57 protein-coding genes are annotated in these 57671 nt (G+C 39.4%); 34 read left to right on the top strand and 23 right to left on the bottom strand.

Features of this window, described 5'->3' with window-relative positions; all coding sequences use genetic code 11:
- Nucleotides 1-344: 344 nt before the first annotated feature.
- Nucleotides 345-524 carry a hypothetical protein gene (locus tag H6G79_RS28150; RefSeq protein WP_190593328.1) on the bottom strand — a complete coding sequence of 60 codons (180 nt, stop codon included), beginning with the start codon at nt 522-524 and terminating at the stop codon, nt 345-347.
- 455 nt (nt 525-979) lie between these two features.
- On the opposite strand from H6G79_RS28150, the gene H6G79_RS28145 reads away from it, so the two are divergent.
- The 7 genes from H6G79_RS28145 to H6G79_RS28115 all read left to right on the top strand — a co-directional run bounded on the left by H6G79_RS28145 (nt 980) and on the right by H6G79_RS28115 (nt 9844).
- Nucleotides 980-1699 (top strand): hypothetical protein, encoded by a 720-nt coding sequence (locus tag H6G79_RS28145; RefSeq protein WP_190593329.1) that lies wholly within the window; start codon nt 980-982, stop codon nt 1697-1699.
- Between the two features lie 57 nt (nt 1700-1756).
- Nucleotides 1757-2854, top strand: coding sequence for an effector-associated domain EAD1-containing protein (locus tag H6G79_RS28140; protein ID WP_190593330.1), 1098 nt, complete (start codon nt 1757-1759; stop codon nt 2852-2854).
- 50 nt (nt 2855-2904) lie between these two features.
- Nucleotides 2905-3480: an effector-associated domain EAD1-containing protein gene (locus H6G79_RS28135; protein WP_190593331.1), complete on the top strand. Its 576-nt coding sequence runs from the start codon at nt 2905-2907 to the stop codon at nt 3478-3480.
- 69 nt (nt 3481-3549) lie between these two features.
- Complete coding sequence (locus H6G79_RS28130) at nt 3550-4416, top strand: hypothetical protein (protein WP_190593332.1); 867 nt, start codon at nt 3550-3552, stop codon at nt 4414-4416.
- Nucleotides 4413-5429 carry a MoxR family ATPase gene (locus H6G79_RS28125; RefSeq protein ID WP_190593333.1) on the top strand — a complete coding sequence of 339 codons (1017 nt, stop codon included), beginning with the start codon at nt 4413-4415 and terminating at the stop codon, nt 5427-5429. Before H6G79_RS28130 ends, H6G79_RS28125 begins: the two co-directional genes overlap by 4 nt.
- The gene (locus H6G79_RS28120) at nt 5426-8401 is read left to right on the top strand and encodes an SAV_2336 N-terminal domain-related protein (protein WP_190593334.1); all 2976 of its coding nucleotides are present in this window, start codon (nt 5426-5428) and stop codon (nt 8399-8401) included. Before H6G79_RS28125 ends, H6G79_RS28120 begins: the two co-directional genes overlap by 4 nt.
- Nucleotides 8402-8545: 144 nt before the next feature.
- Nucleotides 8546-9844, top strand: a complete 1299-nt coding sequence (locus tag H6G79_RS28115) for an SUMF1/EgtB/PvdO family nonheme iron enzyme (RefSeq protein ID WP_190593335.1) — start codon at nt 8546-8548, stop codon at nt 9842-9844.
- A 64-nt stretch (nt 9845-9908) separates the two neighbouring features.
- Here the strand turns inward: H6G79_RS28115 and H6G79_RS37010 are convergent, their stop codons facing one another.
- The 6 genes from H6G79_RS37010 to H6G79_RS28085 form a co-directional block, all read right to left on the bottom strand.
- Entirely contained in the window at nt 9909-10640 is a 732-nt protein-coding gene (locus H6G79_RS37010) for a hypothetical protein (RefSeq protein WP_242048591.1), read from the bottom strand.
- 480 nt (nt 10641-11120) lie between these two features.
- Entirely contained in the window at nt 11121-11345 is a 225-nt protein-coding gene (locus H6G79_RS28105; protein ID WP_190593336.1) for a hypothetical protein, read from the bottom strand.
- 54 nt (nt 11346-11399) lie between these two features.
- Entirely contained in the window at nt 11400-11630 is a 231-nt protein-coding gene (locus H6G79_RS28100; protein WP_190593337.1) for a hypothetical protein, read from the bottom strand.
- Nucleotides 11572-11919 carry a BRO family protein gene (locus H6G79_RS28095; RefSeq protein ID WP_190593338.1) on the bottom strand — a complete coding sequence of 116 codons (348 nt, stop codon included), beginning with the start codon at nt 11917-11919 and terminating at the stop codon, nt 11572-11574. Before H6G79_RS28095 ends, H6G79_RS28100 begins: the two co-directional genes overlap by 59 nt.
- A 94-nt stretch (nt 11920-12013) precedes the next feature.
- The gene (locus H6G79_RS28090) at nt 12014-13696 is read right to left on the bottom strand and encodes a hypothetical protein (RefSeq protein WP_190593339.1); all 1683 of its coding nucleotides are present in this window, start codon (nt 13694-13696) and stop codon (nt 12014-12016) included.
- Nucleotides 13697-14197: 501 nt separating this feature from the next.
- Nucleotides 14198-14452, bottom strand: a complete 255-nt coding sequence (locus H6G79_RS28085) for a hypothetical protein (protein ID WP_190593340.1) — start codon at nt 14450-14452, stop codon at nt 14198-14200.
- Between the two features lie 289 nt (nt 14453-14741).
- Between H6G79_RS28085 and H6G79_RS28080 the strand changes: the two genes are divergently transcribed.
- From H6G79_RS28080 to H6G79_RS28025, 12 genes are all read left to right on the top strand, one after another.
- Nucleotides 14742-15320 carry a hypothetical protein gene (locus H6G79_RS28080; RefSeq protein ID WP_190593341.1) on the top strand — a complete coding sequence of 193 codons (579 nt, stop codon included), beginning with the start codon at nt 14742-14744 and terminating at the stop codon, nt 15318-15320.
- A 21-nt stretch (nt 15321-15341) separates the two neighbouring features.
- On the top strand, nt 15342-15725 hold the full coding sequence (locus H6G79_RS28075) for a hypothetical protein (RefSeq protein ID WP_190593342.1): 384 nt from the start codon (nt 15342-15344) through the stop codon (nt 15723-15725).
- A 45-nt stretch (nt 15726-15770) separates the two neighbouring features.
- Complete coding sequence (locus H6G79_RS28070; protein ID WP_190593343.1) at nt 15771-16298, top strand: hypothetical protein; 528 nt, start codon at nt 15771-15773, stop codon at nt 16296-16298.
- 79 nt (nt 16299-16377) lie between these two features.
- The gene (locus tag H6G79_RS28065; RefSeq protein ID WP_190593344.1) at nt 16378-16791 is read left to right on the top strand and encodes a hypothetical protein; all 414 of its coding nucleotides are present in this window, start codon (nt 16378-16380) and stop codon (nt 16789-16791) included.
- Between the two features lie 805 nt (nt 16792-17596).
- Nucleotides 17597-18436, top strand: a complete 840-nt coding sequence (locus tag H6G79_RS36395) for a response regulator (RefSeq protein WP_199334084.1) — start codon at nt 17597-17599, stop codon at nt 18434-18436.
- A 531-nt stretch (nt 18437-18967) separates the two neighbouring features.
- A complete protein-coding gene (locus tag H6G79_RS28055) occupies nt 18968-20590 on the top strand; it encodes a hypothetical protein (RefSeq protein ID WP_199334087.1) in 1623 nt (540 codons plus the stop codon).
- Nucleotides 20591-20854: 264 nt separating this feature from the next.
- On the top strand, nt 20855-21994 hold the full coding sequence (locus tag H6G79_RS28050; RefSeq protein ID WP_190593346.1) for a hypothetical protein: 1140 nt from the start codon (nt 20855-20857) through the stop codon (nt 21992-21994).
- A gap of 1166 nt (nt 21995-23160) precedes the next feature.
- Nucleotides 23161-25245, top strand: coding sequence for a pentapeptide repeat-containing protein (locus H6G79_RS28045; protein WP_190593347.1), 2085 nt, complete (start codon nt 23161-23163; stop codon nt 25243-25245).
- A gap of 97 nt (nt 25246-25342) precedes the next feature.
- Nucleotides 25343-27199, top strand: coding sequence for an AAA-like domain-containing protein (locus H6G79_RS28040; protein ID WP_190593348.1), 1857 nt, complete (start codon nt 25343-25345; stop codon nt 27197-27199).
- Between the two features lie 7 nt (nt 27200-27206).
- Nucleotides 27207-30779, top strand: a complete 3573-nt coding sequence (locus H6G79_RS28035; protein WP_190593349.1) for a CHAT domain-containing protein — start codon at nt 27207-27209, stop codon at nt 30777-30779.
- Nucleotides 30780-30830: 51 nt separating this feature from the next.
- Nucleotides 30831-31166, top strand: coding sequence for a hypothetical protein (locus H6G79_RS28030; RefSeq protein ID WP_190593350.1), 336 nt, complete (start codon nt 30831-30833; stop codon nt 31164-31166).
- Nucleotides 31163-34096 carry a GUN4 domain-containing protein gene (locus H6G79_RS28025; RefSeq protein WP_190593351.1) on the top strand — a complete coding sequence of 978 codons (2934 nt, stop codon included), beginning with the start codon at nt 31163-31165 and terminating at the stop codon, nt 34094-34096. The genes H6G79_RS28030 and H6G79_RS28025 overlap by 4 nt, the downstream gene beginning before the upstream one ends.
- 137 nt (nt 34097-34233) lie before the next feature.
- Here H6G79_RS28025 and H6G79_RS37695 read toward each other — a convergent pair whose 3' ends face one another.
- The 4 genes from H6G79_RS37695 to H6G79_RS28005 are packed head-to-tail and all read right to left on the bottom strand — an operon-like array spanning nt 34234 to nt 37916.
- The gene (locus H6G79_RS37695) at nt 34234-35226 is read right to left on the bottom strand and encodes a DNA cytosine methyltransferase (RefSeq protein WP_313934557.1); all 993 of its coding nucleotides are present in this window, start codon (nt 35224-35226) and stop codon (nt 34234-34236) included.
- 13 nt (nt 35227-35239) lie between these two features.
- Nucleotides 35240-35713 (bottom strand): ASCH domain-containing protein, encoded by a 474-nt coding sequence (locus H6G79_RS28015; RefSeq protein ID WP_190593352.1) that lies wholly within the window; start codon nt 35711-35713, stop codon nt 35240-35242.
- Between the two features lie 4 nt (nt 35714-35717).
- Complete coding sequence (locus H6G79_RS28010; RefSeq protein WP_190593353.1) at nt 35718-36557, bottom strand: DnaB helicase C-terminal domain-containing protein; 840 nt, start codon at nt 36555-36557, stop codon at nt 35718-35720.
- Between the two features lie 36 nt (nt 36558-36593).
- Nucleotides 36594-37916 carry a helix-turn-helix domain-containing protein gene (locus H6G79_RS28005; RefSeq protein ID WP_190593354.1) on the bottom strand — a complete coding sequence of 441 codons (1323 nt, stop codon included), beginning with the start codon at nt 37914-37916 and terminating at the stop codon, nt 36594-36596.
- A gap of 144 nt (nt 37917-38060) precedes the next feature.
- Here H6G79_RS28005 and H6G79_RS28000 point away from each other — a divergent pair, with 144 nt between their 5' ends.
- Nucleotides 38061-39017, top strand: a complete 957-nt coding sequence (locus H6G79_RS28000) for a cytosolic protein (protein WP_190593355.1) — start codon at nt 38061-38063, stop codon at nt 39015-39017.
- 44 nt (nt 39018-39061) lie between these two features.
- Here H6G79_RS28000 and H6G79_RS27995 read toward each other — a convergent pair whose 3' ends face one another.
- The 6 genes from H6G79_RS27995 to H6G79_RS27970 form a co-directional block, all read right to left on the bottom strand.
- A complete protein-coding gene (locus H6G79_RS27995; protein WP_242048588.1) occupies nt 39062-39652 on the bottom strand; it encodes an alpha-ketoglutarate-dependent dioxygenase AlkB in 591 nt (196 codons plus the stop codon).
- A gap of 5 nt (nt 39653-39657) precedes the next feature.
- Nucleotides 39658-40365 carry a hypothetical protein gene (locus tag H6G79_RS27990; protein WP_190593357.1) on the bottom strand — a complete coding sequence of 236 codons (708 nt, stop codon included), beginning with the start codon at nt 40363-40365 and terminating at the stop codon, nt 39658-39660.
- On the bottom strand, nt 40362-40583 hold the full coding sequence (locus H6G79_RS27985; RefSeq protein ID WP_190593358.1) for a hypothetical protein: 222 nt from the start codon (nt 40581-40583) through the stop codon (nt 40362-40364). The genes H6G79_RS27990 and H6G79_RS27985 overlap by 4 nt, the downstream gene beginning before the upstream one ends.
- Before the next feature lie 120 nt (nt 40584-40703).
- On the bottom strand, nt 40704-41603 hold the full coding sequence (locus tag H6G79_RS27980; RefSeq protein WP_190593359.1) for a hypothetical protein: 900 nt from the start codon (nt 41601-41603) through the stop codon (nt 40704-40706).
- Nucleotides 41604-41629: 26 nt separating this feature from the next.
- Entirely contained in the window at nt 41630-42112 is a 483-nt protein-coding gene (locus tag H6G79_RS27975) for a DUF1392 family protein (protein ID WP_190593360.1), read from the bottom strand.
- 122 nt (nt 42113-42234) lie between these two features.
- The gene (locus H6G79_RS27970) at nt 42235-43263 is read right to left on the bottom strand and encodes a hypothetical protein (protein ID WP_190593361.1); all 1029 of its coding nucleotides are present in this window, start codon (nt 43261-43263) and stop codon (nt 42235-42237) included.
- 171 nt (nt 43264-43434) lie between these two features.
- On the opposite strand from H6G79_RS27970, the gene H6G79_RS27965 reads away from it, so the two are divergent.
- From H6G79_RS27965 to tnpC, 3 genes are all read left to right on the top strand, one after another.
- Nucleotides 43435-43614, top strand: a complete 180-nt coding sequence (locus tag H6G79_RS27965) for a ribbon-helix-helix domain-containing protein (RefSeq protein WP_190593362.1) — start codon at nt 43435-43437, stop codon at nt 43612-43614.
- A 327-nt stretch (nt 43615-43941) separates the two neighbouring features.
- The gene (locus H6G79_RS27960) at nt 43942-45792 is read left to right on the top strand and encodes an AAA family ATPase (RefSeq protein WP_190593363.1); all 1851 of its coding nucleotides are present in this window, start codon (nt 43942-43944) and stop codon (nt 45790-45792) included.
- 159 nt (nt 45793-45951) lie between these two features.
- On the top strand, nt 45952-47424 hold the full coding sequence (gene tnpC / locus H6G79_RS27955; RefSeq protein ID WP_190593364.1) for an IS66 family transposase: 1473 nt from the start codon (nt 45952-45954) through the stop codon (nt 47422-47424).
- On the opposite strand, the gene H6G79_RS27950 is transcribed toward tnpC, so the two are convergent.
- Nucleotides 47421-48512 (bottom strand): RNA-guided endonuclease TnpB family protein, encoded by a 1092-nt coding sequence (locus tag H6G79_RS27950; RefSeq protein WP_190593365.1) that lies wholly within the window; start codon nt 48510-48512, stop codon nt 47421-47423. The genes tnpC and H6G79_RS27950 overlap by 4 nt on opposite strands.
- Before the next feature lie 5 nt (nt 48513-48517).
- On the opposite strand from H6G79_RS27950, the gene tnpA reads away from it, so the two are divergent.
- The 4 genes from tnpA to H6G79_RS27930 are packed head-to-tail and all read left to right on the top strand — an operon-like array spanning nt 48518 to nt 50004.
- Entirely contained in the window at nt 48518-48961 is a 444-nt protein-coding gene (gene tnpA / locus H6G79_RS27945; RefSeq protein ID WP_199334086.1) for an IS200/IS605 family transposase, read from the top strand.
- An 11-nt stretch (nt 48962-48972) separates the two neighbouring features.
- Nucleotides 48973-49317 (top strand): hypothetical protein, encoded by a 345-nt coding sequence (locus H6G79_RS27940; protein ID WP_206757514.1) that lies wholly within the window; start codon nt 48973-48975, stop codon nt 49315-49317.
- Nucleotides 49318-49363: 46 nt separating this feature from the next.
- Complete coding sequence (locus tag H6G79_RS27935) at nt 49364-49585, top strand: hypothetical protein (RefSeq protein WP_190593367.1); 222 nt, start codon at nt 49364-49366, stop codon at nt 49583-49585.
- A complete protein-coding gene (locus H6G79_RS27930) occupies nt 49582-50004 on the top strand; it encodes a type II toxin-antitoxin system VapC family toxin (protein WP_190593368.1) in 423 nt (140 codons plus the stop codon). The genes H6G79_RS27935 and H6G79_RS27930 overlap by 4 nt, the downstream gene beginning before the upstream one ends.
- Before the next feature lie 169 nt (nt 50005-50173).
- On the opposite strand, the gene H6G79_RS27925 is transcribed toward H6G79_RS27930, so the two are convergent.
- Nucleotides 50174-50935, bottom strand: coding sequence for an Rpn family recombination-promoting nuclease/putative transposase (locus H6G79_RS27925; protein ID WP_190593369.1), 762 nt, complete (start codon nt 50933-50935; stop codon nt 50174-50176).
- 237 nt (nt 50936-51172) lie between these two features.
- Here H6G79_RS27925 and H6G79_RS27920 point away from each other — a divergent pair, with 237 nt between their 5' ends.
- Nucleotides 51173-52036, top strand: a complete 864-nt coding sequence (locus H6G79_RS27920) for a hypothetical protein (RefSeq protein WP_190593370.1) — start codon at nt 51173-51175, stop codon at nt 52034-52036.
- A 230-nt stretch (nt 52037-52266) separates the two neighbouring features.
- Entirely contained in the window at nt 52267-52482 is a 216-nt protein-coding gene (locus H6G79_RS27915; protein ID WP_190593371.1) for a hypothetical protein, read from the top strand.
- Nucleotides 52483-52829: 347 nt separating this feature from the next.
- Here the strand turns inward: H6G79_RS27915 and H6G79_RS27910 are convergent, their stop codons facing one another.
- The 4 genes from H6G79_RS27910 to H6G79_RS27895 are packed head-to-tail and all read right to left on the bottom strand — an operon-like array spanning nt 52830 to nt 54686.
- Entirely contained in the window at nt 52830-53204 is a 375-nt protein-coding gene (locus H6G79_RS27910; protein WP_190593372.1) for a hypothetical protein, read from the bottom strand.
- A 2-nt stretch (nt 53205-53206) separates the two neighbouring features.
- Entirely contained in the window at nt 53207-53743 is a 537-nt protein-coding gene (locus tag H6G79_RS27905) for a hypothetical protein (protein ID WP_190593373.1), read from the bottom strand.
- A 5-nt stretch (nt 53744-53748) separates the two neighbouring features.
- Nucleotides 53749-54309, bottom strand: a complete 561-nt coding sequence (locus tag H6G79_RS27900) for a GNAT family N-acetyltransferase (RefSeq protein ID WP_190593374.1) — start codon at nt 54307-54309, stop codon at nt 53749-53751.
- A gap of 14 nt (nt 54310-54323) precedes the next feature.
- Nucleotides 54324-54686: a hypothetical protein gene (locus tag H6G79_RS27895; protein WP_190593375.1), complete on the bottom strand. Its 363-nt coding sequence runs from the start codon at nt 54684-54686 to the stop codon at nt 54324-54326.
- Nucleotides 54687-54808: 122 nt separating this feature from the next.
- On the opposite strand from H6G79_RS27895, the gene H6G79_RS27890 reads away from it, so the two are divergent.
- From H6G79_RS27890 to H6G79_RS37490, 5 genes are all read left to right on the top strand, one after another.
- Nucleotides 54809-55018: a hypothetical protein gene (locus tag H6G79_RS27890; protein ID WP_190593376.1), complete on the top strand. Its 210-nt coding sequence runs from the start codon at nt 54809-54811 to the stop codon at nt 55016-55018.
- 314 nt (nt 55019-55332) lie between these two features.
- A complete protein-coding gene (locus H6G79_RS27885; RefSeq protein ID WP_190593377.1) occupies nt 55333-55590 on the top strand; it encodes a hypothetical protein in 258 nt (85 codons plus the stop codon).
- Nucleotides 55591-56105: 515 nt separating this feature from the next.
- Nucleotides 56106-56741, top strand: coding sequence for a hypothetical protein (locus H6G79_RS27880; RefSeq protein ID WP_190593378.1), 636 nt, complete (start codon nt 56106-56108; stop codon nt 56739-56741).
- Nucleotides 56741-57232 carry a hypothetical protein gene (locus H6G79_RS27875; RefSeq protein ID WP_190593379.1) on the top strand — a complete coding sequence of 164 codons (492 nt, stop codon included), beginning with the start codon at nt 56741-56743 and terminating at the stop codon, nt 57230-57232. Before H6G79_RS27880 ends, H6G79_RS27875 begins: the two co-directional genes overlap by 1 nt.
- A gap of 2 nt (nt 57233-57234) precedes the next feature.
- Nucleotides 57235-57366: a hypothetical protein gene (locus H6G79_RS37490; RefSeq protein ID WP_277877360.1), complete on the top strand. Its 132-nt coding sequence runs from the start codon at nt 57235-57237 to the stop codon at nt 57364-57366.
- Nucleotides 57367-57671 lie beyond the last annotated feature (305 nt).

Here is a 57671-nt window from a genome sequence, read left to right as displayed (position 1 = left end):
ATCGCACCTGGCACATTCTCCCAACTTCGCTTCACTGTGCGTTGAATCTCTGCATTGAGCCTGAACTGGGGTGTACAAGCAGGGCATCTCTATCAACCATTAAACTATAAGAAAGCGAAGAGTTACCCATACTAGAATCACCGGGGCAGAGATGGTGGAATGCAGCAGTCAAAACGTGGGGGTATGATGTCCGCAATCGCCTTGTTGCAGATGTTTTTTATGATGAAGGCACAGAATTTATCAAGTTCACCAACGGCAAAGAAATCACGGTAGAGACAGCTTGGCGTTGGGATTGGGAGCGAGTGCTGAGGTATGCGACTACCTGAAGTATGATCGCGCCAGCACTAAGGTTTCTTCCAACAATCGCCTCCGTACAAAACCTTCTGACTACCATCAGGCGCAAAACGGACACACCATCCTTGTGTTTTTGCTTGCCATTCGCGGTAGGCAGTAGCAACGACGAAGATGGTTAACGTGATTAACCCTGCCGTCAATAAAACTCGCTGCCAACGAAGATTTTTCATTAACTTCTGGTTTTCCTCTAGAGCAGTATTTTATCGATAACAATACTACTGATTGCTCCTACTTCAGCGTTCCCAAGCTTTCAGTTGAACCTTTCTCATTCATACTGCTACAGGCGATCGCACTCATCATCTGCTACTGATCAAAAACGGCTACTGTCAAAGAAAAGCGATTGTTTCTCCAGGTTGCTTTAGGGTTTTCCTTTGCAAAATTGTTGGCTCTTGCAGTGTGTATAAATGTAAACATAAAATTTTCCCATTTCATAAATCTCCGTTAAAATTAGCTAACGCTGAAATCTAAACTACATCACGGACACAGCAAGTTTTTAGCAAAGGTTTCGATTCTGCTTAAGTTTAACTACTATCGTTAACATGCTTGAGGCTGCTAGTATCATTCTGTGTTTGTACATTTGTAGTTTTGTATGCGCTTTTGGACTAGCAGTTATGCGGAGCAATAGATGACTCAACAGGAATGGTTAATTGATGAAGTTATTCCTCCCGATGCTGTAGCTATTGAGCAGATACAGCGTGAAATGAGATTTGAACAACAGAATAGGAGTAATAGTCGAGAATCTAGTAGCCAACCGCAAGCTGTGAATTTGGCTGTAAGATTGCAAGATATTATGATTTGGGATACAAAAAAATGGTTTGGTGATGCACAGATGCGCTTAGATGCCCTGGTCATTCACGGTAACGCAACAGCAGGTGAAGCAGCAAGCATTTATATGCCTCAAACCTTTCGTTTCCCAGGAATTAAAAGTCAGGATCGTTTGCCTACAGGTGAAAACGGGTTACTAATCTTCTATGGACAGGCTCTTCATTTCTTAGATATCTTCATCACAGTATCCCGCGATCGCCAAGACTCGGAAGACTTAGCAACCTTACTTTATAAGAACTTGCAATCGCCTGAAATTCAAGGTGCAATCGGAACACTCTTAGGACTAGCTGTAGCTGCACCACAGGTTAGCACTGTAACCACTGCGATTGGTGGGGCATCAATTTTAGGTAATTTAGCTTATCAAATCCTGAATAAAGTTACTGGCAATACTATAGGAGTATACCGTAATTCATGGTTGCAGTATAGAGATGGGTTTGGGATTGGGCGACATCCTCAAATGGGTTCTCATAAAGTCAAAGATTTATCTTTTTGGTATGAAATTATCCGTGAAGAACTTTAAATTAATAAAAGACATTCAGCTTGAGGAGCTATTTAAATAAATCTTTAAAAAATTACTATGAAATTAAAAGGCTTACAATTTAAACAATTAACAGATGCTTTAATTGATGCGTTTCCTGAGCAAGTAAGACTGGCAGAAGTAGTCAGATTTAGATTAGACAAGAATTTGAATGCCTATGCAATGGGGGATGATTTAAAAGCTATTGTTTTTAGATTGATTCAAGCAGCAGAAGCTGAGGGATGGGTTGATGAATTAATTGCAGGTGCGCGTGAGTCCAATCCTGGAAACCAAAAATTGTTTGTGATTGCACAGGAGCTAAAACTTGCTACTCCTATGCCAACAGAACTCACAGCAAGAGGGTCACTAGAAAAAATTATCAAAAAAACGAATAGTTTTCTTAATGTTAATACATGGCGAGAAAGTTTAGGTAAACTTGAGTCACAAGTTTGTCGTATTGAAATTACTAAAAAAAATAATGCTCGTTCTTTTGGTACAGGATTTTTGATTGCACCCAATGTTGTTATTACTAATTATCATGTTATAGAGCCTATAATATTAGAAAAAGCTACTCCTAACAATATAATTTTGCGTTTTGATTATAAACAAGTGGAAGGCAAAGTTATTAACCAGGGGACAAAATATTGTTTAGTACAAAATGATTGGTTGATTGATCAAAGTCCTTATCTTCCAGATGAAGAAACCCGATTACCGACACCCGATGAATTGGACTATGCCTTACTTCGAGTCGATGGAGTTCCAGGAAAAGAAGCTATTGGCACAAAACCAGAGCCAAGTTCCCCAGAAAGAGGATGGATTAAGTTCACTGATGAGGTATATGAATTTGTGCCTGATACCCCACTGTTTATACTGCAACACCCACAAGGTGAGCCATTAAAGCTGGGATTTGATACAGAAGCCATTATTGGTGTTAATGAAAATGGCACAATGGTTAAATACAGAACTAATACTGAACCTGGTTCTTCTGGTTCTCCTTGTTTTGATATTAACTGGCAATTAGTTGCACTACATCATAGTGGAGATCCGGCATACGAAAGCGCCAAATATAATGCGGGAACTCCTTTTAGTGCTATCTGCTCCCGTTTAGATAGGCAAGATTTATTACAGGGTTTATTAAGTGGTGAGGAAATATGGTGAAAATATTTCATAATCAAATTTATTTTTTGGTAATTTTGGAGTAGTCATTAATGGTTTTGCCTGGGAAAGCAATAGAAAAAATAAGGACAGCACTTAAATCTGCTTTTCCTAACCGGGATAAATTGGTGAGAATGCTTCGGATTCACCTCGATATAGAAGAATCTGATGTTCCAGATAATAGTGATTATAGTCAAGTCATTTTCGATTTAATAATAAGGCTTGAGCAAGAAGGATGGATCTCAGATTTAATTGAAGGAGCATTGAAAGAAGTCCCTGGAAATTCAGCATTGCAGAATCTACCAGAGATATTAATTCAAATAATTAATGAAAAATTAACGAGCAAAGATGATGATAGCTTAATAGAATTAGTGCAGAAATTAAATATTTGTTCTTTATATATTTTACTAATTAAATTGATTAATTTAGATGAAAAGTTTTTTAGACAAATAAAACAACTTTATTTAAAATCCTATTCTGAATTGGTATGGTATGAAGATTGGGAGGATACAATACCAAGTACTATCACAGAAATTTTGAGTAGCCTTAAAAAGAAATCTCAAAATAACGAGATAGAGTATATAGTAAATTTTGTATCTTGTTTATCAAAACTTTTGTTAGAGCAATAAAAAAATTCTAACCCTATTTTAGAACAGCTAAAAATTTGGTTGCAGCGTAACACGAATAACTGTTCAACCTTGTCAAATTCCATAGTAAATCCCAATACTGTCAGAAATGAACTAAATACTGTACCCACTCACTTACTTATCTTATTAAGTCCTAGTCAACAACATCAAAACCAATATTATTTCGTTTCAGCTTGGTTTATTCATGATGGGAGAAATGATGAATTTAATTACCAAACAGCAAAGGGCTATAAGCCATTAGAAATTCAAAATCAAGAGAAAGAAATATTTTCGCTTACAGAAATATCTATCTTAATAGATGATTATATTGAACAAGTTACTCCCTATCTCAATGATAACTCTGCTCAACCAACAATTGAAATTTTCTTACCTTATGGGCTATTAAATGAAGCAATTGATACTTGGAAAATTCAGAATGAAGATTTTCCAGTTTCTATTGGTAGTTTATATAAAGTTATTGTTCGTTCTAGTAATCGTTTAAATAAATATCGCTTCAGAAATGTTTGGGTACAAAAATGGAATACTTTAATTAGTTTAACTCAGGATAACTGCTTTCAGTGCTTTATCTCTGGAGAGTTTTCTTCTAGTACAGAACTTTTTTCAAAAATAAATCAAGATGATGTAGTTGCCTTAACACTAATTAAAGCAGTACCAACAGAGGACTATTTTAAAGCAATTAATACAACTGCACTTCCCCTTGCATTATGGTTCAGGCAGGAACTAAATGTGCCAAATTTTGAAGATGAAATGAAAGAATTACTAAAATGTTTGATAACTGAAATCCCAGAACGAGTTAGGCAGAGACGGTCATCTGATTTTTCTTGCGATCACGAGCAACGTATTGGACATCATCTCTCGTTACTATGGGAAAACCCTTATATAGTACCACCTTCCAAAAAAGAGTATACAACACCATGACCTCCTGGAAAATATTTCAAGGCAACCCTGAAAACCCTCATGATGGCATCGAAACCCTTCCTGAACCCCCTAGTTGGCGAACATTTAAAAAACAAGAACGAGGTTCTACTTATCGCTCTAGAAAAGAAGAAATAGAATTAGTCAATGCAGCACTTTATCTACGTCGTCCTTTGTTAGTAACAGGAAAACCAGGGACAGGTAAAACTTCTTTAGCTTATGCAGTAGCTAAGGAATTAAAATTAGGTGAAGTATTGCGGTGGAATATTACTACTCGCTCGACTTTACAACAAGGACTGTATAGCTATGATGCTATTGGACGTTTACAAGATGCTAAAGCAAACAATCAAGATAACTTAGCAGAAATTGGTAAATATATTCAATTAGGCCCGTTGGGAACAGCATTATTTCCTTCAGGCTTGAAGAAGCCCAGGGTATTATTAATTGATGAAATGGATAAAAGCGATATTGATTTACCTAATGATTTATTAAATATTTTTGAAGAAGGAGAATTTGATATTCCTGAATTAGCAAGAATAGCTAATTTAGAGAATCAAGATAGCAAAAATAAATTAAATGAAATTAATGTAAAAACTTATGACAATCAAACGGCAATTATTGATAAAGGTAAAGTCAAGTGTACAGAATTTCCCTTTGTAATCTTAACAAGTAATGGTGAACGAGAATTTCCACCTGCTTTTTTACGACGTTGTTTAAGATTAGATTTACCACAACCAAGCCGTGAAGAATTAGACAACATTGTCAAAGCTCATTTAGGTAATGATATTATTGAGCAAGCAGAGATAATTATTGAGCAGTTTCTCAAACGGCGAGATCAAGGTGATTTAGCTACAGACCAATTACTCAATGCTATTTATATGTTGACAAATACAGCTAATAAACCTGATTCGCCTATGCTTGAACCTGATAATGAAGATAAAGTCAAAGATAAAGGCTCAAAAGCAAAATTAATAGAACACTTGCTGCGCTACTTAAATAGTAGAGATGGACTATGATAGAGCGAGTGATCGCTATTCTGCAAGAAGCGGGGTTTAAATTTACTGCTACAGAACTAGCAGATATTTTCTGGTTGGCGGTTCACATAGAATCATCGCAACAACAGCCACACCAGCAACCAGTAAAGTCAGCAACATCATTACAACCATCAAAACCAGACTTCTCAAATACACCTGTAACAACTTCAAAATCACAAGCTACTGAACTTCCAGTTACTTCAGTTAACGAACCTTCTTCTTCAGTGGTTCTTCCTTCTCCCCCAACACAAAAGCCAAGCCCCACAGAAAACTCAGAAGCGATTCCTATCAAAATACCCGCAGCAAAAGCACTAAGAAATTCCCTAGCTTTAGGACGTGCGCTTCGTCCTCTGATGCGGAAAGTACCATCTCCTACAGAAAAGATATTGGATGAGGAAGCCACAGTTCAACGCTTTGCAGAAGATCAAATTGGGATACCCGTTCTCAAAAGCACTCCAGAAAGATGGTTAGAGTTAGCTTTAGTAGTTGAAGAAACCAGTATCACTGAAATTTGGGAACAAACTATTAGGGAATTTCAACTACTTCTCAAGCATCATGGTGCTTTTCGGGATGTACGTACTTGGAAATTAAAAAACTCAGAAACTGAAATCCAATTACTTTCGGAAAATAGTACAGGATTTGATGAATCTACTTCGCATAAACCAGATGTATTAATTGACCCCAAAGGCAGACGTTTAATTCTATTGGTAAGTGATTGTATTTCTCCAATTTGGCGACAACAACTAATTCATCCGGTTTTAGAGTTATGGGGGCAGCGTGCTTTAATTACTATTCTTCAGCTACTTCCAGAAAAATTGTGGGATAGAACCGCTTTAGTTGATGAAATTCCAGTTCTACTTTCTACTTTTGCACCTGGAATCTATAATTCCCAGTTAATTGCCCAATTATGGGATGAAGATGATATTGATGAATTGTCAAGTGACAATAATAAAGATAAATCAAAAACTATAAAATCTTTAACTTCTATTCCTATTATTACCCTAGAATCAGAACCTTTACTCAGATGGTCAAAAGTTCTAGCAGGTCAAGGGAATATTTCAACAGCAGGATTTAAATTTTATTCTGTTTCTCATCAAGAAAAAACAACCTCGAATGAAAGTTACTCACAAGCCACACCAAAGCTAGAAGCTTCAGATTTAGTTAACTTATTTCGTGCTAATGCTTCTCTACAAGCTAGACGTTTAGCAGGATTAATGGCAACAGTACCTGTGAGTGTATCAGTAGTCAACCTAATTCGGGAAACTTTACTGCCAGATGCGAGAGAAATTCATGTGGCAGAAGTTTTTATGAGCGGGCTGCTAAAACGGTTGCCAGTTTTGCACCAAGATGATACTGAGTATCTTACCTATGAGTTTGTTGATGGTGTAAGAGAGTTATTAAGAGATTTTGTTCCGCCGAATAAACAAATTTCAGCTATTGATTTAGTTATTACTAAAGTATCTGAATTTGTGGCTAAACGATTAGGAATATCAATAAAAGAATTTGATGCACAACTACTTACACACAATGATGGTGCTTTAGCATCTAAACTACGTCCCTTTGCAAAACTTAAAGCTCAAGTTCTTCGACAATTAGGAGGAAAATATGCACTTGAGGCTGAAAAAATTGAGTTAAATCAATTTTTGCAAGAATATGCCGGAGAATATATTTGTGCAGTCAAATGGGGTGGAGAAGCTGGCACTTGGCATGAAGGACTAGAACATTTATTAATTTCCTCAAAAGGTGAAGTGCAGTTCCGTTCTCGCTTTGGTTTAGCGGCAATTCAAAATTCCAAATTTGAAGGGCAAACACTTTCTTGGAGTTTTGACGATAATCAAACTGCTGCTAGTGTCACTTTCAAAGTAGATAGTGAAAATAGTTATTTTTGGGAAGAGCATCAAACAGGTAAGTTATTTGAAGGATGGTTGAATTATCCCAATGAAGGACGAATAGATTTTCGAGGCAGATTTGAGGAAGTATCGGTTGATCCTCAATTCCAGTTATTTTCATTTGAAGTTGCAATTGTTACTCTCGAAGATGAGCCACTTATCAATTTACTGCCTTTTGCATTTGAAGTAGCGACCATTGAAGAAAAAAAATCAGGTGGTTTTTTAGGATTCGGACAAAAAACAGAATTGGCAATCAAGCGTAGTCGTCAGCAATCTCAGTATTTTATCGAAGAACTAGGGAATGATGTTCAGCTAAAAATGGTACAGATTCCTGGTGGTGAATTTATGATGGGCGCTCCCAAAAGTGAGAAAGATAGCAGTGATAGTGAACGCGCTCAACACCAAGTGATTGTTCAGCCTTTCTTCATAGGCAAATACCCCATAACGCAAGCACAGTGGAAAGCAGTAGCAGAATTCCCAACAGTTAACCAAAAACTTGACCCTGATCCATCCAGGTTTAAAGGGGCAAATCGACCTGTAGAGAAGGTTTCTTGGTACGATGCGGTGGAGTTTTGCGATCGCCTGAGTGCTTATACAAAGAGACAGTATCGACTACCAAGTGAAGCAGAATGGGAGTATGCGTGTAGAGCCGGAACAACTACCCCATTCCATTTTGGTGAAACAATTACATCAGAACTGGCTAATTATAATGCTAACTATACTTACGGTGCTGGGGTAAGAGGAACATATCGAGAAGAAACTACAGTTGTAGGCAGTTTTGGATTGGCAAACGCTTTTGGACTGTACGATATGCACGGAAATGTCTGGGAATGGTGTCTAGACGACTGGCATAGTAACTATAAAGGAGCGCCAACAGATGGTAGCGCATGGTTTGATGATAATAATAACCTTTATCAAAAACAAGGAAGAGCTGTGCTGCGAGGTGGGGCCTGGATCTACTATCCTAACTACTGCCGTTCTGCATATCGCTACAACGATGTCCGAGACCTCCACAACGGCGATAATGCTTTTCGTGTGATTTATGCTGCTGGGAGGATTCCTTAGTAGCTCTCTACACTTTAAAATCTTGACCCTTTGCACTTGTTCTTTTTCCCTTTGTTAGCGGAGCGTTTAAAATTTTTTTCAAAAATAAGCCATTGATTTCTGCAACCGTAAAATTAGGTGAGATAGTAAAACTAGTAGTAATAAATGCCAAAAATAGTTATAAACCGAATACAAAAAACAGCACAATACTACCTAGAGAAATTGGGCAATGGAATTACTCTAGAAATGGTGCTAATCCCTGGTGGTAGTTTCATGATGGGTTCACCAGAAGATGAACTAGAGCGTACTGATAATGAAAGCCCTCAGCATCTAGTAAACATTCAGCAATTTTGCATAGGCAAGTATCAAGTCACTCAAGAGCAGTGGAGAGCAGTCGCAGGATTACCACAGATAAACAAAGAACTAGATGTTGATCCATCATATTTCAGGGGGGATAAGCGACCTGTTGAGCAGGTGTCCTGGTATGATGCAGTGGAATTTTGCGATCGCCTAGCTGCTCATACAAAAAGAAATTACCGTTTGCCCAGTGAAGCAGAATGGGAATATGCGTGTCGTGCTGGTAAGACAACTCCATTTCATTTTGGTGAAACAATCACACCAGAACTGGCTAATTATAATGCGGAGTATACTTACGGTGCTGGAGTCAAAGGAATATATCGAGGACAAACAACAGATGTAGGCAGTTTTGGAGTAGCCAACGCTTTTGGATTGTACGATATGCACGGGAATGTTTGGGAATGGTGTCTAGACACTTGGCATAGTAACTATGATGGAGCGCCTAAAAATGGAAGCTGGTGGATAGATGATAATAATGAATCTCGATTACAGCGTGGTGGTTCTTGGACTACTACGCCTGAAAATTGCCGTTCTGCTTATCGCACTAAATTTGATCCCAACGTCCGCAACAGAATTTTTGGTTTTCGCATAGTATGTGCTTTCCCAGAAGCAAATTCATCGGATGACTTGAGATCAGAAAGAGCCATAAACTACACCAAACTGCGCGACTTATTAGCAGCAAAAAAATGGAAAGAAGCGGACAATGAAACTAATTTAGTGATGTTACAGGCTGTAGGAAAAAGAGAGCTTGGTGGATTATTAGATTCAGACGAACTTTTAGAATTTCCTTGTACCGATCTTCGTACAATTAACAATTTATGGGTTAAATATAGCAATGGACACTTTGGATTTAGCGTTCAGAAAAACATTTACTTAGAAGTTACTGATAAGCTAGACATTTATGATCCCGTAGCTTGGGAGAGATTCTGCGAACTCATTGGATGGAGAGTTAATAAAAACTGGATCAACTCTTTAAATATAACTTTTGACACCTATGCACTTAAAGGACACCTTCCTTTGGTATGGGATTGGCTTCCTGTTGCAAGCTCCGAAGCTACCAGGATGCGCTTATCTGTCTTTTCTTGTATGGAGACTTGTAAAGTTTAATTTTTGAAACAACTAGCGTTGGCAAATATTTTTATTACCAACTTTTACTACACAAAGCCTTCATTCACTCCCCCACCGGAAACCGCCGCATCATTTCCGCAACCGCCACAGCCTCACCATCCGGCGTATACACAGTGTTCCCCGACATAGCAATCACAATCCTGTTTTTCCTCGCCCACTCAAACCAAGCAACCACCTCCGATTTAGCCTGTGCAGATTCCGGTTTCCGTCCCTCCTTACAAGCAGCCATAAATACAGCCTCCGGTGACTTGATGCCTTTCCAAGTTCGTATTGCCTCCTTCAAATAAGCGATCGCACCCGGTACATTTTCCCAACACCGCCTGACTGTGCGTTGAATCTCTGCATTGAGCCGAAATTGCGGTGTACAAGGTATTTCCCGTAACTGTTGCAGCACTTCTTGAACCTCTGAGTTGCTGGGCTGCACTGATTTTTCTTGTGGCTCGGCGTAATCATCATCACCAAAGTCTTCGTCACAAAAATTTAACGCAACCGGGGCGACGGAAGAACGATCCTCACAAGAATCTGTCTCAGTAGTCGAGTCAACCTGTTCTATCTCTTCAACGAAGTGAGTAATTTCGGGTAACTCTGATTCTAGGATTTGACAAACCCCTTCCTGGTCACAGTCCAAAATCTCAGTTTTCACTTCCTCACTTTTTTCAAGCTCAACAGCAGAGTGTTGCTGTGGCTTTGAAACTTTTGGATGGGATCTGTGGTATTGTTCTGCATTGAGTTTGGGATGTTCAGTTTTGCCTCTGCCGTGTTCAATAAGAGGCAAGGGGGCAGGGGGTAGGGAGCAAGGGAGAATGCCTTCTTCCTCTAATCTTGAATCCTCTAAAGTGTTTATCCCCCTGCTCCTTATCTCCCTGCTCCCCTGCTTCTTTTCAAGTAGCTTATTCAGTACATCGAAGTGTAATTTATACTGCCATGTCCGATCTTGTCCGTTACCTGGATTCTTTTTCTTCTCGATGATGCCCATTTCCTCAAGCAGAGCGATCGCACTCCTGATTACATGAAGGCTATGCTCACCCATTAGGTCAGCGTAGATGTTTTTCAGAGGCTGGTAAATCCAAGGGGTGCGGTGGTTCTTGAGCTTCCACTTTGTCCAGTGCCGAAAATACTCAATCAGCTTGGCCGCGCAGAAGTTACCTGTAATATCAAGATACTCCCGGCGCAATATCACCAGGACAGAGAATTTGTCAGTAGAGGCAATGCTGCTCATATTCCACCTTCTATATATTTGTCAAAACTGGTTTGGTTAAAACGGCATATTTTCTTGGTCTTCTTCTGGGGCTTGTGACCAAAATTCCCTGAGCTTCTGGCGTTTAGCGGCTTGAAATTGCTGTTTTTCTTCGGGTGATACTTCACCAACCAATCGTGCTACCTCATCCCTCTGCTTCTGTTTCATTTGTTCAGTGTCCACAGCAGGTAAAGCCAGTGATTCATTTTTGGTAGATGGTCGGAAGTTGCGACGACGAAACAAGAATCTGAAGTGTCTTTTATCTTGTAGTGGTAGCGATCGCCAAACGTTCTCATCTCAGCCAGGAGGGATAAAATCAGATGATGGAGGCAGCAGGGTTTGAATTTGAGCTTGCAACTGGGCGATCGCCTTGCCTTGCGTCTCGATGATTTGACTTTGCTGTTCCAACCGTTCTAAAAGTTGGGTCAGTAGTTCTGAGTTTTGGGAGAATAACTCAGCCTCATGGGTTTTAAAAGCAAAGTAATTCTGTGCAGCAGCTATTTCTGGTTTTCGAGAATCTCCATTCATTCATTGCAGTCAGATAACAACCATGACGACTAAGCTTGAAATCATTTCTGGGTCTACCTCCTGAACTTTTTGCGGGCAGACGCAAAAAGTGTTTTTTGCTGTCCTGTCCAATGTTTTCGCAAGCGGCAATTGCTCGGTCTATGGCATCCTCAAATTGTCGCCATTGCTGATATCCCAGAATGGACATTAACTCACGGGCTAACCAATACTCGTAACCCTGCTCATCAATTTTTTTGATTCGGTCAAAAGGGCTATCAGGGCTAGTAGGGGTTGATGTAATTGCATCCATATTGATATCGACTCCAATTTTTGACGCATAAAAATATCGACAGCACTTGAGCCGTACTGCATTCAGTTCTTTTGGAAATAAGCGCGAGTTTTATTTACTGGTTTGTTTCTTGCCAGAAACGCAATTCATTTTTGAAATAGCGGTCAGTCTTTTTGGGTTTTTCCTTCCAATGCTCCCACGCCACCCAAACCTCATCCCCCATGTCTTCGATGACTTCACCTCTTTTTGGGTATAAGGCGCAGTAAGGATCAGCGTGTGCAACGATGGAACCAAGCCCTATCACTTCACCATCAAAAGAACCAGAATCAGCAGGGTTTTCGTCAGGAACCATTGGTTCCGCAATGAGTGAGGATTCGGCTTTCTCAAGGGCAGTGATTAGCTCTGTTTCTTGAGTGCTTAGTTCTCCCCAGTAATCTTGTTTGATTACCTCATACTCAGTAGCCACTTCCAGATAATCCCACCAACTACACCCAGGCTTTGATAACACAGTCCGAATATCACCAACGGCTTGGGGTAGTAGTTGCAATTGTTCGGCTCGATATGCGATCGCAGACGGTGTTGGTTCACTACCGAGGATGATTGCAGCTGCTTGAAGTGCCTGGGTGTTATTCATAGCACTGGCCAAATTACCCAAAGCGATACCCATAAGCCTGAGACACTCTTGGGCATTCTCCTTTGGTGATTCAATAGCCAGCGATCGCAGGTCAATGGTCTTATCCAGGGCTTGTTTAACCTGCTTGTTTAACGCCTTGGTTGCTTGCTTAGTAAGAGTATTGCCCCATTCTTGAGCCGGGCGTTCTTCTACAGCTTGTTCCAATTCCTGAATGCGTTTTTGTAATCGCTGGTTTTCAAGCTCCAACTTCCTCAGTCCTTCCAACTCAAAAAGCCGTTGCTGTAACTGGATATTTTCTTGCTTCTGCTGCTGAAACAGGTTTTGTAAAGTGGTAAGTTGTTCTTGTACTTGTTCCTGGGCTTGAGTTGTTGCTTCCGCCTGTAACCCAACCCTTAAATCTTGTTCCAGGCGTTCTAGCTCTTGCTGGTGCTGCTGCTTCAGTTGTGCGATCGCTTCGGCATATTCTTTCGGGTACGTTCGCTCGGTAGGGAATGACTTAGTTGCGTCATTACTCAAGTCCGCATTGTTAACTAGTTCCCTGCTACCATCCTCAAAGGTGACAATCTGCTGCCTTTGATTGGGTGGGTCGGCTGAGATGGTTCCTGATTGCCCGTGTCTTGGATGAGTTGGTGACGTAACCGTAACTGTATTGGTTTGAGGAACCACTGGTTCCTGAGTAGGATGAAATATTGGTTCTTCAATTTTAGGAACCATTGGTTCCTGAGTTTTTTGGCGTGGTAGACGAGGAACCACCTTGTTAGCAGCAGCCGCAAAGTCCGATTCACTGGGTGAGGCATTCTCTTGCAGTGCGATCGCAACGGCTTGCTTTAACTTCTCTGGTTCCTTGACCAAACGCAGCAGTGAACGGGCTTGACGTTCGTTTTTGATGTGTTCGCCCAATTCATCAGCTGTGTCTTTAACTTTTTTGGCTCCCAACAGTTGATTGATTCTGCGGTAGCCACCCCAGGCGGATAGTTCGGCTTGGCAGTATTCTTCAAAACTTTTATAACCAGCTTCACGGTAAAGCTGATTATCACGCATCTGCAAGATTTCTTCTACAGCTTGCCACTCGAAGCGGTCGATGGCAGTGAACGTTTCTTTGATACTGCTGTTGAGAACGCCATAATTAGACGCTAGTGTTGCGGAGCGATCTAGTGTCAGCATATTCATATACCTAATGTGCTGAATATTTACACAAAAGCTTTGCTAGAGAAATGAGGGATTGAGAAAACAGAAATTTTGAGGCATTGATAATTCTGGATTGAAGCTCGACAGGGTAGTTACTCGCGCTCGTCTAATTACATTCGGTGTAATTTTTGTTGCTAGTTCTCAATCTTGTTGCTGTTATTTTTTGACAATCAGAGCCTTTTTTAAAAGTGTATTAACGTTGTGTAGACGAACGAAAATTACCCTCATGCAAGGTACAGGAGGAGTTAATAATTCTGAAACCGCTTGAAACTACAAGGTGATTAAGAGCAATTAACGTTTCATGATGTCGCCCCTTGGGATAAATTTGGCTTGACCTTAATGTATTAACAGTAGCAAATATTGTTAATACAAGTCAACCTATCAAAAAACAAACCAGCTAAGTTTCCCTAGCTGGCTTGTCGGTTATTGCCTTAGTAACTTGCTCTCGCCATTGCCTGAGAGTACTATTCTCTTCTCTCAGGCGGCGGATTCCCCCAATAGTTCATACTGCTGTTGTTGCCACTGCATAAACTGTTGTTTCATTTCCGCGACTTCTGATTTCAGTTTTAACAATTCTGGATCAACGCTAGTCTCTGCTTTTTCAGCTAAGTAGGAATCAATGAAATCCATTAATAGCTTTGATACAGAAGTGTCGTTGGCTTTGACTTTATTCATCAAAGCCTCTTTTTTTTCTTCAGAGATCCTAATAATTATCTGTTTGTCTGCTGCCATCGTAGTTCTCAACGTTGATAACTTTCAATTTACACGCTATCAATAGCAAGTTGTATTAGCAAGTGTATAAACACAGCTTATCAATTTACAACTGATCGATCACTTACTAGTATTAACAATGTATTGACAAAAGTATTAACAAAATATTATCCTATATTTATCAGGCAAGTGAAGCGATTCATAAAACCGACTTCGATTTGCTTAGACAAAAGGCGATCGCTCCCCGACCAAAGTTTGCGATCGCCCTTTGAAAAAACCTAACCCCATCACGAGGCAGGAGATTATTATTATGTCTCACTTCGCATATACACAGCAAGCACTCAAAGGCTTCAACTGCAACACCATAGACGAGCAAGCCGAAGCACAAGCAGAATTTTACAATCATCTCGAAGCTCAAGCCAAAGAAGCAACCCAAACCACAGACCCGCTTACATCTCGCGATCGCCGCATCATTGCCGAGATTATCGAAGTAGAACCCGAATCAATACGCACGATTTGGATCGAAACTGGAATCACCGTATGGGTGCAATTAAGTAATGGTGGACGTTTGCCATTCGACCGAGACTGGTTTTATATAAGAGTGCAGGAAGTGAAAGCCACTCTAAGAGAAACCCCCAGAGAACGCAACGACCGCCTCAGCGAAGAACTTGAAACAGCTTGTCACAGATACGGCTTAACTCACGGAGAGATTGACTGGCTTTCTTTCAGCACCACCCTATATTTCAACAACCGAAGAGTAGGGTTTGTGGGATATAACCGCGCAGATCAATGGTACAGCAGACAAAGGCCATTGGGGCAGAGCCGTACAACTGACAGTATTGATGCAGCGATCGCACTGTTGGGAATTAGCCAACCAGTTGCAGCGTAGTACCGGATCTAGAAAAAGCGATTGCTGTTCACTCAACAGCTAACAGCGATCGCAAATACAACGAAAACACTAGAAAAATCATGGCACAAAGTAATTATGTCTTTCCTTCAAGATCCCGACTGGGGTGATTGCTGCGAACCGATACTTCTGCCACCAACACACCCAAACGCAGAGTTGATTGAAATCCCAGGCTACACACTGGTTTATTGCAATGGAGCTTGCCCCAAAATCTACCGTGTTTACAAGGGTGAATCAATGCTGGGTTTGGTGTTTCAACACATCACGCATTGGACAAACGAAGTAGACAACAACCAGTACACCAAACCGTTAAACGCAGCAGTAGCACTCGATGACTTTTTCTTAGCTGCAATTATGACCAACGCAACGCCTGATATTGCAGCTTAACTCAGTTTTTCAATCTCAACAAATAACCATTTACCAATTAAGAAAATGGAACCCACGATCTCAATACCTCCGGTTTGGCAATATCCACGTTTTGGCTTTGGGCAACGAACAGAACGCGGTCAAATAATCGGCATGAAGTATTACGCCGAGGACACATACTTAGCTGACGAATATGGTGCAGGGTGGCGTTACATTCTGCTACCAAACAAGAACACTGAAGATGATGAAACACGGATTGAGGATGATATAAAACTGCTTTCGCCACAGGAATTAAAAACAGTTTTAGAGACAGAAATCAACAGCTACCTGCGCCAAATTCAAATGCTGAAACATGAGTTAACAGCAGTTGGTGTAAGTGTTGTGTTAACTGAATCCACTGATGAAAAACTCACCCAGCCGCCTTATCCATCTCTGCACGATTTAGTTGACGCGGGTAAATTCATCCTGAAAGAAATTGCCAAACACCCCGATTATTTAACACTTGAGTATCAGCCAGATTTAACCATTGGTGATGCTGATACTGCACTTTCTTATCTGGAAGTAGAACTTGAGCCTCCAGAAAACAGCAGATGAACTCTGTAGTGGCGATTCATTTAGGAGTCGCCACTAAAAATATTAGTCCTATTTTGATAAATTTTTTGGAGGTTTACTAATGTGTACGAAATGGGCAGAAAAAGAGCTAGAAACTCTTGAAGAAATGGCAGAGATGTACACTCCAGAACAAATTGTTTTTCGGCTCAAAAGACGAGGTTATTATCGCACGGTATCAGCAGTTAAGAATAAATTGTATTCTTTGGGGTACTCTATACGTCCTACCCTTGATAACTACAGTTGCAGTGAGATTGCTAAGAATCTTTGCTTACACCCAACTACTGTTACTTATTGGGTCAGACAAGGTTGGCTCAAGGCCAAAAAACGTTGTACTAGTTGTTATCAAGTCAGAAGCCAAGATTTAAAGCAGTTTTTCAATAATCCTCCAGAATCGATGAGAAAGCGGATTGCACGAATAGATCCCCAGGTGTTTAGGTATTTGGTGGGGTCTTCTCGGCAAGATAGGTGTTCTTAAAAAAGTTAAATTTTCTCTTTTAAAATAGAAATATTTGTTTACATTTACAGTAAACAAATAGATAAAAAGCTGGGTTAATCAGGGATAAATAAGCATTCGGCAGAAAATTTAGATTAGCTTAGTCCAATTACTTCCATAAATCCAGTATTACTGCTAATATCGGTTTAAAGCTGTTTTGTGCTGTCATAATTTTAATTAAATACTTTTAAAAGTTAGCTAAGAACATTTTTTATTAGTTTTTAGCAGACTTTTACTTTAGTGTTAACTTTTGAGATTCTGTATTTCTACAGAGTAAAAATTGTTATGTCTACTGTGTAGATACATAATTGAAATTCATAAGTATTCAACCTCTTCGAGACAACAGAAGAGGTCTATGAATCGGCGGCTGGGGCTGTACGATTGTGAAGAGATTAGTCTTATGACAGGCGATCTGATGTTCGCTCTAAATATCTAACAACCATTCACAAGCTGATGGTTGCGAATTGCTTTTAAAAAGCAATGATTTGCTGTTGCTCAATTTATTAGTTGACCGAAGAAGCAGGAAGCAGAGAACAACCCCAGTCCTTTTATGACGCTGCTTTCCCCTCGCTCCCTGCCCCCTGCTCCTTTTCCTCTTATCCTGACCCGTTAACCTCAACAGGTAGAACGGGCGATTTCTTACTGCATTTCGTTAGCGAGTCTTAATACCTTTAAATTACGAGGAGCAAATTTAAAACCGAATTTACCGAAAAAATGAACCCTGTTCATCAAAATCGGTATTTTATGACGAAATAGTACTAAGCCTTAGCAACAAACATGAATAATTATGACCAGCATCTTACCAAAAGTCATTACACCAAAAACCATTCAAATTTTGATAGTAGAGGACGAGTTCATTCTTGCACTTGACATAAGAGAAAAGTTGGAAAGCTTAGGACACAATGTTATTGATATTGTAGATTCCGCAAAAGAAGCAATTGAGCAAGCAACTGAGCTTCAACCAGACTTAGTTTTAATGGATATCTGCCTACATGGGAAAATGGATGGAATTGAAGCAGCAGAAGAAATTTGGAATAATCTAAAAATCCCAATTATTTATATTACAGGGCATTTTGACAAAACTATTGTAGAAAAAGCTACGCAGATATTCACGTTTGGTTATCTTCTTAAACCTGTTAGAGAAGAGAATCTATATGTTGCTATTCAAACAGGACTTACTAATTTTCAATATAAGCAAGCAGAATTTTCATTACATAAAGCGCATGAGGAACTAAAAGAAAAACTGAGGAATTATACCGATAGAATTGCTTTGCTGAATGAGGAATTAAAACTCGAAGTTGTTAAGCAACATAAAGTTATATCAGAACTACTAGTCAATGAGGAGTGCGTTTATTCAACAGATCAACCTACTTCTGTATTAACGTCACGCCAAATTGAAATTTTAAGATTGATTGCAAAAGGACTTTCTACAAAAGAAATTGCAGAATCAATCAATGTCAGTACTAAAACAGTCGAAGCACACCGAGTTCAATTGATGAAACGCTTGAATATTCATGATGTTGTGGGTTTAGTACGGTATGCAGACCGTCATGGCATAGTAAATTCTTATGCTAGTTATAAGCCCATCAATGAAAAGGGTGAATCTAAAACTAAGGAAAATCCTTAGATAAATAAGGAATTTCCTAAATTGTATTTTTATCGAATTTATAGTAAGTTCTAGAAAACTATACAATGGTGAAAATAACTAATAATTAAAAATAATTGCAAAAATGTATGTAATTTTATTAAAAAATTATGCTCGTTTCGTATTCAATAACACGGCTTATGTGAGTTGATAGAATTCCGAGCAGATGATTATCGAAGGTTAAATCTTTTGGTACTGCTGGGTAGTCTCCAAATTGCATAAGAGGTGTAATGTTAGTAATAGTAAGCTGATGTGCATTTAAACTGGGATTTTTGAGAGCTATACTTCTTGCTATGTCGAGATTGCTCGCTCAATTTTAATGCTGAACAGCTTAAAAGAGTAGCTATAATTTTCATATTTTTTAGTATTGTGCATCTATACAGAGAAAAAATTATTATCTAAAGATTTGTATAGATACATGACTAAAATTTATTAGTCTTCATACCCAAACCAAAAATAATTTTAAATATTTAAAGAGCCATTATCATTATGCTTAATCCGGTAACACCTGATATGTTAGTGGGTTTAGAAAATGCCCCAGAGGAAGTAAAAAGTGTCTTAAGTACAGAAGCGCGTGAACCAGAAACAGACCCAACTCTAGGAATACCAGTGTCTGTGAATCGAGAAGGTACACCTCGACATCGATTGGTGACAATAGGAGACTCTTTAACTCAAGGGTTTCAAAGTGGAGCTATTTTTAATACTCAATTGTCTTATCCCATGCTCATAGCTCGTGAGATGGGATGGGACAAAAATTTTCGCTGTCCAACTTATTCTGGCCCAGGTGATGGTTTACCACTGAACTTAGAAAAACTAGTAAGGGATTTAGGTAAGCAATTTCACATCAAAGATAAATTTAATATATCAGATATAGCTGCTATACCGTGGTTGGGAAAATATTTAAATCAAATAGAAAATTATTGGGAACGCGGAGAAAGACGACAAGCTTCAGGAAAAGAATTAATTAACCATAATCTTGCTGTATATGGATGGGATTTAAGGAACACATTATCGCGCAACGCAGATATCGCTAAGGCAGTTATTGAAGCAAACCCCCCCAAAGATGATTTTCTTCAACAAACTCCTGAACACGCTAATGAAATAGCTACTTTGGAGGTTTTAAATACTGCACGAGATTCTTCGGGTAAGGCGTTAACTCCTTTAGAAGCTGCTATTAAGTTAAGTTATGAAGGGAATTTAGAGCATAATCAAGGTGATGGAATTGAAACACTAATTATTTTAATCGGTGCTAATAACGCTCTAGGAAGTATTTTAACTTTTCATGTCGAGTGGTCTGGTGAAGATTATCAAGACATGGCACAAAATGACAAATATACTGTTTGGCTTCCCAGCCATTTCAAAGTTGAACTCGACAACATTGTAGAAGCTGTTAAACAGATTAAAGCACGCCACGTAATTTGGGGGACAGTTCCTCATGTAACAATCACTCCTTTTGCTCGTGGGATTAATAAAGATCAAAAAGGACAAAAAGTAGAATCAGGTTCTCGATATTTTCCTTACTATGCTCCATTTTGGTTTACAGAGAATACTTTTGACTCTAAAAAACATCCGCATCTGACTGCAAATCAAGCTAGAGCAATTGATAGCGTTATAGATAAATACAATGAATATATTGTAGATGCTGTGCGTAAAGGTCGAGAGCAAGGGAAAGATTGGTACTTATTTGAAACTGTTGCTTTGCTAGATCGCTTGGCATCTGTGCGCTATATCGAAGATAAAGATGCACGTCCTCACTGGTGGACTGAATATTCTTTACCAGCAGCAATTAATACACTTGACCCTAAACCAGATTCACATTTTTTCCTTTCTGACTCACAGGGGCGTAAAAAAGGTGGCTTATTTTCTTTAGATGGCATTCATCCTACTACTATTGGTTATGGAATTATGGCACAAGAAATTATCAAAATTATGCAATTAGCTGGCGTAAAGTTTTATGAAAATGATGGGATCACTGAACGGGCAGAAGATATTCAAATTGACTTTGAAAGTTTAATTAAAGAAGACAGCCTCATTTCCGATCCACCAACTGCTATATCTGCTGTTTTAGATTTTATAGGTTGGTTAGATACAAACACTAACCTTATAACCAATATGTATAAAAACAGCTTGCACTAGAATGTGTTTGTAGTGTCTAAATTAAGACTTAGCTATAGTAATAAATAATATGCTCAACAATGAGCATCCTTTAAAAATCCAATAAAAGAATCTGTTTTGTGGTTTTACTATAAGATTCTTTAGCAAGTTCGTTAATGTAGCATCCAGTTTTAACAGATGGGATTTTTGAAGCCACTATATACTAAAGTTTACACAACTGAATAATTATTGTTAAATCGAACTAGTCAAATCAGCCTAATCAATCACCAAAATGAGATTCTTAATATGAAACGTCTACCATCTATGGCTATGATTCTTTTGATATCTATGGCTGTGGTTATCTTGGTAGGTTCTATGTCGATAGGCATAGTTTCAGGGGAAGTTGCACAAACTCAACTTTCGCAACTAACATCAACAACCACTGCAACTCCTCCAACATTCACACCAAAACCCACAAATCCAAAGCTGCTAGGTACAACAGATGGAAATACCGTCGAATCGCAATCTAAATGCAGCGCAAATCAATGGGCAGCATTAGTGGTCTGTTCTTTGCTGGGTTTCTTTTATTTTGTAGTTCTAATTTATGTATGGACAACAAACAAAGACTGGAAACTTAGTGAAGCACTTTCGGAAGTAGCCATAGTCGGTAATTATGATCTAATAAATAACTTACAAAAAGAAATTAAAACTTCATTAAACCAAACTTCAAAAGAAATTATCAAATTAAAAAAGAAAAATTGTGCTAATAAGAGATTAGCATATTTATGGCAAAAATTTGTCAACTGCTTGCCCATTAATAATGATGATTTAAAGGAAAAACTCAATAACCTTTTGACAAATGCAATAACAAATAAGCTTAATGATGATGATTTAAAGAAAGAACTCAATAACCTTTTGACGAATGCAATAACAAATAAGCTTAATGATGATGATTTAAAGGAAAAACTCAATAACCTTTTGACAAATGCAGTAACAAATAAGCTTAATGATGATGATTTAAAGAAAGAACTCAATAACCTTCTGACAAATGCAATAACAAATAAGCTTAATGATGATGATTTAAAGAAAGAACTCAATAACCTTCTGACAAATGCAATAATAAATAACCCTAGTGAATTAGAGAAAAATGTCGCCAAATTTGAAACCGCAGCCGGAAAATTTAACACCGAACTCAAAAAATTTAACGAGGAACAAGCTAAACCTCGATTAGTCGCAAGTTCTAGTCGTTTCCTTGCGTTCATTGGTTTGATCATGATTAGTGGGGTGCTTTTGATCTCAAGCTTTTACATTGTTTGGAGCCTCTTTACTTGTCAGCAATTGACACCCCTAAGTGATTTAAAAACTTATTTAGCATCCAGCGCAGCACTATTTGCTCCCTATCTAGCTAATAAAGTGAGCGAAATAGGGAGCAACTCAAAGAAGTAATATCAACAATTAATTATCAATTATATATGTAGGTTTAGAAAATTCTTCTCAATTCATAGAAAAAAGCCTCCAGTAACACATAAATTGTGTCAATAAACAAACAAGCTGATAAATTTTTCTAGAATCTGCATAAATAGTTAAAAATCAGCAGATAATAAAATTAAAGAGAAAATACATTTAAAGCTTGAGTAAAGAAGATGGTTTGAATAACACAGTTTTTAAGTTACACAAATTTCCCTTTTAAAAGGGAAAGCATAGATTTTAAAAAATCAAGATATAGCGTTTTTCAGTCTAATGAAGTACAGTAGCAACAGTGGGTAAACCAATTATAAATATCATTTAGAGAGATTTGGTTAAAAGCAATTTCAATTGATGAAGCTAAATCTGGATAACTTCTAGCACCAAGAGAACGTAGTATGTTCTTCAGCTTCGACCAACAATTTTCAATCTTGGCTTCTACTATTTCAAAAAGAACATTCAATTGTTCTTCATTTAGCTTTGGTGGAGTTTGTTGTATCCTGACTTTGGGCGCGATACTTCCTGTTTCTCTATATTGTTTAAGTAATTTTTCAATAAAGCTTAAAGTTACACAAAATCTTTTTGCTAATTAAGTAAAGGAGAAATAGAAGTCAGGGTTAGCTAGAAAAACGAAAATAGAAAAGGCAAAGTTATAAATAATAAATTGAAGTTTAAAAAAACCAAAAGATAAGTGAAAAATAGGAGTAAATAGGTATTGAACCTTGATATTAGTAAAAAGCAGGAAAATGAACTGTAAGCTTCTATTCTATATAGGTTTCAGTAGTTTTTAAGTAGCTTTGCTTGGAGAGTAATACTTTTAGTATAAGGAATTTACTCGTTCGCTCAAATTAGGATTTTGTCAAGAATATCAGCCAGAAAATTTAGTGAGTCGGCAATCGAAAAATTACTAAATTATTGAGTAAATTTAAGTGCGATCGCGAGGCTCATAGGCAGATAAAATTTTTGAACTACCTGATTTTTTTGTTGATACGCTTGTAAATTAAGCTTTTTTAGGGAACGAAACAGCCCTGCTTTTTTAAGGGGGTCTAGGGGAGATCAAAACCTTAACTGAACTGTATTGCTTTTTATATACTATTTTGCAGGTTTGTCTACGTGTTTGTCTCATTAATAAGATATCTAAAAAACTAGTGAATCCTCAGAACTTTTCCGGTCAAAATCTTAGTGGTCGCTCCTTTAAAGGTCAAAACCTTACAGGGTTAAACTTTAAAGGTGTTGACATTCGGGGAACAAATTTCAAAAATGCTATTTTGAAAGACACAAATTTTAGCCATGCTAATGCAGGGCTAGAGCCTTCCGTATCTACTTTATTCACAATATTAATCACCGTTTCATGTATAATATTAGGCTTTTTTATATTTTTACCTACTATTTTTATTTTATATTTTTTTACTGATTCCCATCTTAAAGAATGTGGTTATGTACCAAATATAATTGTCTTAGCCACATTTGTAGTTTTTTTTACTATTACCATCCGCAAAGGTTTAAGTGTGGCAGTCGTGACAACTGCTGGAGTCGTTGCACTGGCAGGGGTAGTTGCAGGAGCAATAGCCACAGGCGGACAAACAGAATCACTTAGACAATTCATGGACTTCCTAACAATAATATCCCCCATAGCTTCGGCAGGCGCAGTAGCTGCCGCAGTGTCCATTACAGGTGCAGCAACAATAGCGGTGACAAGCACAATGGCAGGCGTAGTTGCAGGCACCATAGCAACTACAGCAGCAGGAATTGCAGGGATATTAGGAGCAATAGGAGCCTCAAAAATAATAATACACAAAGTTAAATGGTCATTATGGACAGAGATAGGTGCGGTGATAGTAGCAGGAGGTGTTATTGGGCTGGGCTGTTATATCGGTTGGAGAGCGTTAGCGGGAGATGAAAAACACGCCTTTGCTTATAAAATTGCCATTGCCTTTATCGCTATGAACGGCACTAGTTTCCAAGGAGCTAATTTAACTGATGCTGATTTCACTCAAGCCACGCTTAAAAATACAGATTTTAGAAAAACTAATCTAACTCGTACCTGTTTCTACAAAAGTCAAAAACTTAACCTTGCTTGCCCTGGAAAAACTTACCTTCAAAATACGAAACTATGTCAAGTGTTAGTTACAGGTCAAGGACAGAATAAAAACTTTGACCGTGAAGATTTGCGAGGAGTCAATTTTCAAGGAGCAAACCTAACAGATGCTAGCTTCATCGGCGCAGACTTGAGCCAAGCTAACCTCCAAGACGCAGATTTGTCAAGAGCCAAGCTAGTGCAAACTCTACTTGATGGCACAGACTTTACAGGCGCAACTCTCACGGGTGCATACATCGAAGATTGGAACATTACCACCGACACAAAATTTGATGGAGTGCGCTGCGAATATGTTTATATGCGCCTGCCTACAAAAGACAACCCAGACCCCCATCGCAAACCAGACAATCGCCAAGAAGTATTTGCAGATGGAGAGTTTGGCGATTTTATCAAGCCCATCTTTGACACCCTCGACCTGTATCATAACCAAGGCGTTGACCCCAGAGCGATCGCCATCTCGTTCAAGCAACTAGCTGAAAATCACCCTGATGCTGAACTTGAAATAGTCGCAATGGAAAAACGAGGTCAGGATAAATTTCTGCTCCGTGCCAAAACAGCGATCACTGCTGACAAATCCGAACTGAGTGCAGAATATTTCGTCAACTATAATCAACTTAAAAATTTACCAGACAGAGAAATTAAATTATTACTGGCAGAAAAAGAAAATCAAATCCGCAGATTAGAAAATATGGTGATGACGGCTTTGGAGCGTCCCAGTTTTTATTCAAACGTTGAGCAGGTAGGTTTTATGACTAATAATCCCGGTGGAATTTCTCAAAATGTTAGTGGTGGTCAGGTGTATGGAGGGATGCAAGCTGCCCAAGGGAATAATAATGTGCAAACCTCAACAACTTATTCCTCATCAGAACAAAAACAGAACCTTGCAGAAGCCGCAGCTGAAATTCAGCAATTACTAGAGCAATTGAGCCAATCTTATCCTACCAACACAATGACAGGAAAAATGGCACTGGCAGCAGAAGCCACGCAACGCATTGAAAATAACTCAACCTTAATGCAGAAAACAATCAGCGCGTTGAGGGCTGGTGGTACGGCGGCACTAGAACAAGTCCTGAGTCATCCCGCCGCCAGCTTTGTCATTGCTGCTTTAGATGATTGGAGCAAAAACAATCCATAAATTATTAAGTTTATTTAATTAGGCAACACCAGACCAATTTAAAATAACCCTAGTTTGGTATGAAAAGTATTTTATTTATTGCTATTGAATTTTTATTATGAATCAGCCAAAGTCTCCTGACGATAACCCCGCATCTTCACTTGACTCAGAGATAACACAGCAGGCTAATAATTCAACGTTTGGTGATGGGCAGCAGGCGGCTATAGGTGAAAGTAATATCCAAAATCAGGGTAACAATAACTGGCTAGGTAATACCTGGAATATTTTCTTGGGTCAGCAAACAACCCCAGTAGGCAACCCTGCTAGACCAAAGAACGAAAATTACAATATTGGTGTTGGACAGCAGACGATAACATCAGTTAATCAGAGTACCCAGCAGCAGAAAATCTTGATTCTGGCAGCAATCCCTTATGGTTTGCGTTTGGATCGAGAAATCAGGGAAATTGAAGAAGCCATAAGACGAGCCACAAGACGGGATTTGTTTGAGATTCGGATTAGAACTGCGGTACGTCCTCAAGATATTCGCAGAGCGATCGCAGAAGAACGCCCTTGTATTGTTCATTTCTGCGGACATGGCTTAGAAGATGGCAGTTTGTTACTAGAAGATGATGGCGGGAACAACAAACCTGTTGCACCAGAAGGGTTGGCATCATTGTTTAAATTACACGCCGATTATGTAAACTGTGTCTTACTCAATGCCTGCTACTCAGCTAAACCTGCTCATGCAATTAGCCAACATATTAATTATGCAATTGGTATGAACCAGCCCATTGGTGACAAAGCTGCAATTGTATTTGCTCAAGGATTTTATGATGGTTTGGGTTACGAAAATTCAGAAATTTCAAATATATTCCAAAGGGCTTTTAGCGAAGGTTTAGTTGCCATTCAAATGGAAGATGTTTCACAAGGACAAATACCAGTTTTAAAAGACAAACTTTCTTATACTGAGAATTCTGTAACAGGATTAGATACAGATATATATGTTGAACGACCTCCAAGTGAGCAGAAATGCTACAAAGCAATTGTGCAGCCAGGAGCTTTGATTAGAATTAAAGCTCCTCAAAAGATGGGGAAAACACTACTGTTAGAGAAAGTACTAAATTATGCTAGAGAACAAGGCTATCAAACAGCAAAATTAGATTTAAAAGTTGCTGACAATTATACTCTTACTGATTTAAAAACGTTCTTACAATGGCTGTGTGTTGATGTTGCTGACAGCCTGGAACTAGAACCCCAACTAGATAAACACTGGCAAGATATTTACAGTTTAAATAAAAACTGTACTCGCTACTTTCAAAAATATTTACTGTCTCTTAACAATAGTCCTTTAGTTTTTGCTATTGATAATTTTGAGCGTGTGTTTGAATGTTCAGATATTTTTCCCCAATTCTGCTTATTACTGCGTAGTTGGTATGAAACTGCTAAACAAGGAGACAAGACTGGTAATATCTGGAAGAAATTGCGTTTAGTAATAGTTCATTCCACCGAAAAATATCCTGATTTAGATACGAATCACTCACCATTTAATGTAGGCGTAACGATTGAATTACCCGAATTTGATTTGCAGCAAGTACAAGACCTCGCCAAGCAGTACGGATTGGCAGAGCAAGACTTGAGTGAGGTAGTAAGCTTAGTTGGGGGACATCCTTATTTGGTGCAACTGGCGATCGCTCATCTCAAAAGCCAGCCGACAACTTTAGAAGAACTGTTGAGACTAGCACCAACAGAACAGGGAATTTTCAGCGACCACCTGCGACAACAATTGTGGCATTTACAACACAATCCTCAACTTGAAGCAGGGTATAAAAGAGTAGTGATGAATGAAATACCTGTTAGGCTTGATACTGAAGTTGCATTTAAACTGCACAGCTTAGGCTTAGTAAAACTTTCCAGTAATGATTGTTTTCCTAGTTGTGATTTGTATCACCAGTATTTCTCGACTCGTTTGGAGTAGGTGAGTCATGGTTGACCAATACATCTTTTCTGGAAGTCTACCTGAAAACGCCAGTACTTACGTCACAAGAGAAGCTGATGCCCAGTTATATGAAGGGCTGAAGGCTGGAAAGTTTTGTTATGTGCTGAATTCTAGACAGAGTGGAAAGTCCAGTTTGCGTGTGCGAACCATGCAGCGACTCAGGCAAGAGGGTGTGGAGTGTGCAGCCGTAGATTTATCTGCTGGTGGTATTCAGAATGTCCCGCCCGAACAGTGGTATGCAGATTTAATCGACACCCTCATTGATAGTTTTGGGTTAGATGTTAACTTTGGCGATTGGTGGGAGGCGAATCAGTTAAATTCGCTAGTCACAAGATTTCGCAAGTTTTTGGAAGAAATATTACTTGTTGAAGTTAAAGAGAATATTGTTATTTTTATTGATGAAATCGATAGCGTACTCAGTTTAAATTTTCCAACAGATGACTTTTTTGCGTTGATTCGTGCTTGTTATAACAAGCGAGTTGATAATTCTGATTACAACCGCCTCAGCTTCTGTTTACTAGGGGTGGCATCACCAAGTAATTTGATTGAGGACAAACAGCGCACTCCCTTTAATATCGGTCAAGCTATCTCTCTCAAGGGCTTTCAAATCCATGAAGCTGAACCTTTAGAAAAAGGACTGCATAGTAAATTTAGTAATCCCCAAGCGATAATGCAGAAGATTTTGCGCTGGACTGGGGGGCAACCATTTATGACTCAAAAGCTGTGTCAGTTTATGGTTGAGGAATCAGACCAAGAAAACCCTCGTTCAGTAGAGCAGGTTGTCAGGTCACGCATCATTGAAAACTGGGAATCACAAGATGAACCTGAGCATCTACGAACAATTCAAGCCAGGATCTTACGAGATGAGCAACGGGCAGGGTACTTACTGGAGCTTTATCAGCAAATACGACTGGCTGAGGAGCGATCACAGGTTATAGCTGATGAGACGTTGGAGCAAAGTGAGTTGCAGCTTTCGGGGTTGGTGGTTAGACAGCAGGGTAAGCTGAGAATTTATAACCAGATTTACCGGGAGATATTTAACTTAAATTGGATAGAAAATCAATTAAATAATCTCCGTCCATATTCTGAGAATTTTCGCTTTTGGGTGGCTTCCAAAGGAACTGATGAATCACGGCTGTTGCGAGGAAAGGCATTACAATGGGCGGAAGAATGGGCTAGGGATAAAAATTTAAGTTATCAGGATAAACAGTTTTTAGCAGCTAGTAAAGAGAAGGAAATTCAGGAAGAGATTGCTGTCAAACAACAAGAAGCTGCATTAGAACGGGAGAGACAAGATAGGGAAGCACTAGAGGGAAGAAATCAATTACTTAGTGCGGCGAATAAGAAAGCTCAACGGCGAATTAGTATTGGAGTTTTCGTTTTGGTTATGACTTTAGCAGTTGCTTGTGTTTTAGCTATTTTATCAAATAAAAAAATTACAGAAGCTAATACTCAAGTAGCAGAGTCCAAAAATAAAACTCAAAAAATTAAAATACAAATTGGAGAAGCACAGAGAAAAATAGAAAATTTAAAGCAAAATGAAAAAACTATAGTACAGAGAGCTAACGATGCACAGATTCGCCAAAAAGAAGCTTTAAAGAAAAATCAAAATCTTGAACAAGAATTGCAAAGTAACCAGAGGATTTTATCTGAAGTTAAAACACAAAAACAAAATTTAGAAAATGAATCATTCAAACTACAGCAGAAAGCTTATAAAGCTAATAATGAATTAGAAAACAAAAACCAACAACTTTTATCATTGGCAAAAACAAGACAACAATTTGAAACTCTATTCAATCAATTAAAACAAAGTTTTAAAATAGCCCAAAGGCAACTTAATACCACTCAAAAAGACTATAGTTTATTTCAAAAACAGGTTGCGGAAAGCAAAGAATATCTTCAAACACTAGATCATTTAGGTCAATTAGCTCTACAATTACAAAATGATGGTTTTTTAACTCAGGCGCAAGAACTATACTTAAAAGCAGGACGCTCAGTGAATTTAAGCTATTCACGTAGATTAGCATTATTGAATTTAGAAATATCATTTGGATATCAAAAAATTCGAGAAAAAAACTTACAAAAAGCAGCATTTTTTTTTAAAAAAGCAGAAGAATATTTAAATAAAGAACAATTAGTCCTAGACAACGACAAAGAATACGCACAGATTCTAATTTTAGCCTTACAAATTAAAGGCAAATTATTTGATGCTAATCAAGACAGAAATAATGCTATAAAATACTTTAAAGAAGCATTTAAAATATTTAACAATAAAATAAAATTTCTTGACGATAAAGATAAATCCACAATTATTTCATTTCAAAATGTAGAATCATTCCATAAAGAATTAATTGAATTACTACTTAGAAGAACTTATAAAAAAATACAAATTAATCAAGAAGAATTGAAGTTAGCTCGTGATGTAATTGAATCCCTTCACTTAACAAAAGTCAACAATTTCTTAGGTGCAGATAATTTAATTTTAAATCAAAAGTCTATTGAGATTGGTGAAATTGACAAGACAGCAGCCGTTATTTATCCCGTAATATTAGCCGAACGAATAGAAGTCATTGTATCTCTACCCAAACAATCTGTTAATAACGAAAGTGAGTTTTTTCAGTCTCAGGCTGTTTATAGATCGCAAACAGAAATAGAACGGACTATTCATACTTTGGGCAGGGAACAAAGTACACCTAATTCCTCTCTTTTTAGAGAATTGTCGATAAAGGTATATGACTGGGTTATCAAAGATATTGAACCTCAACTAAAAAAACATAACATCAAAAATCTTGTCTTTGTATTAGATGGTTCACTACAGAATGTATCAATGGCAGCATTATATGATAGAGAACAAGAACAATATTTAATTCAGAAGGGCTATAACATTGCACTTGCACCTGCTGGATTGAATCTTATAGATTTCAACTATTTGTCTAGAGAGAAACCACGAGTCCTTGCTGCTGGTATATCAGAAAAACTAGACAATATTTCCTTGCCCGGAATAGAAGAGGAAATAAGGAATATTAAAAATTTATTGCCCTCATCATATGTATTACTAAACAATCAAGTCACCAAAACTACACTGGAAAAAGCAATCAAAACTTTTTTTCCATCGGTGGTTCACTTAGCAGTCCCATTTTTATCTGCATCCTCAGCAGAAAACACATTTATTCTGGTGAGGAAAGAATCTGAGGGGAAAGACAACTCTGAGCGTCTCAACATCAAAAAATTAAGTTCCCTATTAAAAACCAGAGATACAACCCAAAAAGGCACAATTGATCTACTAGTTCTTAGTAGTTGCTCTGAAAATAATAATGGTATTGAAATGGCAGGATTGTCTGTAAATTCTGGGGTAAAGAGTATCTTAGGAGCATTGTTGTCAGTAAACGATCAGGCTACAGCAGACTTTATGATTGAGTTTTATAAACAGCTTGCAAATCCTGAAATTAGCAAAGCGGAAGCTGTAAGACGCGCTCAACTCTCGTTGCTGGAAAAACATCATTACTATGAAAATCCTTACTATTGGTCACCGTATATTTTAGTAGGAAATTGGTTATAGTATGAGTTTGTTAAATTACGTTCTTAATCCTGTTTTTTAAGGCTAGAAGATATGAAAATTGAGATCGAAGGGCGAGATGCCGTAGAAGCCACAAAAGAACTCCTAGCGATTGAGGGCATAGAAGGCAGTTACCAAACCGTTGATGAAGTAGAACGGGAAGGAACTGTAGCCACAATCGCCACTATTGTCGGGATTGTCAGTGGCACATTTGCGATCGCAGAGAGCCTGCACAAGTGGAAGGAGAAGTACCAGAAATCCCTCTACGAACCAACGGGTGCAAGGATTGAGAAAGTTTTGATTGTCACGCCTGATAATCATCGCTTGCTGCTTAAGGATGCAACAGTAGAGCAAATACAAGCATTTCTGGAGAAATCTAAGAAAAAATGAAAATTCTCCATCTTGACCTAAAACCAGTGGGCGATCAGTATGCCGAGTTCCGTTTCTTCTGGGATAACCTCAATGATTACCAGTCCCGTCAGCTACCCCTTGCAGAAATCGCTTTTTTAATTGAAAAAGCAGAAACAGACTATTACACCAGACTGCCGGAAGATTACGCTAAGACAGGACAGGCACTTTATAACTGGTTAGATGGCAGTTCACGTAATCTTCAACGTGAAATAGACAAGTATTGGCGCGATGGCATAGTTCTGGCGATTGCCGCAACAGAAAGACTTGCACATTTACCTTGGGAACTGCTACATGATGGCAAGTGTTTTTTGGTAGAGAAAACGCCCCCGATTATTCCAGTACGCTGGATATCGGATGGTCAACCGATAGTTACTGTTGATCATCCTCAGAATCGCCCTCTCAATGTACTGTTTATGGCAACCTCACCCTTGGGGGTTAAACCTGAATTGGATTATGAAGCAGAAGAAGGAAAGATTTTAGAGGCAACCAAGCGCACTCCCGTTAATTTGAGAGTAGAAGAAAGTGGCTGCTTAACTGAATTAAGTTATGTGGTTCGGGAATATGAAACAGGATACTTTGATGTTTTTCATTTAACAGGTCACGCTACTTATCAATATGGAAAGCCTTGCTTTCTGACTGAGGACGAATACGGCAACCGAGTTGATAGCAGTACAGATGCGATCGCAAAAGCCATGATGCCTTGTTTACCCGTGTTAATCTTTCTATCTGGTTGCCTTACAGGTTATTCGTCAGATGGTGAAGTTCCTTCAATGGCAGAAGAACTACTGAGTATGGGTGCAACTGCTGTTCTTGGTTGGGGTGAGCGAGTCAAAGATACTGATGCTAACGTTGCTGCTGGTCAATTGTATTGGGATCTGTCACAAGGTGGAACACTTACACAGGCGATCGCTTCTGCCTATCAAAAATTAATTGAACAAAAAGTACCAGATTGGCATAAATTACGGCTATACGTAGCAAATACGTTACCAGGAGCGTTAGTAACCCCATTAAGGGTTCCGAGACGCAAACAACTGCCTAAACCTTCTAATGAAGTGGAGTTCAGAGATGATGAAAAACGCTTAAGGGTGGCGACTAGAGAGAATTTTGTTGGTCGTCGCCGTCAGTTACAAAACTGTTTGCGGATTCTGAAGACCGATTTTGACAAAGTAGGGGTGTTAATCCACGGTATGGGAGGATGGGGAAAGAGTAGTATTGCCTCTCGACTATGGGATAGGTTGCCTGAACATGAAAAGATTCTTTGGTGGCGACAAATTGATGAATCTTATTTAATTAAAAAGCTAAAAGATAAATTAATTAATCCATCGCAAGTAGAATTAATATCTTATCTAGAAAATAGTAATATTTCTTTCAAAGCTCGATTGAGTTATTTATTCAATCAATTAGCTCAAATGGGCGAAAAAACATTTCTCTTAATTCTGGATGATTTTGAATGGAATCTTGAAACTCGTGAAGGGAAATATATACTGAAAGCTCAAGTCGCCCCAATTTTGGCAGCTTTAGTGCAAGCAATTCAAGAAACGGGAACTAACAATAGGATGATTATCACTTGTCGTTATGACTTTGATTCTGACCTATTGAAGTTTTTTTATAAACAGGGTTTACAACCACTAAAAAATGCTGAGTTAACTAAAAAACTAAGCCGTTTACCTAATTTTATATCTGATAATCTTTCTGAAGATTTACGCAAACGAGCGTTAGATTTAGCAGATGGCAATCCTAGATTACTAGAGTTTATCAACAATGAAGTTTTAAATAAACCAGATAGAGAAGGGAAAATAAAAGAATTAGAAGAAAACCCTAAATTATGGAAAGAACGGATTATATGGGAAGAATTATACCAGATGATTGATGAGCCATTACAGAGGATTCTTAGTTATTGTTTAATATATGAGATTCCTGTGCCGATGGTAGCGTTAGAGGAAGTGTGTCAACCTTTTTCTAATTATCAAAGACAACTGAAACGAGGGCAACAGCTTGGGTTATTAGAAGTAAGTGCTGAACCAGAAGAATCCAATAGAGTTTACAATGTTTCTCGCATTATTCCTAGAATTATCCATAGTATTCATATACCTCAAGCAGCAGATTGCTATTTGGTATACCAGAAAGCTCATGAGAAATTACATAAGTTATGGGCAAATAAGAAAAATAGGAGTGAAGAAAAATGGCGAGAGATTTTTCGTTTAAAATTCGCCAACAAGAAAAATGAAAATCGATTTAGGCATGGGTTCTACCAAATGTTGGAGGTTCAGTATAATCCGGAAGCAGATAAAGCTTATGAACTTGAATTGAGAAAAGTTGCTCATGAATTGATAAGAGATAAGCAATGTAATCTTTTGCAAAACTCCTTAAAAAACAAGAATTGGGAAGAGGCAGATGTAGAAACAGCTTGGATTTTCTACCAAATTATGGTTCAAGAAAATTATGAAAATTGGTACGTGCTACTAAAAAAGATTTCGGGTGACACTTTGAAGGAAATTAATCAACTCTGGCTTCAATATAGTAATAATCAATTTGGCATTAGTATTCAAATGGAAATTTATCGAAGTCTAGGTGGGACGGAAGAGTATAATCAAGATATTTGGGAAAAATTTTGTCATCGCATAGGTTGGAATAAAGAACAACGCCGTGGGCTGAAATACAATGAAATAATCGAAAATATTAACATGATGTCCGAGAATAATTCTGGCGTATTTTTAGTATCATTGCCAGCACTAATTTATACCAGGAGTGGTGTTTCTGGCGTACCTCCAAAGGAGTATAGCGTCTTTGGAGGAGTACCTCCATCTGAGCATTTTGGTTTTGGCGCAGTACCCCAGGTTCAGCATTATGCTTGGTGTGGTTTTGGTTTTTGGAATCTCTTTTCTGTTACAGAGGGTTTTAAATTATGAGCTATTGCTTTCTAAAAACTGTCAGAAACAAATTATTGTTTAGGGGGCTTGAAACCCACGCATTAATTAATTCAAAATTATTATTATTCCTAAGTGAATTTTGCATTTTGCATTTTGCATTTTGAATTCAAAAAAGGTCATACAATTGCCCCTGATAACTGTTTTTGAATGTGAGCGAATAACTGCGCGGCGAACGAAGGAGGCACAGAATATCCAATAATTGACCCAGCCGTAGCAGCTTGCGATGGCAACTCATACCATCTGGGGAACCCTTGCAAAATAGCAGCAGCTTCAATTGATAAAGATTTAACAGTGCCATCTGGCAACCAAATATCCGCAAACTTATTACGATTGCACCCCTTGTGATCCGTGAAATGCGATCTCACGATAGTATTAGCTGGTAAATACCCAGGCTTGAACTTCAGACCATTTCGCCCACCAACCCGTTCAATCAGCAGTGGTGCGGGGTCATTCGCCGCCAAAAATTGTTCTACCGCTTGTTGTTGTCTAGCGAGTAATTGGGAGTCGGGCATCGTGGGGATTAATGGAGCGATCGCCCCATACCAACCGATAGGGCCAGATGTTGGTGGTAGAGAGAGAGCCAAATCCCGGCAAGCAACTAGAACTAAACGTCTCCGCGCCTGGGGTAGTCCATAGTCTGCCATGTTTACCACGCTGTAATTCACTCGATAGCCAAGGGATTCTAAAGTATTCAGGATAATGGCGAAACTCTGACTGCTTTGGTAACGTGGAACATTTTCGAGTGTAAAAACCCGTGGCCGCAACTGTCGAATGGCTTGAGCTACTGCTTGCGCTGCGGTCAAATCATCAGCAGTTTCTATAGCATTACCAGCTTTGGCTGTGTGAGCTTGGCTGAAGTTGGCGCACACTGGGGAGGCGTGAAGGTAGTCGGGGTGAAGTGGAAACCCAACAAAACCAGAGAGTGCTACTTCCTGTACTGTTTGCTGGATTACTTTGCAGCCGTATTCGCTGAAGTTGCGGTGGTGACTTAGAGCGAGCGCCTGACTTAGTTGCGGTTTGGTCGGGTCATACTCCACAGCAATAACTGGACGGATGCCAGCTTGCACCATCCCCGCTTCAACACCGCCGCCACCTGCGAATAATACAATAGCTGTTGATGCGTTAGTTGTTAGTTGCTTCTAATTGATGCTCGGAAAAATCAACTTCAACGTTGAATAAACCTTGCTTACCAGTGATAGGAATAGGCTGAACAATCCGCCTGATATTGTCTAACCTCCAAGCAAACCGTCCAACTTGCCAATCCCCAGTATCAAGTTCAGTTTGCGGCTGCTGGTCAATGAAAGCCTGATTCATGCTAATGCAAGCGATTAAATCAACCAGAGCCACGGCATGACCAAACGGCAAATCTTCCCACTCAATGTAGTTATCAGTGTGAGCTAGTATTTGTTGATACTTATTAAGGAAGTAGCTATGAGTGAGTTTTTGGCGAATGCTGGTCTTCTTGGCAGCACAAATTAACAACGGGCCTCGATAACTGGTAGACCAAGAACGAGTTTCATGCTTTTTCAAACCCATTGGGATAAGAGATGCCCAGGGTTGATGTAGGCTAATGGCTTTAATAATGGTTGTACTCACTGTTTTAAAACCCCCGACCACGAGACAAATTCTTGAAAGAGATAAACTGATGATCAAACAAAAGCTTGACCGTGCCAGTAGGGCCATTGCGTTGCTTGCGAACGATTAACTCAGCAATGCCCCGATCTGGGGTATCGGGGTTGTACATTTCTTCGCGGTAGAGCATGATCACAACATCGCTGTCTTGCTCTACCGCACCACTGGAGCGCAAATCGCTGAGTATGGGGCGTTTGTCATTGCGGTGTTCAACTTCACGGCTTAACTGCGATAGAGCCAGAACTGGTACATCCAAATCCTTGGCGAGTTTCTTCAATCCCCGGCTGATTTCGGCAACACGCTCAGTCATATTTGTCCTGAAGTCAGCAGCTTCAGCCATCAGTTGTAAGTAGTCAACAATCACAAGTTCAACACCACCATAATGGGATGAAATTCGGCGGACTTGGCTACGGATTTCATTGAGAGAAGGGCAAGATTCGTCGTTGATGAAAATCTGTTGTTCACTCAGTTGAGCGATCGCCCCACTCAAGGGTTGCCACTGACCGTCAGAAATAGCTCCTCTTTCGAGAAAATTGTTTTCAATGCCAGATTCGCTGCTCAAAAATCGCTGTGTGTACTCTTCAATGGACATTTCTAAGCTGAAAACGCAAATAGGCAACTTTCCAGTTTTGGCAACATTGAGAGCGAGATTACCAGCCAAAGCAGATTTACCAACAGAAGGACGAGCAGCCAGCACATACAGCCGCCCTTTACGAAAACCACCGCCGAGTATTGCCTCTTCAGCTTCAATGCTTTGTGGGGGTAAGCGGTCTTGTTGTGATGTGAAGTTTAGTTTGTCTTGTGTCATAAATATCTCCTTTGGAACATAAATTGCAAATGATTTTTACGCTGCATTTGGATGTAAGTACGCATACATTGAGGGATGCGTAAGTTTTAACCATTCCAGCCATTTTTCTGTCGCACCTGGGTGTTGCTGGTCATAGCGGGTACTGAAAGAAGCGATCGCATTCTCAAGGCCAACTTCATCCATGCGGTCTAGAAGTTCACTGAATGTTGCTTTATGCCAATCAAGAGAACGATTCGAGTAGTAGCCAATAGGCTGGTCGTTTGATTGAGATTCTTCAAACGTTGGTGTAGATGATTCGGTAACTTTTGACCAATAGACCAGCAGTTCTTCTAAACCAGCTTTACTCACCTCCCAATTGCTGATGGATTTGATGACAGTGGGGATTTTTTGCTGCCAATCAACCTTGTCCCACCCGGCTCGTTCCTTGGCGATTAACTCCACTAAACGGCGATCGCAGGTTTGGTAAATTTTGTCTCTGGTATTTGTGCGCCAGGGGAAACGCCAACAGCGCAGTTTGATTTCGTTTTTGTAAACTGCGGGTAATGGCTCAGATGCCATGATGCTGGGGTCAAGCAGAATGTGATTGAGCAAATCCTCGATGGACTGAAATTTTGGTTTGCTGGGTTTATTGTTCGGTTGTTCGCCTTTCTCGAATGACCCCGCCGCAGTAGTTGGTCGAAATGAGGGATTGTCTGTGTGATGCGAAGTCTCGGATTGATTTGACAACGAAGCGAGAGATTCAGGAATTGGTTCTTTTTCCTGGTTTGGTTGTAAGTAAGAGTCAGTTTCTTCACACACACATTCTTGGGTGGGGGGTGCGCCGAGGGAAGGGGGCGCTTTTTTAGGGTGTTTTTCTTCTAATTGATTTTCTTCTAATTGTTTTTCTATATGAGGGGTGGATGCTCCAACGTTGGATAGCCCACCGTTGGGTAAGCCACCTGTGGGTGAGCCATCGTTGGACAACCCACCTATGGATGAACCACCGACGGATGAGCCATCGACGGGTGATCCACCTATGGGCAACCTACCTATGGATGAGTGATTGTCTCGAAATAACTTTGTGTCGTCTTTGCTGGTAAAAATGTAATATTGCCAGTCAAACTTGCCATTGTTCGGGTTATGCTCTTGGACTCTTACTAAATAGTCATTTTGTTCAGCATTTTTGATAGCGTTACGGATTTTGTCTCGTTTGTAGCCCAAATGTTTTTCGATTACCGTAAAGCTAATATCAAAGTTTTCGTCGTGAGAAGCTACCCAACAAATTAATCTAAATGTTGAATCAGTGAGATTGTCATCCCGAATTAAATTGTTAGGAATGGCTGTAAACTGTTTGGAGGGTTTACCATTACGAAATCCCATAAATTCCTCCTTGAATTTTCATAATTTTGGATACATCTAAGTCACTCAAAAAGAACGTGCGAATGATATTATCTGTTAAGTCCGTCCATTCTATATTTATTGACATAATTGCACCTGATTAATTTCAAATCGAATAGTTTTTTTATGACTAATAAAACACCTCAAACGGAATATGATTCGCCTTGGAAACAGATGCTACAACTGTATTTTCAAGATTTTATGTTGTTCTTTTTTCCTCAAGCACATAATGAGATTGATTGGAGTCGTGGTTTTATTTTTCTAGATCAGGAACTCCAGCAAGTAGTTCGTGATGCGGAATTAGGAAAGCGACTGATTGATAAATTGGTGAAAATCTATCGCATTGGGGGTGAAGAAGAATGGTTATTAATCCATGTCGAAGTTCAAAGTCAAGAGGAAACTGTTTTTCCTAAACGGATGTTTGTCTACAACTATCGAATTTTTGACCGTTATGATCGCTCGGTTGCATCTTTAGCGATACTGGGGGATGAAAACATTAAGTGGCGACCAAATCAATTTGGTTATGAATTATTTGGCTGTACGGTTGATTTTCAGTTTCCTGTAATCAAACTGCTCGACTATCAGCAAAGGTTGTCGGAACTTGAAGCCAGCCATAACCCATTCGCTACAGTAGTAATGGCTCACTTGGCGGCGGTACAGACCCGTAGTAATAGATTGCAAAGAAAACAATCAAAACTGGCTTTAGTACGTCGGTTGTACGAGCAGGGGTTTGAACGCGAGGCTGTTGTTAACCTGTTGGCTTTTATTGATTGGATGCTGACGCTACCATTAGATTTAGAACTAGAGTTTCAACAGGAAGTAGAACAATTGGAGGCACAACAGCGTATGCAGTATGTAACATCATTTGAACGCAGTGGTATTCGCTTGGGACTGTTAGAAGGGATTGAGTTAGGTTTAGAACTTAAATTCGGTGCTTCTTCACTCTTTGTAATGGATGAAGTTTCCCAAATTTATGACATTGAACAATTACGAAAAATTAAAGAAGGTATAAAAACAGCGACTTCAATTGATGAATTGCGTTCTATTTACCAAACAGCAGATGACACTCCAAGAGAAAATTAAAGTCTTAATTTGCTGGTAATTTTCCTCTTTTAATTAGCAATTAGTTAGGATTTCCCCCCAACGTGCGGTCGGAAAGTCAGATTAATCCGTGTAGTTACAAGCTTGTTGGTCTTCGGAACCTGATGCAGATGAGTAGTCTGACAACCAGGAAGCATCACCAGCAAACTCCCATGCTCCAGCCAGAAATCAGTAGGCTTACCTCCGATGGCCTTAATTTGGAATTTGCGAACCGAACCTAAACTTATGGAAGCGATCGCCGGATTTAGCCCCATCGAAGTCTCGCTATCGTTATGCCAGCCGATACTGTCTTGGCTGCTTCTGTACTGATTGCCAATGACGATACGGAAGCTGTAACCAGTAGCGGCGGTGATTTTATCTCGCAGTTGTGCCAGTGGTTCTGTCCAAGGCTGGGGTTTGAGTAAAACGCTCTTGGAGTAGAGATAATCACAGCCCTCGTCACCGTAAATACATTCCAGTCGCGGAACAGGCATCGTTTTGCCCAGCATTTTTATCTGATTCTGTTGCCATTGCAGTTGTTGGCAATATTGATATAGTTCGTCAACTTCCGCGAGAGTGAGAAACTCTGGATAGTAATTGACTGGTAAAACTGTTGTAGGTTCGTCAAATAGCGTCATCTGTTTCATAATTCCCCTATGGCGTAGACGCAAAGCGGCTTGTCCTTGGACATCGCCCTTACAATTTCTTCTGCCCGTTCTTGAGAAATAGCCTGTTCAGGATTCTTGTAAAACCCAACAATTTGAGATTTGGGACGCACGATAATGCGTTGTGTGGTTACACGTTTATCCCAAACAAAACACGAGATGGTGATGTTATCGGTAGCCCAACGAGTACCCCGCTTATCCTTACGAAAACAAAAGCGTGGCAAAGTTAACACCAGTGAAGGTGGATATTGCATCAGAAAATCTGCCCGATCATCACAGGGTTCGAGAAAACTGGTCAACAAAAATGCAGCAACACCAACACGGGCTTTGTGGTAAGCATTCTTGATAATAGGTGCAGCAAACTCCGCATAAGGTGGATTAGTGCAGATCCAATCGCATTCGGGGAATTCTGCCCAGGACTTGGATAGTGTTACATCCAAGTGGTGATCAGCCTGTTTGTTCGGGTCGATGTCATTTGTCCAGATATGTTCTGTATGAGGCCACACGGATAGTAATGATGCGATCGCCCTATGCCCAACGCAAGGTTCACCAATCACACCAGATAACGGAACATAGCGCAGTAGTTCAGTGGTGAACCACGAAGGAGACTCGTAGAAGTTGAGAGGGTGACGGGTAACTGGTTCAGTAACAGTTGTATGAGGTACTAATAATGGTGTGACCATCATGCTGCTTCTTCCTCAACATTAAAAGAGTCTTGATTGTGGACAATCGTTGCGCTGATGGATTCAAAATCAACCTGAAAAATATTGAAATCTGGTGTCATTTCGCCGGAATTGTATCGGTCTGTGATGACTTGTCTGATAGTTTCTTCTGTCAGTCCATCGGGTATCTCTAAGTGAGCTTCTTGGTAAACTTTTTCGACTAATTGAACTACGATTTTCATAATGCTATTAACCTGTTATTAACAATGGGTTATTTTTAATTTCATGAACAAGCATTACTGTGCTGTCTTGAGATGTGTGATTTCTCTTTACGAGTATTAATTAAATAGCCAGTAGTAGACTCATGCTAATGGCTGTAAAACTGATACTCTTCCTTTTTTATGAGTAAATGCCCCCGCTTGCTTGAGTGCTGCTGCCGGATTCGGGTGTGCAAAAAACTCCTCAATTGCTTTGGTCAAACCAGCAGCTACCGCAGGATCGTGACAGGCATACACAAAAACTGGTTGTTGAGTGCCGTTAACCAAGCGATCCTCTTGGCGATTGCCCAACTGTGGATAAAACGTGCGAACCCAAGTACCCAGATGACCCCTGTAATGTGAACCACTGATCGGGACTTTTTTACCAAGTTCACTTTCTGCAAAATTCACAACCCCAAGCCAGCGATCTTTTGAAGGAGCTAACATCTTCCGGTTGTGTTCAGCCAGCAAGTTCCCAGCATAGTCCTTTACCTGTTGCTCCATATAAGGGTTAAGTCGTCCACCAGTCAACTCGGCTAAGGTCTTCATAGCCTGAACAAGAGTATGCAATCGCTGTTCAACTGGAGGAAGTGTTGGTGTGGGTGGTTGTTGGGGTTGAGTGGTGGGTTTTGTCCAACCCATAATGTCTTGCATCCAAGCGCGAACACCGATTCTGTTAAAAGCCTTGCACACTAGTCGAGCCTGTTGTTTACAGTACCGCCCCGCATCAAAAGCGTAATATTCAATAACGGCAGCGACACCCATATCGGGAATTCCTTCATTCCAGGTTTCTAGTGCCGCAGGGGTAAAGCCTTGCTGTATAAGGTTTTTAGCTAATGCAGAGGGTTCTAGTGCCGCACTTAGTAACGCACGGCGAAGCGAAGAATCTTGTACATCTGCCAGCCTTGCAGTTGCTCGAATACTGGCTTTACCATGACCGTTAGAGTCAATAGTAATTTCCTGTTTTATCTGTTCGATAATTTGAGCGATTTCGATAGGTGACATAATCGTTGCTCCGGGTTGAAAAATACTTACACATGAACTCGAATCAAATCCTGTTCACCCACCAACGGAAAACGAGCAGGTGCAGCCAGTGGTTGAACCAAAGCCGGGGATATCATTTCAATCACGTAAAACCAAGCGTTGTTCACCAGCACAATCCCCAGAATCAAACGCTGCTTTGTGGCGTGAGCATCAAAACGGAGCATGACGCGTTCGTCGAAGACGTTGGCGCAGCCATCGCCTAGCACAAACGCAGGTTTTCTCATGTACGTGGACTTTACCTCTCCAGTACCGATAATCTCGTGCTTGGTGGTGTAGGTGATGGAGCGATCAACTGCGATCGCATAAAGCCATTTGTCTTCTTGCCACAACACCCCGCAGCAGTAACCGAATGTTTTGGAATCGGTGAGGTAGACTTTCTCGGAGAGGTTCACTGCTAGGGATGGCATCTGTTGACCCCAAGGTGGCGACAAATACCAGCATTTTTCCAGGGTGATGATTGCACAAGTCATGGTTTTGGCTATGAATGAAAGGATTGATGAGGACAATTACTGAGGGTTATCATCAAGCTGATAGTTATATTTGAAACTAGTAAGCCAAATCTGGTTAGTGGGCTTTTGATGCCCACTTTTACTTAAACAGCCATTAACGCCGCAGTCTCAAACAACCCCTGCAATTCCCCCGGCGACAGTTGCTCAAGCGGATGGTATTGCAGATATTCGTTAGCAGTGGGTAAACCATCCGGTATTTGAAGCAACCACACGGCATCCGCAGCAGAGTCACAAAAGACTTTCTCTTGATGGGCGTGGGCTGTACTTGTGAAGCACCAATTACCATTGGCGTAGCCTGCTTGTCCGAGTTTCACGTCCTGTTGGTAAATGCCGTCATCCAGCAGTTCTAATCCGTGTTGCTCACAGGCATCGAAAAGCTGCACCATGATTTCGTTACCTGTGGTGCATGGTTCCTCAAATGCCCGTTGCACTGGTAATGTTCCTTGCTGGTACTGCTGCTTGACATAACTGTGGCATCGAGCAGGTGTAGTGTCCCGGAAAATCTCAGCGTCGTTTACCAGCACTCGCCAGTACAAATCCTCGTAGTTGTTCGGGTCAAAGCTAACGCTGGCTACCAATTGACCATCAACAGAAGCTTCTTGGTCGTAGAAGGAGATTTCTGTAATTGTCGGGAGTTCGGGAAATTGGGCTGGTGCAGGTAAGGGTAACGGTAGTGTATTGTCTTTGTAGTGCCATTCGATGAAGCGTTGGCATTGCGCTTGTGTAGTGTGGCGGAAGATTTCGTTACCATTTACCATCACTACCCAAGGCTGAGTGACGAACTCACTGCTGTCGTAGCTGATGTACGCGATTAGCTGTTTGCCAGCAAAAATCTCGAAATGGTGGGGGTTGATTTCTATTACTGTTAATTCTTCAGGGGCGATCAGGTTTGCTTGGTCTGCGATGTAGCGGTTGAATTTGCCTTGGGCAATGTCCTTCTCGTCAATTTTTTGGAGTTTGCTTTCTTGGTATCGAGCGATCGCACTCCTCCACGAATCCTTGCAGCGTCTATCTTTTACTGTGGTTGTACAGCCGATTTCGCTGTAGATGCGCTTTAGCTGGGGTAGGGATTTGCAGCGTAGCTGTTGATGGGTATACGTAAGATGGGTCATAATGGAAATTCCTTATTATTAGGGACAGAGAAAGCACTTTAGATTCGCAGTCGGGGTGCTTTCTCTATTTCTATGGTAGCACTACTTTAGTGCTACTACAACATTTTTATTGCGCTAAAGTAGCGTTACCCTCGTGCTACAATGGAGGGAGTATAGTTTTGGAGTAGCGTTATGGTGTTATCAGTGGTTACAGCCAAAAAGCGAATCTCGCTTTATTTGGATGAAGCATTAAAGTCTGACTTGGAACGGTTAGCCAAGATTCGGAAGCGTTCTCTATCTAATTTGATAGAGGTTATTTGCGAAGAAGAAGTAGAACGCGCCAAGAAGAATGAAGAACTAAAGGATGCGTAATCTTCAGCCATTGGTTTTAACGCTCTATATTCGTTTCAATTGCTCATTTGGTAGGCAAATGTATAATTTTTAGCGTTTATACGTATGACTTTGAGTTAACACATATAAAAAATACTTTCTTTTTAAAATATTGCTAATAAAGAAAGTATTTGATCCCCACTAAAAAATTTTAGATAATTTATTATTAAATTATTTATAGGCATTTGTTAAGCTACTAATTTTAGTTATATTTTCAAAATTTTGAACAGTGGATGTAATCATGGAATAAAGCATTTGAAATGCCTCTCAATAATTAACAATTTATTTAAATTTAGTAAATTCGGGTTTATGTACTTCAAGCAAATTAATTTAAGGAATGTCGGGCCGATTGAAAAAATTGATTATGATTTTTCATTCAACAGTAACGGAAATCCTAAACCTGTTATTCTTGTTGGCACAAACGGCTCTGGAAAGAGTATTCTGCTTTCCTATCTTTTAAATCCTCTAATGGCGGCACAGCAAATTGCTTTTGATGACGCAGAAGTAGAGCAGGGCAGGGTTTATAAACTTCGCAGTCCTCAATACATAAAAAATGGAGAAAAATTTAGTTATGCAAGAATAAACTTTGGTCAGGATTTTAATTGTTATGAGTGGCAACTCTGTATTCCAAAAGAGGAATACATTAAGCAGTTTGGTGAGCCTGAAGTTGATAGCTCTTTTGAAGAAATTCCTTTACATGAAACTTCATTTTTTAATGTAACGTTTTTAAATAATGCAGTAGAGATATCGCAACAATTTAGAAAAAATTGTGTATTATACTTTCCAGCAAATCGCTTTGAACAGCCAGCATGGTTAAATGAAAGAAATCTTAATGCAATAGCAGAGTTTGTTGCACAGCAAAAGATAGATAGAATTTCAAATCGCAGAATTATTCAGCAATCACCACTAACTTTATCAAAGAACTGGATTTTAGATATTGCATTTGATAGAGCTAATTATGAATTGCAATTATCAAATATTAATGTACCAATTATAGGCTTAAATACGCCGACTGATACTAACAATCCTTGCAGAATATATTTTAATCCTTTTTATAAAGGAAAATCTTCTCGATTATGGGAAGCAATGTCAAATATCATTAAATTAATTTTCCGAAGTGATGAAAGTTTTTGTTTTGAAATTGGGCTTCGTCAAAACAGGACTATATCTGTCCTGAAAAATGGAAAACCATTCATCCCTAATATTTTTCAGCTTTCTACAGGTCAGACTTCAATTCTTAATATTGTTTTATCTATTTTACGCGACTTTGATATGTCTGGTGCGCCTTTTGAAAATCTAGAAGACATAAGCGGAATAGTTATTATTGATGAAGTTGATGCACATCTGCACGCTGAATTACAAAGCAATGTATTGCCAGCTATCATTGCTATGTTTCCCAAGGTTCAGTTCATTCTTACTACTCACTCGCCATTATTCTTGTTAGGTATGAAAAATATCTTTGGTGATACTGGATTTGATATTTTGTCACTACCTACAGGATTAAAAGTTAATACCGAGGAATTTGAAGAGTTTAAATCTGCATTCGATTTCTATAAAAGCTCATCTGTATTTCGTCACAAAATTGAGTACGAAGTAAATCAAACTCGAAAACCAGTTATTTTTGTTGAGGGAGATTACGATATTAAGTATTTGAACAAAGCGGCTTTGCTTTTTGGTAAGCAATCAATATTAGACCAGATTTTTTTATATGATGGAGATGGACAGGGGAATCTCAGTAATATATGGAGAATACTTTGTAAGGATGCTAAAAGATTAGCAATAGCCCTTCCAAAAGTTGTCGGATTGATTTATGATTGTGATACAAATCAGAAGAATGAAGATAATAGCATGGCTAAGAAACGTGTTATACCTACCATGCCTGACAACCCAATTCCAAAAGGAATTGAAAATTTATTTCCAACAAGTACCATTAATAACCTTCGTAAATTAAATCCACAGTTTTTTGATATAACACCAGAAATAACAAAAACTGTACGTGGTGTATCAGAAAAACAAGCAGAAATCTGTGAGATAAATAAGTCTGAAAAACGAAATATGTGTGATTGGCTGTGTATAAATGGGACTGTTGAAGATTTTGTTAACTTTAAATTTGTATTTACTTTAATTGAAGATATAGCTGAATTAAATAATGTTAGTTAGTATTATTAACGCAATTGCAATTTCTATAAAACATATATAAAGGTGTTACTACAACAAATATCAAATGAGGAATCTAAGAATGTTAATTAATCCTGCAACGTAAGGATTCAGGTGGCAGAGTATTGACAAAGGGAACACTTGAGGGTGAGTATCACAAATATGAACCAAAACCTGCCTCAAGATTTAAACCGAGAAAGCTTGAACCAGTTATCAAAAGAACAACTGGTAGAGATAATTATTGAGCAGAGCAAGGTAATAAGTGAGTTACAGAAAATCATTGTAGAACTACAGCAAGAAATAGAACGTTTAAAAGTTAGTCGAGATTTGGATAGCTCTAATTCGTCGAAACCACCGTCTGGTGACATTTTGAAAAAGAGCGAAAACAAAAAATCACCCCCACAAGAAGAATCAAATCAGCCGCGAAAGAAACCAGGTGGACAGCCAGGACATCAAGGTAAGACTCGAAAGGGTTTTGGCAGAGTAGATCGTTATGAAATTTTGCGTCCAAGCGAATGTGTCCTTTGTGGTCAAAAAGCATTTGCGGCAGTAGCAGTAAAAGTAGAAAAACAGACTGTAGCGCAATTAGTGGAACGTCCCATTGAAATAGTTGAGTACCAACGCCATACTTGTATATGTGAAAGTTGTGGCAATCTACAAACTGCCTCTTGGCCAGAAGATATCATTCCAGGACAAGATTTAGGGGTGAAATTACAGGCGTTTTTAGGATGGGCAAATAACTATGCACATATGCCCTACGAAAAACAGCAGGAAATGTTGTGGGAGTTGGGGCGAATTGATATTGGGCTGGGGACGTTAGTTGCAACCAATGAACGAATTACTGAAGCAATTGAACCGAGCATCACTGAGTTAAGTGGTTGGCTAAAACAGACACAACCTAATATCCATGTGGATGAAACGCCTTGGTCAGTCAAAGGCACCAAAGAATGGTTGTGGGTAGTTGCTAATTCTGAGTTTTGCCTGTTTACTGCGGCTGATACTCGCTCTAGAGCCGAATTATCAGCAATTTTAGGAACCCAATATCAAGGCGTAATTATCAGCGACGATTTTAGTGTTTACAACGGCTATCAAGCTTTTGCCCAACAGAAATGTTTAGCGCATCTACGCCGCCACTTCAAAAAATTAATTCAACTTCCTGGTCTTCACAACCAAGCTATTGGTGAAGCGTTTGTTGATTTAATTGATGAAGCCTTTAGAAGTTATGGGCAATGGTTTGAGACTCTTAACTCCACCAATTACAACGATTGGGTCAATCAATTCAAATCCAAGTTGCAATCCTCTATTGATCAATGGATCAACTTAGCCGGAGCAACAGCAGGCCAGCTTTTACGTTCTTTGCGCGATAAAGCTCATCAATGGTGGTATTTCCTTGACCATCCTGAAGTTCCTCCTGATAATAATCAGGCTGAACGCTCGCTGCGTTTAGCTGTCACAAAACGTAAGGTTAGTGGTGGCTCCCGTTCAATGGAACGGTTTCAACACACTGCCAATTTGTTGACGGTGGTGCAAACCTGTCGCCGTCAAGGTAGGTCTATTATTGATTTTTTTGCACAAGCTCTAATTGCTGATTCTCATAATTCTCAGTCTCGTCCTTCTTTACTTCCGCAATACTAGACCTGAATCCTTACTTCTATATTTCGGGATGCGTTCTCATCCCTGTCTTGTTCAGTACCACAACTCAAGCACAGCAATGAGCGAACAGACAAATCAATCTTGCCCCAGCGATACCCACAGCAAGAACAAGTTTGGCTAGTAGGTTCCCATCTACTAATTACCCTGAAATCCCGATTAAGTTTTTCAGATTTAGCCTCACAAAATACCCGAAATTCTCTCCATCCCTGCAAGCTAATCACTCTTGCTAACTTACGATTCTTGACCATTCCTGATACATTCAAATCTTCCAAAACAATAGTTTGATTCTCGCTAACTATTTTGGTTGATAACTTGTGTAAGAAATCTTTACGGGTATCTGCAATTTGGTTGTGTTGTTTAGCAATTCTTAATCTGGTGACTTCACGACGTTTAGAGCCTTTCTGTTGCCTTGCTAACTTGCGTTGTAGTTTACGAATTTTGCGGTCTTTCTTTGAGTAATCAGGGCTTATTGCCTTTTCCCCATTACTCATAACCGCAAAAGTTGTGATTCCCAAGTCGATACCAATGCTTTGATTTTTGGCATCAATATTGATTGGTTCAACCTCTACAACAAAACTAAGAAAATAGCGATTAGCGCAATCCTTTATGACCGTGACAGATGTAGGCGATGCTGGTAATTCTCTCGACCAAATAGGCTTAACATTACCAATTTTGGCTAGATATACTTCCGAATCTTTAATTGAAAACCCACCAATTCTAAATCGCGCTGACTGTCTCCCCATTTTCTTTTTGAACTTAGGTGTACCTACTTTTTTACCTTTTCGCTTACCCTTGAGTGAATCAAAAAAGTTTTTGTAGGCAACTCCTAAATCAGCAACAGATTGTTGCAATGGGATGTTTGAAACATCAGACAACCATGAACGTTCCAATGTCTTTTTAGCTTGGGTAATCACCAACTTTTGCAAGTCGTTGTTACTTGGCAGTTCAAGAGACTGTTTACAAATAGCCAGTGCATCATTCCAAACTACGCGCACACAACCAAACAACTGAGCTAAAAGCCGTTGCTGTTGGTCTGTTGGGTAGAAACGGAATTGATATCTAGCTTTCATAGATAATGTATAATTGGTCTGTAAGAGTATTATACATTGGCATACAAGAAGTGACAAGCCAGTTTCGCAGAGAAAGAAACTCTGTTACAGATTTAAAAATTCACTTGGTCTGCGTTACTAAGTACCGCAGGTCTGTATTTACAAAGGATAGCCTTGAATTAATTGATAAAACATTTAGAGAAGTAGCCGAAAAGATGGATTTTCAAGTAATTGAATTTAATGGTGAAGATAATCATGTTCACGCACTTATTGAATATCCACCTAAATTGTCTATCTCTCAAATAGTTAATGCTTTGAAAGGTGTTTCTAGTCGCAGATATGGACAAGCAGGATATAAAAAGCCCCACAAAGAAACCTTGTGGAGTCCCAGTTATTTTGCTGTGTCCGTAGGAGGTGCGCCATTAGAGATCCTAAAGGAGTACATCAGAAATCAAGAAAAGCCGTCGTAGAACGACGGGGCTTGTATCCCATTCTTTTGGTCAAGCAGATTGCTTTTCGGTTAAAAAGACGGGGTTATCATCGTACCGAATTCGCTATTGCGGGTAAACTCAATGCTTTGGGTTACTCTACTCGTCCATTTCTTGATAACTATAGTTGTAGTGAAATTGCTAAGGCTCTTTGTTTGCATTCCAGCACTATTACTAGATGGGTGAGAATTGGTTGGTTGAAAGCAAAAAAACGTTCTGTTAGCTGTTATCAAATCAAAAGCCGAGATTTGAAGCAGTTTTTGAATAATCCTCCGAAGCCAATTAGAAACCGGATTGCGGCTATAGATCCGCAGGTGGTGAGGTATTTGGTGGGTTAATCGAGTGCGAAAGTAAAATAAAATTATCCTAAGCCTAAACCGTATCATGTTACTCCCAGAACTTGAACAACAACTGCTTCAACTTGACCAGAATGAGAAACTGTATATTATTCAACTCCTAGCCCAAAGTCTCACAATACAGGATACTCAAAAAGAACAACCAACCAAACTCTCCCAATTTTTTCGTCAATCCCCCTTGGCTGAAGTGGGTGAAGAACTTGACCTGAGCAGAGATCGCAGCCTGACACATGATGCCTTTACGCCATGACTTACCTTCTTGATACCTGCCTAATTTCGGAACTGGTTGTCAAACAACCAAATCAAAAAGTTTTAGACTGGTTAGATGCTCAAGAGCCAGAAACACTTTACCTGAGTGTAATTACAATTGGTGAAATTGCTAAAGGTATCAGTAAACTTCCTACATCTAAGCGTAAAGATTCTCTCTTGACTTGGTTAAATGTAACCTTACCTCATCGCTTTGAACAAAGAATTTTAAGCGTTGATGTCTCAACGATGATGTTATGGGGAAACTTAGTCGGACAACTAGAACTTTTGGGGCGACCTCTACCTGTAATGGATTCTTTAATTGCTGCCATAGTCCTGCAATATTCTCTAACATTAGTAACTCGGAACGAAAATGATTTCGCCGGAACAGGGGTTGTCATCTTTAACCCTTGGTCTGGTTAGTTATTACCCAATTAAAAGCCGAGATTTGAAGCAGTTTTTCAAGAATCCTCCGCAGTCCATCAAGCATTAAATTGCGGCGATAGATCCGCAGGTGGTGAGATATTTGGTGGGGTAGTCAGTATTGGAATGTTTGTGGAGGCGAGGGTAGCTCAAGAGCAGGTATCTTAAGTTACTCGTTGGTTTGCTGCTGCTGTAACTGTTGTACTGCTTCTGGGGGTAAACCTGTTAGTCGAGAGATCGCGTCAACAGCCATGCCCTCAGCTAACAGGTTGAGGGCGATTTCACGGACTTTCTTGTTGCTTCTTTCAGCCTCAAATGATTGGTAGATTATTGACTCGCGCATAACATCTTTTTTTAGTAGACGCTCAATTACTTCTTCCTCTAAAACTAAACTAGCTAAGATTGCAGTAGCAGCCGCAATATGACTTTGGGTTTGTTTTTGAGGGAATGTACCAATAGTTGCAGCTACTTGTTGTAGTGTTTTAACCTTGTTATCCGTAGCACTTAAGACAGCAAATAGTAGCAATCCTATAGATTTTAGAAATATATCTGGGGATTGCTCCCACAATCGAATTACTTCAAACTTATGGTGGAGGTTTTCAATAGAAAATGTGGTCTTATACACCTGCTCAGATGTAGTTTTTTCTAGATAAATTACCACTTGATGTATCTGTTTATCAGGAAAGCGTTCATATATTCGCACATAGTAATAAGCCATCTCGAAAGGAAGATTTTCATCAGGCTGTGTTTGGAATTCAATATGCAATACAACTTCGTTTGATTGCAACAGTATCACGCCATCAGTCCGCATTGGTTCCCAAGTCAACCCGGTTGGACTTAACACAGTTAAAGTCATAGGTTCGCCTAATAACCAAGTTGCAAAATCAGGAGAATAAAGTTCAGCAATCAGTTTACACGTACTAGCAAACATAAATAGTTTTTATTGATATATTTGGTTAGAAGTTATTGTAAAATATTAACCAATTTTGTAGTTGAGATAGTTACAATAATAAATTATAAGTTATTGTGTTTTTCTTTATCAATTTCCTCCCAAAAAATTAAGAGCTTCGCTAAAAATTTAGAAGTTTGTCATTTCACTATTTTTAATACTGAATGTACAAACAGTCTGAATACAACAGCATTCAAAAGAAATTGGAGATAATTGCTAATGACGGAAATCAAACTAGGCTTAGGTAATCCACCACTTCCTATTTACCTGTATGTCAATAAGCTAGAAATCAACGGTCAAGTCTATGGTTGGTACAACTTTGATGTCGCTCTCGATAAACAGACTCCCATACCCCAAAGAGCATTGACAGGTTATATAAGCGAAATACAACTGACAGATAAAGATTTCAAAGGCAAAGATAACCTGAAGTTAGATATCTTCATTCTGGCTGATGAACTTTACGTTGTCCGAAGCGGGATTGAGACTAACTTTACTAAGTCTTTCTTACTCGCCACATCAGTTGTAGAAGACTTCTCTAGACCTATAACAATTGTTGCTAATCCTGGAGAGGAGAATGTCGTGTTTTGCGGATTATACGATGCTCTAACCAAAACTAAAATTCGTAGAGATTGGGATGCTAATGCTGATTGGGCAGGGTTAATACAGCAAATTCAATCTAAACTATCCAATAGTCCTAAATATAATTTGGATGAAGATGAGCGCGATCGCCCCGTTGCACAACTACCTTCTCCAACGCCTGTGAAATCTAATACAGTTCATCCGCAAGATTTGCGAATCAAACAAATCCGCACATTGACGAATTATCCCGTCGATTTAATTAAAGAATGGTTGCAATTTCAAGATGCTTTGGCTCCTAGCCAACTCCCTGTTGCTGTTGTTGATAGGCTGGTGCGGGACATTTGCTTGTCGTGGGCATCTGACAAGGTTGATTCCAATCATGCTGCTAATTCTTATCAGCAACAAGTGATTGGCGCGATCACTGCTGGTACTCCTGAGATAGAAGCCATCCAACAGTGGATGAATTATGTTGCAGGACTGGTAACACCTGTAGCTTCTCGTTAGATATTTAATAATGCAGCCATCACAACGGCTGCTAATTTTTTCGTAAGAATTCAGCACACAGAAGTCAGAATTCAGAATTGAAGAGTAATTGAGGATAATTAGGCTATTTTACCCTGAAGAATGTAATTAAATTTTCTACCATTCTGGCTCCTGGATTCTGACTCCTGAATTCTTACATTTTTTCCAGCGAAAACTACACTCATTTTTTTGAGAGTTATTTAGGAAAAAATATGGCAGAATTATCACGCATCATTCAATTAAGAGTAGAAGAACTAGAAACCAATCTAGAGCTAACATACTCGGAAATTTTTACCACAGTTTGTCAAGAAAATAATCTAAATGCGCTGGCTCTTGAAGAGGTTTTAGGGTGTGATTGCCCACATGGATTAATTGGATTTATTCAAGAGTCTTATGAATCGGAAGTTTTTGGTTATTTCACAGAATAAGAGCAATATCAATATTAGGAGTAAACACAATGACAAATAAAAAGTGGGCGGTAAAACGACTAACTATTAACCTTGCTTCTTCTGTCAAACGAAAGAAGCCCAATGCTTGTTAAAGGCCATTTATATATGTTCCGTGGATAGCAGTTGCGGTACTCTCACCAACCACAATGTGGTGTGCAACAACGGTATGTATTTACTGACTCACAGGGTCAGCGCAAGGAGTTAGGGGCGCAAGTTGTCAGGCGGGAAGTTCGGGCTATTCAGGAGTTGTCTTACAATTAACTGGTGGCGATAAACATACTTGTTATGATCACTCTTAAATTCAGCAAGCCTTAATTACCTCAGAATTAAGCACTTAGTGGTTCTGGCTCTGTATCAGCTATTTCCAAAACCCGACGCAACCAGTCCCCAGTTGCAACAGCCGCAGCTTGTTTTTGCTCATCATTAGACCAAATCTCGTCCCAATGAAATAGCCAATGAGTCATTAAACGCACTAAATCAACCAATTCACAAGCCCGGTCAATGTCATCCGCTTTCACCATGTCTGGCACAGTCCACTCAATAAAATACCGACTTTCTTTTACCAGAGGCAGCATTAAATCCTTCGATGAGTTTTGAGTCCAAAAAGACTGAATTTGTGACAAGTGACTTGCCAAATGATGTAAGCGGGTGGAAACATCATCTTGCATAAAAAGTTGTTGCTCTGGTGTCGGTTCAATCATGTTTATGCTGAGATTTTTTCGCCAGTAGCTTGATGAATAATTTGCTGTTTGAGAGAGTCTGCGGCAACTGCGGCAATCATTTCCCAATCCTGTGGTGTTAATAAAACTTCTAGCAACTCGCGTAGTACTTCTCGGTTAGAAATGAACTCTTCACCATAAAGTTCATCTTTTCCCAAAGTTGTGAGTACTAATTGCTTTACCTGTGGTGTGGGCAACCTTAATTTTTCAAGTATAATTTCTCTTGCAGTTTTTACAGCAATTTTTGTAGCTGTTCCCAAATTCCATTCATTCAACAATAATCGCACTTCTTTATTTAGGGAGATACGCAATGTTGTTAAACGCCCCAGGAGTTCAAAGTTGAGTATGAGGTCGCCAAATGCACTTCCCCAGTTTAATCCAGCACCAATGTTACCACCAACAAGCTCCTCAGCTTCTACAGCTTGCCGTAACCAAGCTTCATCAAGCAGTAAATCCATTGGGTTGGTTGCATTGTTTTGACTAGGATTATCGTAATTTTCTCTCAATTCGTGTTGACTCATCTACCCTAAACCTGACTAGAAGAACGCCATACCCCGTATTCAAAGTAAACTAAATCGTCGTAATCTTCATCTTCTCCTAAATCAATCATGCCTTGGCGATCATAGAATTTTTCTACCCCAGGTAGTGAATGTAATCCTACTCTACCTTCATAGCCCAGTTCTAGACTACGTTTTCTGGCAAAGCTTAATAGTGCAGTACCAACACCCTTATATTTAGGTGGGCGTTGAATTGCCTCCCGATTCCAAGGCGCAGAAGCAATACCATCAACGTAAACCAAGCGTTTTCCTGGAGTTAAACGTGAGCCGTGCAATTTAGCTTCCATGAGCATTAAACCTTGAGTTTCACTATCGTATTCAATCGCATAACCTTCACGGTTTGGTTGTCTGCTAATGACAAACTGGAGTTTAAATTCCCAATCCCAAAATTTATCTTCTTGTCCGTGCAGTTTTAATTGTTCTTTCCATCGGGAGGTGTATTCATCAGCATGTTTTTGTGTTAGCTCTACTAAATCCGCTTTTACGGTGATGCTATCTTGACCGCGAATTAGTCTGACGTTGCTTTGCATAGCAATGACTTTAATTATTCATCTGCTTCCGGTAACTCAATTTCCCCATCCTCTATGAGGCATCTCCAGTCAACATCATCCACATCTATAGATTCGTCGTACTTATCAGCCTTAAGTATTTGTTTGATTAATTCTTCGACAGGAATTTTTAATATGGCAGCTTCTTGCCGTAAGTCCTTGCAAATTTCATCCCAATTATCTGCACTAGATACCCGGTCAATCAAAATAGCTTCAGCCATACGAGTCTTAGAAACACCTCTGGTATGTCCCCACAGAGATAAACGGATTTCTTTAACAATAGGAAGGTTTACCGGAAATCGGCGATCGCGTTTTCTAATCATGTGAATGTCTGTCAGAATAATTTCTGATTTTAGCAACTAATTAGTAACTAAACAGTTTAATTTTAGATTCTAAATGGTACAAAATAAACAGATGCCCCCGGTGGTGAAGCACCGGAGGACTCTTGCACCACCACAAAATGAGCCTATGGAGGGCAACTATGAGCTTACTGGAATTTATTCACAAATGGGAAGCGCCCGAAGAAAACAGATTGCGCTTATTGGTAACAGCATTCTTTGAGCGCGATGAGCGCACCATTAGAAAATGGATGAACGAGCAAACCCCAAGATATGCAAGATGGGTGCTTGATCAGATAAACAAAGAATGGGAGCGCAATGGCAGAAACTATGCCATTTTTTTTCAAGATTAGCGGAAGTTTTTGCAGCTGTTTTTGCTGATATTTTTGTATACCCGCCAATAGTGCGGGTTATTTATTATTTGTGCATAGGTGAAACGTTGTTACACGCAAAATATGCACACAGGATTTGACGCAATTATTCAGGAATTGCAAGGCGAAAACCCAAGCAAGTTACGCGCCTTGTCAGAACTAAAAAAGCAGGCAGTAATTTACCATTTATTGAATTTTGAATTGTTTTGACTTATTCCTTCTACCCTCTGCCCTCTGCCCTCTGCCTTCTGCCTTCTTCACTAGCCCACACCAAAAATCAAACCTTTGAAGGTAAGATGGAGCGATTACAGGAGGATTTAAAAAGTAGAAAGATTTCTCCTCAAGAAGCTCAAGAGCAATATCAAAATTTGATAGGCAAGGAATACGATAAGATTCCAGCACAGGGATTTAAGCTGCCACCAGATATTCGGCAAGCACTAGAAAACGGGCTTGATTATAAACAGTTATCTGGAAAAGTAGACCCGAATACTTACAATTTTTTGGAGCAAGCATACTGGTATGGAGATTGGAATCACGGGAAAATCAAAAAGTAATAATAATTTCTTAAGATGCAACACTGCAACGATGTTGCAGGTTGTTGCAAGCAACAATGTCACGCAAAAATCAGCAACTACTGTCAAAAATACAGTCAAAAAACCTAATAAATCGTTGATTTATGCTTATTCATAGACAAGGGGGTGCAACACTATCGAGAAGAGTCTACCTGTAGTACTAGAAGCTATCAAAGAAGATTCTAAGTTTTGGCAAGCACTTTTTGACAACTTACTGTCAAGAAAAGAGTTAGCCAATATATTAGGAGTAAATAGGACAAGTATTTGGAGATGGGAACGCAATATCATTGATAAAGTCAGTCCTATCAAACACAGATACTATATAAATTCCAGAAGTCCTTACTTAGATGCTTACCAAAGATTTCTGCTAATAATTATCTTTATTATTAAGCAAGAAATTGATGAGAGCTTACTAAAAAACTCAGAACCCAAAAAATTTTTGAAGCTAAATTTCCAGAAATTAACACGCGAAAATTTTGAATTATGGAGGAACGAAAATGTCAACATTCACTCGCAGTCAACTTTATGAATACTTTGGAGAGCGTTATTCCCCAGAACAAATAGATAATTCGTTGATGATCATGGCGCAAAATGGCGCAAAAATAGACCCGGATGCCGAAGAGTTTTCTGATGACATAACTGAGGAATTAGAAGGAATATTCAATGCTGTTGGAGAAGCCCTAAACAACCAACAACAATTAGGGCAGTCAGACGAGATTACTGTTAAACAAGCCTCTAAACTAGCAGCACAATATTCTCGGCACTCCAGCCCTCAATTGATGGCGGCGATGATAAAAATGGCGGTGCAAGATGGCATCAGGAAGGCGGCAGCTATTAATCAAATCAAGAACCACGTATTTAACCGAGTTCTTGAACAAGGCGATGCAGAACTTGTTAACTCTGTGAGAACAGGTAACAACCAGACTACTGACTTGTTGATGGAGTGGGCGAATGATGGAGAGCGCGTTGACAAGATGCTAGGAAATTACGGCATTAAGCCTGTAGATATTGATGCGTTTTTACTAGAAGTGAATGGTGAGATTGCTGGCACAAAAGCAGCAGTTAAGGCAATCGCACCCAAATCAAAGACAACTATAGATATTGATGCTTTTTTGCTGGAGGCGGGAGAGTAATGTTGACATCAAGACAATGGCGTAAACATCGAACATCAATTATTTTTGGGGGAATCATTTTAACTTCTTTAGCTTTCTCCAGTGAGGACATCTCCCGAAACCTGCAATCTATTTCATCAATCAAGGCACAAATCGCTACTAACTCCGAGCAACAAACCAAGCTGGAACAACAATTAGCATTTGAGCAAGAACAAGCCAGGATTGCTGATGCCAGATATCAAAATGGCTGTCTGCCAATAGTTGTAGGTAGTTACCCACGCATTCGTTATGTATCGATATTTGAAGGGCAGACACTTACAGACCGTCATACCAAACAACCACTTCCCAGTGGCACTGTGGTTTGTGATGGTCAGGGGAACACTGGAGTAATTGAAGAAAACGGGACGGTGGGTGCGATCGCGTTCACTGGCAACAGAGATTTAGTTGCCAAACGACTCAAGAGATTTCGGGGTGGTATCTATAGTCAACCAATCGCGGATGGGGAGAATTGATTATGGCTCAGTATTATCTGCCCCTTGATGATGATAAAGGTTTACGAAAATTAACAAACAATCAAATTTTAGGGTTAACTAAATTGCTTGTAATCAAAACCGTTGATTTCAACAAGGACGAAAAACGTGGTTAACTTTTCGATGCCCAAGAAAGGAGATCGCCCACGCAACAACAAGCCCAATTCATGGCTAAGAATTTTGTATTGGGGGCTGGTGTTCAGTGCATTTTGGTTTGCCTATCTGAATATTCAGCCCTACGAAAAGGTTGTAGGATTGCTCAGTGGCAAGGTCTTACAGCACCTACGGCTGTTATGAGGTACAGTAGCAGCAACTAGCAAACCAGTTTCTTAAATGTTGAGGATTTATTAAGTCGAGTGCAACTGAGATTAGTTTATCAACCATTTCTGTTGTAGTTGGAGCAAAATTGCGTAAAAAAGAT

The organism is Anabaena sp. FACHB-83 (assembly GCF_014697485.1).
In the GTDB taxonomy this organism is placed as follows: Bacteria; Cyanobacteriota; Cyanobacteriia; order Cyanobacteriales; family Nostocaceae; genus Nostoc_B.
Note: the sequence above shows the minus strand (reverse complement) of the source record. Positions and strands in the feature narration are given on the sequence as shown.

Bases quoted from the DNA above. Each gene is read 5' to 3' on its own strand.
- H6G79_RS28150 (WP_190593328.1), bottom strand. From the start codon at position 524: ATGAAAAATCTTCGTTGGCAGCGAGTTTTATTGACGGCAGGGTTAATC.
- H6G79_RS28145 (WP_190593329.1), top strand. From the start codon at position 980: ATGACTCAACAGGAATGGTTAATTGATGAAGTTATTCCTCCCGATGCT.
- H6G79_RS28140 (WP_190593330.1), top strand. From the start codon at position 1,757: ATGAAATTAAAAGGCTTACAATTTAAACAATTAACAGATGCTTTAATT.
- H6G79_RS28135 (WP_190593331.1), top strand. From the start codon at position 2,905: ATGGTTTTGCCTGGGAAAGCAATAGAAAAAATAAGGACAGCACTTAAA.
- H6G79_RS28125 (WP_190593333.1), top strand. From the start codon at position 4,413: ATGACCTCCTGGAAAATATTTCAAGGCAACCCTGAAAACCCTCATGAT.
- H6G79_RS28120 (WP_190593334.1), top strand. From the start codon at position 5,426: ATGATAGAGCGAGTGATCGCTATTCTGCAAGAAGCGGGGTTTAAATTT.
- H6G79_RS28115 (WP_190593335.1), top strand. From the start codon at position 8,546: ATGCCAAAAATAGTTATAAACCGAATACAAAAAACAGCACAATACTAC.
- H6G79_RS28100 (WP_190593337.1), bottom strand. From the start codon at position 11,630: ATGAATGGAGATTCTCGAAAACCAGAAATAGCTGCTGCACAGAATTAC.
- H6G79_RS28095 (WP_190593338.1), bottom strand. From the start codon at position 11,919: ATGGATGCAATTACATCAACCCCTACTAGCCCTGATAGCCCTTTTGAC.
- H6G79_RS28090 (WP_190593339.1), bottom strand. From the start codon at position 13,696: ATGCTGACACTAGATCGCTCCGCAACACTAGCGTCTAATTATGGCGTT.
- H6G79_RS28085 (WP_190593340.1), bottom strand. From the start codon at position 14,452: ATGGCAGCAGACAAACAGATAATTATTAGGATCTCTGAAGAAAAAAAA.
- H6G79_RS28080 (WP_190593341.1), top strand. From the start codon at position 14,742: ATGTCTCACTTCGCATATACACAGCAAGCACTCAAAGGCTTCAACTGC.
- H6G79_RS28070 (WP_190593343.1), top strand. From the start codon at position 15,771: ATGGAACCCACGATCTCAATACCTCCGGTTTGGCAATATCCACGTTTT.
- H6G79_RS28065 (WP_190593344.1), top strand. From the start codon at position 16,378: ATGTGTACGAAATGGGCAGAAAAAGAGCTAGAAACTCTTGAAGAAATG.
- H6G79_RS36395 (WP_199334084.1), top strand. From the start codon at position 17,597: ATGACCAGCATCTTACCAAAAGTCATTACACCAAAAACCATTCAAATT.
- H6G79_RS28055 (WP_199334087.1), top strand. From the start codon at position 18,968: ATGTTAGTGGGTTTAGAAAATGCCCCAGAGGAAGTAAAAAGTGTCTTA.
- H6G79_RS28050 (WP_190593346.1), top strand. From the start codon at position 20,855: ATGAAACGTCTACCATCTATGGCTATGATTCTTTTGATATCTATGGCT.
- H6G79_RS28040 (WP_190593348.1), top strand. From the start codon at position 25,343: ATGAATCAGCCAAAGTCTCCTGACGATAACCCCGCATCTTCACTTGAC.
- H6G79_RS28035 (WP_190593349.1), top strand. From the start codon at position 27,207: ATGGTTGACCAATACATCTTTTCTGGAAGTCTACCTGAAAACGCCAGT.
- H6G79_RS28030 (WP_190593350.1), top strand. From the start codon at position 30,831: ATGAAAATTGAGATCGAAGGGCGAGATGCCGTAGAAGCCACAAAAGAA.
- H6G79_RS28025 (WP_190593351.1), top strand. From the start codon at position 31,163: ATGAAAATTCTCCATCTTGACCTAAAACCAGTGGGCGATCAGTATGCC.
- H6G79_RS28010 (WP_190593353.1), bottom strand. From the start codon at position 36,557: ATGACACAAGACAAACTAAACTTCACATCACAACAAGACCGCTTACCC.
- H6G79_RS28005 (WP_190593354.1), bottom strand. From the start codon at position 37,916: ATGGGATTTCGTAATGGTAAACCCTCCAAACAGTTTACAGCCATTCCT.
- H6G79_RS28000 (WP_190593355.1), top strand. From the start codon at position 38,061: ATGACTAATAAAACACCTCAAACGGAATATGATTCGCCTTGGAAACAG.
- H6G79_RS27995 (WP_242048588.1), bottom strand. From the start codon at position 39,652: ATGACGCTATTTGACGAACCTACAACAGTTTTACCAGTCAATTACTAT.
- H6G79_RS27990 (WP_190593357.1), bottom strand. From the start codon at position 40,365: ATGATGGTCACACCATTATTAGTACCTCATACAACTGTTACTGAACCA.
- H6G79_RS27985 (WP_190593358.1), bottom strand. From the start codon at position 40,583: ATGAAAATCGTAGTTCAATTAGTCGAAAAAGTTTACCAAGAAGCTCAC.
- H6G79_RS27980 (WP_190593359.1), bottom strand. From the start codon at position 41,603: ATGTCACCTATCGAAATCGCTCAAATTATCGAACAGATAAAACAGGAA.
- H6G79_RS27975 (WP_190593360.1), bottom strand. From the start codon at position 42,112: ATGACTTGTGCAATCATCACCCTGGAAAAATGCTGGTATTTGTCGCCA.
- H6G79_RS27970 (WP_190593361.1), bottom strand. From the start codon at position 43,263: ATGACCCATCTTACGTATACCCATCAACAGCTACGCTGCAAATCCCTA.
- H6G79_RS27965 (WP_190593362.1), top strand. From the start codon at position 43,435: ATGGTGTTATCAGTGGTTACAGCCAAAAAGCGAATCTCGCTTTATTTG.
- H6G79_RS27960 (WP_190593363.1), top strand. From the start codon at position 43,942: ATGTACTTCAAGCAAATTAATTTAAGGAATGTCGGGCCGATTGAAAAA.
- tnpC (WP_190593364.1), top strand. From the start codon at position 45,952: ATGAACCAAAACCTGCCTCAAGATTTAAACCGAGAAAGCTTGAACCAG.
- H6G79_RS27950 (WP_190593365.1), bottom strand. From the start codon at position 48,512: ATGAAAGCTAGATATCAATTCCGTTTCTACCCAACAGACCAACAGCAA.
- tnpA (WP_199334086.1), top strand. From the start codon at position 48,518: ATGTATAATTGGTCTGTAAGAGTATTATACATTGGCATACAAGAAGTG.
- H6G79_RS27935 (WP_190593367.1), top strand. From the start codon at position 49,364: ATGTTACTCCCAGAACTTGAACAACAACTGCTTCAACTTGACCAGAAT.
- H6G79_RS27930 (WP_190593368.1), top strand. From the start codon at position 49,582: ATGACTTACCTTCTTGATACCTGCCTAATTTCGGAACTGGTTGTCAAA.
- H6G79_RS27925 (WP_190593369.1), bottom strand. From the start codon at position 50,935: ATGTTTGCTAGTACGTGTAAACTGATTGCTGAACTTTATTCTCCTGAT.
- H6G79_RS27920 (WP_190593370.1), top strand. From the start codon at position 51,173: ATGACGGAAATCAAACTAGGCTTAGGTAATCCACCACTTCCTATTTAC.
- H6G79_RS27915 (WP_190593371.1), top strand. From the start codon at position 52,267: ATGGCAGAATTATCACGCATCATTCAATTAAGAGTAGAAGAACTAGAA.
- H6G79_RS27910 (WP_190593372.1), bottom strand. From the start codon at position 53,204: ATGATTGAACCGACACCAGAGCAACAACTTTTTATGCAAGATGATGTT.
- H6G79_RS27905 (WP_190593373.1), bottom strand. From the start codon at position 53,743: ATGAGTCAACACGAATTGAGAGAAAATTACGATAATCCTAGTCAAAAC.
- H6G79_RS27900 (WP_190593374.1), bottom strand. From the start codon at position 54,309: ATGCAAAGCAACGTCAGACTAATTCGCGGTCAAGATAGCATCACCGTA.
- H6G79_RS27890 (WP_190593376.1), top strand. From the start codon at position 54,809: ATGAGCTTACTGGAATTTATTCACAAATGGGAAGCGCCCGAAGAAAAC.
- H6G79_RS27885 (WP_190593377.1), top strand. From the start codon at position 55,333: ATGGAGCGATTACAGGAGGATTTAAAAAGTAGAAAGATTTCTCCTCAA.
- H6G79_RS27880 (WP_190593378.1), top strand. From the start codon at position 56,106: ATGTCAACATTCACTCGCAGTCAACTTTATGAATACTTTGGAGAGCGT.
- H6G79_RS27875 (WP_190593379.1), top strand. From the start codon at position 56,741: ATGTTGACATCAAGACAATGGCGTAAACATCGAACATCAATTATTTTT.
- H6G79_RS37490 (WP_277877360.1), top strand. From the start codon at position 57,235: ATGGCTCAGTATTATCTGCCCCTTGATGATGATAAAGGTTTACGAAAA.